58 protein-coding genes and 3 pseudogenes (1 of these 61 only partly in view) are annotated in these 52,810 nt (G+C 65.2%); 31 read left to right on the top strand and 30 right to left on the bottom strand.

What is annotated here, in order from left to right:
* The 5 genes and pseudogenes from NG701_RS20880 to NG701_RS20860 form a co-directional block, all read left to right on the top strand.
* A pseudogene (locus NG701_RS20880) lies at nucleotides 1-278 on the top strand (dihydroxy-acid dehydratase domain-containing protein); the annotation flags it as partial.
* 436 nt (nucleotides 279-714) lie between these two features.
* The gene (locus NG701_RS20875; RefSeq protein ID WP_104060624.1) at nucleotides 715-1,167 is read left to right on the top strand and encodes a hypothetical protein; all 453 of its coding nucleotides are present in this window, start codon (nucleotides 715-717) and stop codon (nucleotides 1,165-1,167) included.
* Nucleotides 1,164-1,952 (top strand): Crp/Fnr family transcriptional regulator, encoded by a 789-nt coding sequence (locus tag NG701_RS20870; RefSeq protein ID WP_219816384.1) that lies wholly within the window; start codon nucleotides 1,164-1,166, stop codon nucleotides 1,950-1,952. The genes NG701_RS20875 and NG701_RS20870 overlap by 4 nt, the downstream gene beginning before the upstream one ends.
* Nucleotides 1,949-2,248 carry a DUF427 domain-containing protein gene (locus NG701_RS20865; protein WP_252570540.1) on the top strand — a complete coding sequence of 100 codons (300 nt, stop codon included), beginning with the start codon at nucleotides 1,949-1,951 and terminating at the stop codon, nucleotides 2,246-2,248. The genes NG701_RS20870 and NG701_RS20865 overlap by 4 nt, the downstream gene beginning before the upstream one ends.
* An 82-nt stretch (nucleotides 2,249-2,330) precedes the next feature.
* The gene (locus NG701_RS20860; protein ID WP_252570538.1) at nucleotides 2,331-2,879 is read left to right on the top strand and encodes a carboxymuconolactone decarboxylase family protein; all 549 of its coding nucleotides are present in this window, start codon (nucleotides 2,331-2,333) and stop codon (nucleotides 2,877-2,879) included.
* Between the two features lie 130 nt (nucleotides 2,880-3,009).
* Here the strand turns inward: NG701_RS20860 and NG701_RS20855 are convergent, their stop codons facing one another.
* Both NG701_RS20855 and NG701_RS20850 read right to left on the bottom strand, forming a co-directional pair.
* Nucleotides 3,010-3,690: a haloacid dehalogenase type II gene (locus tag NG701_RS20855; RefSeq protein WP_252570536.1), complete on the bottom strand. Its 681-nt coding sequence runs from the start codon at nucleotides 3,688-3,690 to the stop codon at nucleotides 3,010-3,012.
* A gap of 269 nt (nucleotides 3,691-3,959) precedes the next feature.
* Nucleotides 3,960-4,349, bottom strand: coding sequence for a heavy metal-responsive transcriptional regulator (locus NG701_RS20850; protein WP_252570607.1), 390 nt, complete (start codon nucleotides 4,347-4,349; stop codon nucleotides 3,960-3,962).
* 275 nt (nucleotides 4,350-4,624) lie between these two features.
* Here NG701_RS20850 and merA point away from each other — a divergent pair, with 275 nt between their 5' ends.
* The 3 genes from merA (at nucleotide 4,625) to NG701_RS20835 (ending at nucleotide 7,827) form a co-directional block, all read left to right on the top strand.
* Nucleotides 4,625-6,067: a mercury(II) reductase gene (gene merA, locus NG701_RS20845; protein WP_104060622.1), complete on the top strand. Its 1,443-nt coding sequence runs from the start codon at nucleotides 4,625-4,627 to the stop codon at nucleotides 6,065-6,067.
* Between the two features lie 187 nt (nucleotides 6,068-6,254).
* Nucleotides 6,255-6,953: a helix-turn-helix transcriptional regulator gene (locus tag NG701_RS20840; protein WP_308291958.1), complete on the top strand. Its 699-nt coding sequence runs from the start codon at nucleotides 6,255-6,257 to the stop codon at nucleotides 6,951-6,953.
* A gap of 250 nt (nucleotides 6,954-7,203) precedes the next feature.
* Nucleotides 7,204-7,827 (top strand): Pr6Pr family membrane protein, encoded by a 624-nt coding sequence (locus NG701_RS20835; protein WP_252570532.1) that lies wholly within the window; start codon nucleotides 7,204-7,206, stop codon nucleotides 7,825-7,827.
* Here the strand turns inward: NG701_RS20835 and nboR are convergent.
* From nboR to NG701_RS20785, 10 genes are all read right to left on the bottom strand, one after another.
* Nucleotides 7,824-8,432 carry a nicotine blue oxidoreductase gene (nboR, locus tag NG701_RS20830; RefSeq protein ID WP_252570531.1) on the bottom strand — a complete coding sequence of 203 codons (609 nt, stop codon included), beginning with the start codon at nucleotides 8,430-8,432 and terminating at the stop codon, nucleotides 7,824-7,826. The genes NG701_RS20835 and nboR overlap by 4 nt on opposite strands.
* Nucleotides 8,433-8,515: 83 nt before the next feature.
* Nucleotides 8,516-11,281: a pyruvate dehydrogenase (acetyl-transferring), homodimeric type gene (aceE, locus tag NG701_RS20825; protein WP_252570605.1), complete on the bottom strand. Its 2,766-nt coding sequence runs from the start codon at nucleotides 11,279-11,281 to the stop codon at nucleotides 8,516-8,518.
* Between the two features lie 211 nt (nucleotides 11,282-11,492).
* Nucleotides 11,493-12,224, bottom strand: coding sequence for a maleate cis-trans isomerase family protein (locus NG701_RS20820; protein ID WP_252570529.1), 732 nt, complete (start codon nucleotides 12,222-12,224; stop codon nucleotides 11,493-11,495).
* Between the two features lie 7 nt (nucleotides 12,225-12,231).
* The gene (locus NG701_RS20815) at nucleotides 12,232-13,674 is read right to left on the bottom strand and encodes an amidohydrolase family protein (protein ID WP_252570527.1); all 1,443 of its coding nucleotides are present in this window, start codon (nucleotides 13,672-13,674) and stop codon (nucleotides 12,232-12,234) included.
* A gap of 10 nt (nucleotides 13,675-13,684) precedes the next feature.
* Nucleotides 13,685-14,491 carry an aspartate/glutamate racemase family protein gene (locus NG701_RS20810; RefSeq protein WP_252570525.1) on the bottom strand — a complete coding sequence of 269 codons (807 nt, stop codon included), beginning with the start codon at nucleotides 14,489-14,491 and terminating at the stop codon, nucleotides 13,685-13,687.
* Nucleotides 14,488-15,171, bottom strand: coding sequence for a GntR family transcriptional regulator (locus NG701_RS20805; protein WP_104060664.1), 684 nt, complete (start codon nucleotides 15,169-15,171; stop codon nucleotides 14,488-14,490). Before NG701_RS20805 ends, NG701_RS20810 begins: the two co-directional genes overlap by 4 nt.
* A 103-nt stretch (nucleotides 15,172-15,274) precedes the next feature.
* A complete protein-coding gene (locus NG701_RS20800; protein WP_252570523.1) occupies nucleotides 15,275-16,615 on the bottom strand; it encodes an MFS transporter in 1,341 nt (446 codons plus the stop codon).
* Between the two features lie 395 nt (nucleotides 16,616-17,010).
* Entirely contained in the window at nucleotides 17,011-17,352 is a 342-nt protein-coding gene (gene uraH / locus NG701_RS20795) for a hydroxyisourate hydrolase (RefSeq protein WP_252570521.1), read from the bottom strand.
* Nucleotides 17,349-17,846, bottom strand: a complete 498-nt coding sequence (uraD, locus tag NG701_RS20790; protein ID WP_252570519.1) for a 2-oxo-4-hydroxy-4-carboxy-5-ureidoimidazoline decarboxylase — start codon at nucleotides 17,844-17,846, stop codon at nucleotides 17,349-17,351. The genes uraH and uraD overlap by 4 nt, the downstream gene beginning before the upstream one ends.
* A 378-nt stretch (nucleotides 17,847-18,224) precedes the next feature.
* Nucleotides 18,225-18,509: a DUF427 domain-containing protein gene (locus NG701_RS20785; RefSeq protein WP_252570517.1), complete on the bottom strand. Its 285-nt coding sequence runs from the start codon at nucleotides 18,507-18,509 to the stop codon at nucleotides 18,225-18,227.
* 142 nt (nucleotides 18,510-18,651) lie between these two features.
* On the opposite strand from NG701_RS20785, the gene NG701_RS20780 reads away from it, so the two are divergent.
* The 9 genes from NG701_RS20780 (at nucleotide 18,652) to NG701_RS20740 (ending at nucleotide 24,928) form a co-directional block, all read left to right on the top strand.
* Nucleotides 18,652-19,425, top strand: a complete 774-nt coding sequence (locus NG701_RS20780; protein WP_252570516.1) for an oxygenase MpaB family protein — start codon at nucleotides 18,652-18,654, stop codon at nucleotides 19,423-19,425.
* Between the two features lie 159 nt (nucleotides 19,426-19,584).
* Nucleotides 19,585-19,911 (top strand): FtsX-like permease family protein, encoded by a 327-nt coding sequence (locus NG701_RS20775; protein WP_252570514.1) that lies wholly within the window; start codon nucleotides 19,585-19,587, stop codon nucleotides 19,909-19,911.
* A gap of 8 nt (nucleotides 19,912-19,919) precedes the next feature.
* Nucleotides 19,920-21,170 carry an ABC transporter permease gene (locus tag NG701_RS21260; RefSeq protein ID WP_252570512.1) on the top strand — a complete coding sequence of 417 codons (1,251 nt, stop codon included), beginning with the start codon at nucleotides 19,920-19,922 and terminating at the stop codon, nucleotides 21,168-21,170.
* Nucleotides 21,171-21,363: 193 nt separating this feature from the next.
* Entirely contained in the window at nucleotides 21,364-22,410 is a 1,047-nt protein-coding gene (locus NG701_RS20765) for a metallophosphoesterase family protein (RefSeq protein ID WP_252570510.1), read from the top strand.
* A 153-nt stretch (nucleotides 22,411-22,563) separates the two neighbouring features.
* Nucleotides 22,564-22,932, top strand: a complete 369-nt coding sequence (locus NG701_RS20760) for an LLM class flavin-dependent oxidoreductase (protein ID WP_308292626.1) — start codon at nucleotides 22,564-22,566, stop codon at nucleotides 22,930-22,932.
* Nucleotides 22,933-23,069: 137 nt separating this feature from the next.
* Complete coding sequence (locus tag NG701_RS20755; protein ID WP_252570508.1) at nucleotides 23,070-23,336, top strand: hypothetical protein; 267 nt, start codon at nucleotides 23,070-23,072, stop codon at nucleotides 23,334-23,336.
* 203 nt (nucleotides 23,337-23,539) lie between these two features.
* Nucleotides 23,540-23,719 carry a hypothetical protein gene (locus NG701_RS20750; RefSeq protein ID WP_252570505.1) on the top strand — a complete coding sequence of 60 codons (180 nt, stop codon included), beginning with the start codon at nucleotides 23,540-23,542 and terminating at the stop codon, nucleotides 23,717-23,719.
* 124 nt (nucleotides 23,720-23,843) lie between these two features.
* The gene (locus NG701_RS20745) at nucleotides 23,844-24,173 is read left to right on the top strand and encodes a hypothetical protein (RefSeq protein WP_252570503.1); all 330 of its coding nucleotides are present in this window, start codon (nucleotides 23,844-23,846) and stop codon (nucleotides 24,171-24,173) included.
* A gap of 71 nt (nucleotides 24,174-24,244) precedes the next feature.
* A complete protein-coding gene (locus tag NG701_RS20740) occupies nucleotides 24,245-24,928 on the top strand; it encodes a DNA alkylation repair protein (protein ID WP_252570501.1) in 684 nt (227 codons plus the stop codon).
* Between the two features lie 84 nt (nucleotides 24,929-25,012).
* On the opposite strand, the gene NG701_RS20735 is transcribed toward NG701_RS20740, so the two are convergent.
* Nucleotides 25,013-25,210 (bottom strand): hypothetical protein, encoded by a 198-nt coding sequence (locus NG701_RS20735; RefSeq protein WP_141141656.1) that lies wholly within the window; start codon nucleotides 25,208-25,210, stop codon nucleotides 25,013-25,015.
* Between the two features lie 185 nt (nucleotides 25,211-25,395).
* Entirely contained in the window at nucleotides 25,396-25,938 is a 543-nt protein-coding gene (locus NG701_RS20730) for a TspO/MBR family protein (RefSeq protein WP_252570499.1), read from the bottom strand.
* Between the two features lie 183 nt (nucleotides 25,939-26,121).
* Between NG701_RS20730 and NG701_RS20725 the strand changes: the two genes are divergently transcribed.
* Genes NG701_RS20725 through NG701_RS20715 form a run of 3 tightly spaced genes read left to right on the top strand, consistent with a single transcriptional unit; the run spans nucleotide 26,122 to nucleotide 27,168 of the window.
* Nucleotides 26,122-26,454: an ArsR/SmtB family transcription factor gene (locus NG701_RS20725; RefSeq protein ID WP_252570497.1), complete on the top strand. Its 333-nt coding sequence runs from the start codon at nucleotides 26,122-26,124 to the stop codon at nucleotides 26,452-26,454.
* A gap of 12 nt (nucleotides 26,455-26,466) precedes the next feature.
* Nucleotides 26,467-26,964: an SRPBCC family protein gene (locus NG701_RS20720; RefSeq protein WP_252570495.1), complete on the top strand. Its 498-nt coding sequence runs from the start codon at nucleotides 26,467-26,469 to the stop codon at nucleotides 26,962-26,964.
* On the top strand, nucleotides 26,965-27,168 hold the full coding sequence (locus tag NG701_RS20715; RefSeq protein WP_252570493.1) for a hypothetical protein: 204 nt from the start codon (nucleotides 26,965-26,967) through the stop codon (nucleotides 27,166-27,168).
* A gap of 103 nt (nucleotides 27,169-27,271) precedes the next feature.
* On the opposite strand, the gene NG701_RS20710 is transcribed toward NG701_RS20715, so the two are convergent.
* Both NG701_RS20710 and NG701_RS20705 read right to left on the bottom strand, forming a co-directional pair.
* Nucleotides 27,272-28,564 carry an MFS transporter gene (locus NG701_RS20710; protein WP_252570491.1) on the bottom strand — a complete coding sequence of 431 codons (1,293 nt, stop codon included), beginning with the start codon at nucleotides 28,562-28,564 and terminating at the stop codon, nucleotides 27,272-27,274.
* 24 nt (nucleotides 28,565-28,588) lie between these two features.
* Nucleotides 28,589-29,809 carry a M20 metallopeptidase family protein gene (locus NG701_RS20705; protein WP_252570489.1) on the bottom strand — a complete coding sequence of 407 codons (1,221 nt, stop codon included), beginning with the start codon at nucleotides 29,807-29,809 and terminating at the stop codon, nucleotides 28,589-28,591.
* A gap of 145 nt (nucleotides 29,810-29,954) precedes the next feature.
* Here NG701_RS20705 and NG701_RS20700 point away from each other — a divergent pair, with 145 nt between their 5' ends.
* On the top strand, nucleotides 29,955-30,992 hold the full coding sequence (locus tag NG701_RS20700; RefSeq protein ID WP_252570487.1) for an Lrp/AsnC family transcriptional regulator: 1,038 nt from the start codon (nucleotides 29,955-29,957) through the stop codon (nucleotides 30,990-30,992).
* A 97-nt stretch (nucleotides 30,993-31,089) separates the two neighbouring features.
* On the top strand, nucleotides 31,090-31,683 hold the full coding sequence (locus tag NG701_RS20695) for a DnaJ family domain-containing protein (RefSeq protein ID WP_104060595.1): 594 nt from the start codon (nucleotides 31,090-31,092) through the stop codon (nucleotides 31,681-31,683).
* A gap of 71 nt (nucleotides 31,684-31,754) precedes the next feature.
* On the opposite strand, the pseudogene NG701_RS20690 reads toward NG701_RS20695, so the two are convergent.
* From NG701_RS20690 to NG701_RS20675, 4 genes and pseudogenes are all read right to left on the bottom strand, one after another.
* Nucleotides 31,755-31,939, bottom strand: a pseudogene (locus tag NG701_RS20690) (transposase); the annotation flags it as partial.
* 126 nt (nucleotides 31,940-32,065) lie between these two features.
* Complete coding sequence (locus NG701_RS20685) at nucleotides 32,066-33,451, bottom strand: sensor domain-containing phosphodiesterase (protein WP_252570485.1); 1,386 nt, start codon at nucleotides 33,449-33,451, stop codon at nucleotides 32,066-32,068.
* A gap of 115 nt (nucleotides 33,452-33,566) precedes the next feature.
* Nucleotides 33,567-34,217, bottom strand: a complete 651-nt coding sequence (locus NG701_RS20680) for a helix-turn-helix domain-containing protein (RefSeq protein WP_252570483.1) — start codon at nucleotides 34,215-34,217, stop codon at nucleotides 33,567-33,569.
* Between the two features lie 51 nt (nucleotides 34,218-34,268).
* A complete protein-coding gene (locus tag NG701_RS20675) occupies nucleotides 34,269-36,608 on the bottom strand; it encodes a transglycosylase domain-containing protein (protein ID WP_252570480.1) in 2,340 nt (779 codons plus the stop codon).
* A 232-nt stretch (nucleotides 36,609-36,840) separates the two neighbouring features.
* Here NG701_RS20675 and NG701_RS20670 point away from each other — a divergent pair, with 232 nt between their 5' ends.
* Nucleotides 36,841-37,482: a PadR family transcriptional regulator gene (locus tag NG701_RS20670; protein WP_252570478.1), complete on the top strand. Its 642-nt coding sequence runs from the start codon at nucleotides 36,841-36,843 to the stop codon at nucleotides 37,480-37,482.
* An 11-nt stretch (nucleotides 37,483-37,493) separates the two neighbouring features.
* Here the strand turns inward: NG701_RS20670 and NG701_RS20665 are convergent, their stop codons facing one another.
* Together NG701_RS20665 and NG701_RS20660 are read right to left on the bottom strand one after the other, a co-directional pair.
* A complete protein-coding gene (locus NG701_RS20665; RefSeq protein WP_252570476.1) occupies nucleotides 37,494-38,795 on the bottom strand; it encodes an ammonium transporter in 1,302 nt (433 codons plus the stop codon).
* 359 nt (nucleotides 38,796-39,154) lie between these two features.
* Complete coding sequence (locus tag NG701_RS20660) at nucleotides 39,155-39,949, bottom strand: carbon-nitrogen hydrolase family protein (protein ID WP_252570475.1); 795 nt, start codon at nucleotides 39,947-39,949, stop codon at nucleotides 39,155-39,157.
* Between the two features lie 32 nt (nucleotides 39,950-39,981).
* Between NG701_RS20660 and NG701_RS20655 the strand changes: the two genes are divergently transcribed.
* Nucleotides 39,982-40,638, top strand: a complete 657-nt coding sequence (locus NG701_RS20655) for a GntR family transcriptional regulator (RefSeq protein ID WP_252570473.1) — start codon at nucleotides 39,982-39,984, stop codon at nucleotides 40,636-40,638.
* A 50-nt stretch (nucleotides 40,639-40,688) separates the two neighbouring features.
* Here the strand turns inward: NG701_RS20655 and NG701_RS20650 are convergent, their stop codons facing one another.
* Entirely contained in the window at nucleotides 40,689-42,080 is a 1,392-nt protein-coding gene (locus tag NG701_RS20650; RefSeq protein ID WP_252570471.1) for an MFS transporter, read from the bottom strand.
* A 150-nt stretch (nucleotides 42,081-42,230) separates the two neighbouring features.
* Between NG701_RS20650 and NG701_RS20645 the strand changes: the two genes are divergently transcribed.
* Together NG701_RS20645 and NG701_RS20640 are read left to right on the top strand one after the other, a co-directional pair.
* Nucleotides 42,231-42,917, top strand: coding sequence for a DUF2848 domain-containing protein (locus NG701_RS20645; RefSeq protein WP_252570469.1), 687 nt, complete (start codon nucleotides 42,231-42,233; stop codon nucleotides 42,915-42,917).
* Nucleotides 42,918-42,971: 54 nt separating this feature from the next.
* Nucleotides 42,972-43,370 carry a DUF3592 domain-containing protein gene (locus NG701_RS20640; RefSeq protein ID WP_252570467.1) on the top strand — a complete coding sequence of 133 codons (399 nt, stop codon included), beginning with the start codon at nucleotides 42,972-42,974 and terminating at the stop codon, nucleotides 43,368-43,370.
* 62 nt (nucleotides 43,371-43,432) lie between these two features.
* Here NG701_RS20640 and NG701_RS20635 read toward each other — a convergent pair whose 3' ends face one another.
* The gene (locus NG701_RS20635; RefSeq protein WP_252570602.1) at nucleotides 43,433-43,771 is read right to left on the bottom strand and encodes a YnfA family protein; all 339 of its coding nucleotides are present in this window, start codon (nucleotides 43,769-43,771) and stop codon (nucleotides 43,433-43,435) included.
* A gap of 75 nt (nucleotides 43,772-43,846) precedes the next feature.
* Between NG701_RS20635 and NG701_RS20630 the strand changes: the two genes are divergently transcribed.
* The 4 genes from NG701_RS20630 to NG701_RS20615 all read left to right on the top strand — a co-directional run bounded on the left by NG701_RS20630 (nucleotide 43,847) and on the right by NG701_RS20615 (nucleotide 47,695).
* Nucleotides 43,847-44,881, top strand: a complete 1,035-nt coding sequence (locus NG701_RS20630; RefSeq protein ID WP_252570465.1) for an LLM class flavin-dependent oxidoreductase — start codon at nucleotides 43,847-43,849, stop codon at nucleotides 44,879-44,881.
* A 101-nt stretch (nucleotides 44,882-44,982) separates the two neighbouring features.
* Entirely contained in the window at nucleotides 44,983-45,186 is a 204-nt protein-coding gene (locus NG701_RS20625; protein ID WP_252570464.1) for a hypothetical protein, read from the top strand.
* A gap of 210 nt (nucleotides 45,187-45,396) precedes the next feature.
* Nucleotides 45,397-46,494, top strand: coding sequence for a ferredoxin reductase (locus NG701_RS20620; protein WP_252570462.1), 1,098 nt, complete (start codon nucleotides 45,397-45,399; stop codon nucleotides 46,492-46,494).
* Between the two features lie 13 nt (nucleotides 46,495-46,507).
* Nucleotides 46,508-47,695 (top strand): fatty acid desaturase family protein, encoded by a 1,188-nt coding sequence (locus NG701_RS20615; protein WP_252570460.1) that lies wholly within the window; start codon nucleotides 46,508-46,510, stop codon nucleotides 47,693-47,695.
* 62 nt (nucleotides 47,696-47,757) lie between these two features.
* On the opposite strand, the gene NG701_RS20610 is transcribed toward NG701_RS20615, so the two are convergent.
* From NG701_RS20610 to NG701_RS20595, 4 genes and pseudogenes are all read right to left on the bottom strand, one after another.
* The gene (locus tag NG701_RS20610; RefSeq protein ID WP_252570458.1) at nucleotides 47,758-48,603 is read right to left on the bottom strand and encodes an alpha/beta fold hydrolase; all 846 of its coding nucleotides are present in this window, start codon (nucleotides 48,601-48,603) and stop codon (nucleotides 47,758-47,760) included.
* 106 nt (nucleotides 48,604-48,709) lie between these two features.
* Nucleotides 48,710-48,907: a hypothetical protein gene (locus NG701_RS20605; RefSeq protein ID WP_252570456.1), complete on the bottom strand. Its 198-nt coding sequence runs from the start codon at nucleotides 48,905-48,907 to the stop codon at nucleotides 48,710-48,712.
* 210 nt (nucleotides 48,908-49,117) lie between these two features.
* Entirely contained in the window at nucleotides 49,118-50,155 is a 1,038-nt protein-coding gene (locus NG701_RS20600; RefSeq protein WP_252570454.1) for a carbohydrate-binding domain-containing protein, read from the bottom strand.
* 34 nt (nucleotides 50,156-50,189) lie between these two features.
* Nucleotides 50,190-50,318: pseudogene (locus NG701_RS20595) on the bottom strand (molecular chaperone); the annotation flags it as partial.
* A gap of 63 nt (nucleotides 50,319-50,381) precedes the next feature.
* Between NG701_RS20595 and NG701_RS20590 the strand changes: the two are divergent.
* On the top strand, nucleotides 50,382-51,134 hold the full coding sequence (locus tag NG701_RS20590) for a lytic transglycosylase domain-containing protein (protein ID WP_252570452.1): 753 nt from the start codon (nucleotides 50,382-50,384) through the stop codon (nucleotides 51,132-51,134).
* An 8-nt stretch (nucleotides 51,135-51,142) separates the two neighbouring features.
* Here NG701_RS20590 and NG701_RS21255 read toward each other — a convergent pair whose 3' ends face one another.
* Complete coding sequence (locus tag NG701_RS21255) at nucleotides 51,143-52,114, bottom strand: GtrA family protein (RefSeq protein ID WP_252570450.1); 972 nt, start codon at nucleotides 52,112-52,114, stop codon at nucleotides 51,143-51,145.
* Between the two features lie 66 nt (nucleotides 52,115-52,180).
* A protein-coding gene (locus NG701_RS20580) for a phosphodiester glycosidase family protein (protein ID WP_252570448.1) crosses the window boundary here: on the bottom strand, nucleotides 52,181-52,810 show its 3' portion. Its footprint extends 345 nt past the window's final position; the window shows 630 of its 975 coding nt (coding positions 346-975); its start codon lies off the right edge, out of view; its stop codon occupies nucleotides 52,181-52,183.

Here is a 52,810-nt window from a genome sequence, read left to right as displayed (position 1 = left end):
TCCTCACAGACGGCCGCTTCTCCGGCGGAACCACCGGCCTCTGCATCGGCCACGTGGCACCGGAAGCTGTCGACGGCGGCCCCATCGCCTTCGTCAAGGACGGGGACCGCATCCGTGTGGACATCGCAGCACGGACCTTCGACCTGCTGGTGGACGAAGCTGAGCTCGAGTCCCGCAAGATCGGCTGGGAGCCACTGCCGGCCAAGTTCACCAAGGGCGTGCTCGCAAAGTACGCCAAACTCGTGCACAGCGCCTCCACCGGCGCATACTGCGGGTAAAGCACTAGCACCCATTTACAGATCCACGGACGGTGACTACGTTGAGAATCACCCCAGCTGGAGACGCGTGCAGAGGACTTCTGAAATTCCGCGCAGACCACTTCGGAAAATGACATTGGCGGATTCCCGCAGCACGGGGCGCCTTCGGGTCCCTCGCAGGAATCGCCGCCATTCTCGATTCAAGGTGTTCTTGAAATCCTTCGTTTGTAAGAACGACGACGCACTACTACTCGGGTGCCAGCGGACTGATGGGTCTGGCGGGAAGGGTGAGTGGAACCAGGCTCAGCTGCGCCCGATTCAGGTCCTTGGCTTCGCCGGGGCGAAGGCGCGGCTCCTGATGTTTATCTGCTGTGTAGCGCAGATTACTGAACGGCAGCACGGACCGGCCATACGTTGAAGACGTCAGCAAAGAACTCTTCGATGGAAGGTCGCCATCATGGCTTCTGCACCAGCTCTTTCACATCACACCTCCGACACCGGCATCGGCCGGCGCGTTCTCGCCGGGGCCGCCGGGGGCATCGCCGGCGGCATCGTGTTCGGGATTCTCATGGCGATGATGGGCATGCTGCCCGTCATCGCGTCCATGGTCGGCTCCAACTCGGCCGTGGTCGGGTTCGGCGTCCATCTGATGATTTCGGTACTGATCGGGCTGGGCCTGACGGTCCTGTTCGGCAACCGGTTCCTAACCGCGTATGGCCGCGGCGCCCTCGTCGGGCTCGGTTACGGGGCCACGTGGTGGGTCCTTGGGCCGCTGATGATCATGCCGGTCATGGTGGGCATGCCCCTGTTCGCCATTGACCTCACCGCGCTGATGAGCCTGATGGGCCACCTGATCTATGGCGTTATTCTGGGACTGGTGGCGGTCCGCGTCCTCAAGAGCCGGGCATGACCGATACCTGCCGGGTCGATGTGGCGGCCACCGTCTCCGGGGACCTGCGACCGTGGGCCCCGCGGCAACGAGAGGCCGACCCGCTGATGGCAGGACCCGCTGACCCCTTCAGTTGTTTGAATGAAGTTGATCTGTTCGCTGACCTGAGCGCGCAGGAGATCGAGGCCATGGACCTCATGGCCCCGGCCCGGCTGTTCCGCCGCGGGGAACTGCTGTTCAGCCAAAGCCAGCCCGTCAAGGCCCTGTTCATCCTCAAATCCGGCCGGGTGCGCATTTTCCGGGTCGCCGAGGACGGCAAAGCCCTGACGATGGCCATCCTGGAACCGGGCGCGGTATTCGGAGAGATGATGCTCGTGGGCCAGCGGATGTATGACAACTACGCCGAGGCCATCGAAGACTCGGCGATCTGCCAGCTCAGCGTGGATGAAGTCGAACGGTTCCTGCTCTCGGATCCCCGCATCGCCATCCGCATCTCCCGGCTCCTGGGCGAACAGGTCGCCCGCCTCGAAGAGCGCCTGACCGACTTGGCGCTGCGGCCGCTGGCCGCTCAGGTGGCGTCCACCCTTCTCAAACTCGGTGACGCCGCGGGGCCGCCGCGCTTCGGGCAGGCCCGGACCATCCACCTGACCCACGAACAGCTCGCCGGTCTCCTGGGCGCCTCCCGGGAGGCCACCAGCAAGATCATGGGTGAGCTCACAGCCAAAAAAGCCATCCGCCAGGGCCGCGGGCGCATCGTCATCCAGGACCGCGACATCCTGCACAAAACCGCCCGGAGCACCTCATGATCACCGCCGCCTTCCACGGCCAGGTGATCGCCCGCTCAGAGCAAACAGTCTATCTGGAAGGCAACCACTACTTCCCCCGGGAATCCCTAGTGCCGGACGCGCTTGAAGACAGTTGGGTCCGGACCCTTTGTTTCTGGAAGGGTGTTGCCTTCTACCACCACGTCCGCGCAGGGGGCCACCGGTCACCGAACGCCGCTTGGTCCTATCCCCGGCCGACACCCCTGGCCCGGATGATCAAAGGCCACGTCGCCTTCGCTCCCGGCGGGGGCGTCATCGTCAGCGACGACCATCCCTGACCGTGCCCCTGCGCATCGGTTGGCTTCTTCCCCGCCCAAAGTTTTGTCCTGTCAATCAATCCAGAGATAAGTGAGTACCCGCATGCCACGCATTCCCACCCACACCCTAGTCACAGCACCTGAAGCCTCCCAAGGGATCGCCCGGAAACTGGAGCAGAAAATGGGCAAGCTGCTGAACATCCACGCCGGCATGGCAGACTCCCCGGTCGTGATCGCCTCCTACGAGGGGATCTCCGCCGCCATCGCGGCACACGGCAGCTTCGACGCCCGCACCCGCGAAGCGATCGCCCTGGCCGTCGGAAACCAGAACGGCTGTGACTACTGTCAGGCCGCCCACACCCTCTCGGCACGCCGGGCAGGGCTGGACGATGAGCAGATCCTCGCGGTCCGCACCGGTGAAGTGGATTTCGACGACAAACTCGCAGCGATCACCGGTGTCGCCCGTGAAGCCGCGGCCCGGACCGGGAACGTCTCCGACGCGACCTGGCAGGCCGCCCTTGACGCCGGATGGAGCGCCGAGGAACTCTCCGAGGCGTTCGCCCACATCGCGGCAAACCTGTTCACCAACTACTTCAACCACTACGCCGGCACGGAACTGGACCTTCCCGCAGTCCCGGAACTCACCGCCTGAGACCCGTGGAAGGTGGAAGGAGCATCGGTCCCTTCACCCGGTCTGCGGTTTCACCTTTAACCAGCAGGGGGCGGCAGGGCGCGGCGGTTACCCGCAGCCGGCCCCCTCCGGACGGCGGCCACGGTCGTCGTCAGTGCGCTGCTGCCAGGGCCGCGGGAAGGTCGGTCAGGGCGGTAACTGTGAATTCAGGAGCCTCAAAGTAGCCCGGGTAGCTACCCCCGGTCCTGTTCAGCCACGCCGTGCGCAACCCGGCACGGGCGGCGCCGTGGATATCCCACGGATGCACGGCGACCAGCAGCATGCCGGCCGGGTCGGCCCCGGAAGCAGCGGCGGCATATTCATAGGAGGCCCGGGCAGGCTTCCATGCGGGAGCGCCTTCGACCGAAAGCAGCGACTCAAACGCATCCCGGATCCCGACCTCGCTGAACAATTGCTCGGCGATCCGGGCCGAGCCGTTGCTTAGCGTAATCAGCCGGAACCCTGCAGCGGCGAGGGCTCTAATCCCCTCGGGGACATCGGAATGTACCCCGAGGCCGGCCAGGCCGCCCATGACATGGTCGACCGCCGCATCAAGAGGGCGGTTAAGCTCCACCCCGGTCAGAAGTCCCCGGAGTGCGCCAGCCCCGAGGGCGGCGAACGATCCGTTGTCTCCGCTGGCCGCCAGCGCGAAGCCGTCACGCAGCAGCGTGGCGAACCAGAGTTTCGCCAGCTCAGCCGGCGCCCCGACCTCGCTGAAGCGTTCCCCCATGGGCGACATATCTGACAGGGTTTCGTTGACATCAAAGACAACGACTGAGATGGCGGTGCTCATGGATTCTCCTTGTGGTCGCGTGTAGGTCTCCGGTGCAAGTCTGCCGCCATCCGGAAAGAAAAGAGAGGGAACCACTGGCCCGACTAACCGGGGCGTATCGGGGCCCGGTGTTCCCGGAAGCTGTCAGCGCAGGTATTCCGCCAATTTCCTTGTCGAAAAACTGCTTGGGCCGCGCACCGATCCCGGACGCCCTGTTTTCGCCGTCCCCGACGAGGTAGATGGCACTTGGGAATTCAGTAGCGAAGAACTGGCATTGGCCTTGGCTCTCGTTAGAGGTAGCTGCAGATGCGTTCGGGGTCGCAGGCTGCGGGGTCCCCCGCGGCCGCGGCGTCATGAAATTCGGCGACGGTTGTCCGCAGCGCGGTGAGTTCTGCGATCCGGGCGTCGAGGTCGCGGAGCTGTTTGGCCAACAGATCCTTCACGTGGATGCAGGGGGCCTGGCCGATGTCCCGGACGGCGAGGATGTCTCCGATCTGGGCCAGGGTCAGCCCGGCGGTGCGGCCGCGGCGGATGAATTCGAGCCGGCTGACCGTCTCGTGGGGGTAGTCGCGGTATCCGTTCGGGGCCCTGTCGGCGGCCGGCAACAGGCCGCGGTCCTCGTAGAACCGCAGTGTCTTGGCCGTCATGCCGGCGGCTGCGGCGGTTTCGCCAATACGCATCATGTACCTCTTGTCCCGGGGTTTCCCTCTTAACCTTCCAGTTTAGTGGAAGGTAAGGAGCAGCTAAAGGATCGGTTACCAACCGGGCCGGGGAAAGCCCCATCTTTTCCAAGCGCATTAGGCCCGGGTGAGGGCTCCGCGGTTCCGGGCCGGTGGCGGATGGGTCTCTTGACCTTCCCCCATGGTGGAAGGTGCAGACTGGGGTCACACCCATACACGAGGCAACGTCGCGGGCATTCCGGGGGCGGCGCTGCTGTACGACTTTGGAGGATTTCATGTCTGAACAGACACCTGATTTTGATCTGGCCATCATCGGCTCCGGCGGCGGGGCGTTCGCGGCCGCGATCCGGGCGACCAACCTGGGCAAACGGGTCCTGATGATCGAGCGTTCCACCGTCGGCGGCACGTGCGTGAACACCGGCTGTGTTCCCTCCAAAGCGCTCCTCGCGGCGGCCGAGGCCCGGCATGTTGCCCTGGACGCGTCCGGCCGGTTCCCCGGCATCAGCACCTCCGCCGCCCCGGTCGACATGGCCGGGCTGATCGGCGGGAAGCGTTCCCTGGTGGAGACGATGCGTTCGGATAAGTACGTGGACCTGATCGCTGAGTACGGCTGGGAGCTGCGCCAGGGCGATGCCGTGTTCGCCGGCACCCAGAACGATCCGGTCCTGGAAATCACCGGACAGGACGGCGCTCCGGAATCGGTCCGGGCCGCGCACTATCTGGTGGCCACCGGCTCCGCCCCGTGGGCGCCACCGATCGAGGGTCTGGCGGACACGGAATACCTGACCTCAACCACGGCGATGGAACTCGAGGAGGTCCCTGACTCCCTGCTGGTCATCGGCGGCGGCTACGTGGCCCTGGAACAGGCCCAGCTCTTCGCCCGGCTCGGGTCCAAGGTCACCATGCTGGTCCGCTCCCGCCTGGCCTCCGCGGAGGAACCCGAGGCCTCCCACGCCCTGATGGGCGTCTTCGCCGACGAGGGTATCCGCGTGGTCCGCCGGACGGCCGTGTCTTCCGTGCGCACGGACCCGGCCACCGGCGGGATCATCGCGACGGCGGCCGTCTCCGGAGGGCAGGAGGAATTCCGGGCCACCAGGGTGCTGGTCGCCACCGGACGCCGGCCGGTCACCGAGGGCTTGAACCTGGGTGCGGTCGGCGTCAAGACCGGGGACGGCGGCGAGATCCTGGTCAACGGCCAGCTTGCCAGCTCCAACGACCGGATCTGGGCCGCCGGGGACGTGACCGGGCACCGCGAATTCGTCTACGTCGCAGCCGCCCACGGCTCCCTGATGGTGGAGAACGCGTTCAACAACGCCGGCCGCGAGGTGGACTACCGGCACCTGCCCCGGGTCACCTTCACCAGCCCGGCCCTGGCCGCGGTCGGGATGACGGACAAGGAAGCCAACGAGGCCGGCATCCGGTGCGAATGCAGGGTCCTGCCCCTGGAGTACGTGCCCCGGGCCCTGGTGAACCGGGACACCCGTGGCTTCATCAAGATGGTCGCCGACGCCGACACCGGACGGATCGTGGGAATCACCGCCGTCGCCAAGGACGGCGGAGACCTCGCGGCGGCCGGTGTTTATATCCTGGAAGCCGGGATGACAGTGGACCAGGTCGCGAACCTGTGGAGCCCCTACCTGACGATGGCCGAAGGGATCAAGATCGCCGCCCAGTCCTACACCACGGATGTCTCCAAACTCTCCTGCTGCGCCTCCTGACCGCCCTGCCCCTCCACGCGGATGAAGACCTCGGAGCACGACTTCATCGACCGTCAGACCTCACAGGAAACCGGCATCGTCCCCGCACCCTCGCTGCCCCTGCCTGGACGAGCAGTGCAGACGACTTCTGACATTCCGTGCAGACGTCTTCTGAAACTGACATCATGAATTTGCCTGGGTCTGAGCAGTGAAGCGAGCAGAACGGCTCCATGCTCTATCAGAGATGTTGCGCCGCAGCGGCGCGCGGGGGGTCTCCGCCGAACGGTTGGCGAGAGAGTTCGAGGTGTCCGTGCGCACAATCAAGAGAGACCTCGATGCGCTGGAGAACAGCGGTGCGCCTCTATGGTCGCGCCCAGGTCCGGGCGGTGGCTACGGATTGGCTATCGGCGCGTCCCTGCCACCCGTCAGCCTGTTTCCGGCGCAGGCTGTGGCGCTCATGGCGGCTGTGTCCGCTGCGTCTGATGCCCCCTACGCTGATCTGGCAGCAGCCGGTATCCAGAAGATCCTGGACGTCCTCGATCCCAGAACCCGAGCAAGAGCTGACGAGCTGGCCCGCCGTGTGTGGGTCAACGCGCTTCCCTCGTCCTCGCGCGCGATTAAGTCGGCACTGGAGGAGGCGATGGCCGAGCAGCGAGTAATCCGTATTCGCTACACATCGAGAGACGGGACCACGACCACCCGTGACGTCGAGCCCGTGCTGTTCGCCTCCACGAACGGCCAGTGGTACTTAATTGGATGGTGCCGAATGCGCGACGCAATGCGATGGTTTATCGTGTCGCGCATCGAGCAGGCCACCGTAACTAAGGCGGCCTGCAGCGGCCACACCATCCACGAGGTCGGAGAACCCCCAGCGAACGCCAGACCGGTACACGGTCGTGGCGAGTGAGCCACTAAATCAACGTCTCCGGTCAGTACAGCTAGAGAACACCAACGTGGGCCATCTGTTCCCACCGGCTCGCTTTACCCACACCATACTGCCGGCCTTTCCAGCCAACAGGGACCCTGTTACGGAAGGATTCTCGGTACGCGAAGTAGGCCACGTGGCCGAGGCGCTCGAGCTGCCGATCACGTAGCGCCCATTCAACTGCGGAGTGTCGAACCGCGTCTGAGCTGGGGATTCGGCAAGGATTGGGGCTATGACCAAGAGAACTGTGCTTATCGGGGGACGCTTTTTCTTTGGCCTTTTGACGTTGGTGGCGGTGGGAACACAGCTGACAGTTCATTTGGGCATGGGCTACGACGTCTGGAACTTCTTCAGCTACTTCACTAATCTGTCCAACATCTTCGCTGCGTTGGTGCTTCTCATCAGCGGCTACAGGGTGCTGATCCGCAAACGCCCCAGCGAAATCGACGACGTCACGCGCGGCACGGCAACCATCGCCATGGCCGTGGTGGGACTCGTGTTCGGTGCACTGCTCGCCGGGGAAGATCTCGGCTCGCTGCTGCCGTGGGTCAACTTCGTGGTGCATTACCTGATCCCGGTGGTCATGGTGGTGGACTGGCTCTTCCAACCGCCGCGGGCCACGCTCACGGTCAAGCACATCTGGTACTGGCTGCTCTACCCCGTCGGCTACCTGGCCTACAGCCTGGTCCGCGGGGCCTTGGTGAACTGGTACGCGTACTGGTTCGTCGACCCCGCACGGGCAGGTGGCTGGGGCGGGGTGGCGGTGTTTGCCCTCGCCATTTCCGTCGGCTTCCTAGTAGTGAGCCTGGCGATGCTGTGGCTCGGCAACAAGCTCAAGCGGCAGGTGGATTACTAGTCGAGGAGGTGCAGCTGTTCGGGGGAGTCGAGGTCTTCGCCGCCGGAGAGGTCACTGCAATCGATGAGGTCTATCAGTTCGGGATGGGCCTGGAGGAAATAGCGGGCGCCGGCGTCGCCCGTTGCCATTTCTGCGGCCTCAGCGCGGAGGCTGGAATCCAGAAGCAGCGGATGTCCCCGCCGGAGTTTTCCTTCGGGGCCACGGTAGGCGGCGGCCGTCACCCGGCCTGGTCGGTGGGATGCCAGCAACCGGGCGACGGTCTCGGTGGTCAGGCCGGGCTGGTCCACCAGCGCAATGAGCACATGGTCCTCCGGGGCTGCTGCGGCGACTCCCGCCCGGAACGAACTGCCCATTCCACTGGCCCAGTCCGGGTTGTCGATGACCCGGTGCCGGCTGAGATCGGTGGCGGCGCGGACCGTTCCCGCGTCCGCGCCGAGCACCGTCACCACCTCCCAGCAGCCGCCGTCGAGCAGCACGTCGGCCAGGACTTCAACGAGCGTACGGCCCTGGAACCGGAGTAACGCTTTGGGGCCGAGCCCCAGCCGCGTCCCGGCACCGGCGGCAAGCAGCACCGCCGTCGTGCGTTGTTTGTCCAGGTCAGCCATCGCCCCAGCCTATCCAGCCACATGACAGTTGACGGCAGTGTTCCACGGGAACACTGCCGTCAACTGTTGTCTGGATGAAGGGGTCAGGAGTCGGCTCCGGCGCCTCCGGTGGTCCCGGCGTTGACGTCCAGGAGCTTGTAGCGGTCCATCGCGTAGGCGGGCACGCCGCTGTCCACCTCGCCGCGCGAAGCGAGCAGCTGCAGGGTCTTCACCACAATCGAGTGGGTGTCGTTCTTGAAGAAGCGGCGGGCTGCCGCGCGGGTGTCGGAGAAGCCGAAGCCGTCGGCTCCGAGCGAGGCGAACTGGTGCGGGAGGAACTGGCGGATCTGGTCCGGGACGGCCTTCATGTAGTCGGTCACCGCCACCACGGGCCCCTGCGCATCGGCGAGCTGCTGCGTGACGAACGGTACGCGGGCGGGCTGGCCCGGATTCAGGAAGGCCTCTTCCTCGGCGGCGAGCCCGTCGCGGCGCAGTTCGTTCCAGGACGTGACGGACCAGACGTCGGCGGAGACACCCCAGTCCTCGGCGAGGATCCGCTGGGCATCCAGGGCCCACGGGACGGAGACGCCGGAGGCCAGGATCTGGCTTTTGGGCCCTTCCATGCCCGACGCCGACACCCGGTAGATGCCTTTCAGCACACCGTTGACGTCGAGGTTCTCAGGTTCGGCCGGCTGGGAGATCGGCTCGTTGTACACCGTGATGTAGTACATCAGGTTTTTATCGGATGCAGGTCCGGTTCCTTCGCCGCTTGCGGCCGGACCGTACATGCGCTCGATGCCGTCCCGGATGATGTGGCCCATCTCGTACCCGTACGCGGGGTCGTAAGTGAGGACGGCCGGGTTGGTCGAGGCCAGGATCGGGGAGTGGCCGTCGGCGTGCTGGAGGCCTTCGCCGGTCAGGGTGGTGCGCCCGGCGGTGGCGCCGATGATGAAGCCGCGGGTCATCTGGTCCGCGGCGGCCCAGAAGGCGTCGCCGGTGCGCTGGAAGCCGAACATGGAGTAGAACACGTAGACCGGGATCAGCGGTACGCCGTGGGTGGCGTAGGCGGTGCCGGCGGCGGTGAACGCCGCGACCGCGCCTGCTTCGTTGATGCCGGGGTGGATCAGCTGGCCCTGGGCCGATTCCTTGTAGGCCAGGACCAGGTCCCGGTCCACGGAGAGATAGGCCTGGCCGTCCGGGTTGTAGATCTTGGCCGTGGGGAAGAACGCATCCATGCCGAAGGTTCGGGACTCATCCGGAACGATGGGGACAATGCGGTGCCCGAACTTCTTATCCCTGAGCAGGTCCTTGAGCAGGCGCACGAAGGTCATGGTGGTGGCCGCCTGCTGCTTCCCGGAACCGCGCTTGGCAACCTCGTAGGTCTTGGCGTCCGGCAGCTCCACCGGCGAGTGGTCCGGCCGGCGTTCGGGGACGAAACCGCCCAGGGCGCGGCGGCGTTCCATAAGGTACTGGATCTCGGGGGAGTCCATGCCGGGGTGGTAGTACGGGGGCCGGTAGAGGTCCGCGTCGAGCTGTTCGTCCGTGATGGGGATCCGGAGGTGGTCGCGGAACTTCTTCAGGTTATCGAGGGTGAGCTTTTTCATCTGGTGGGTCGCGTTGCGGCCCTCGAAATGGGGTCCGAGTCCGTAGCCCTTGACCGTTTTGGCCAGGATCACGGTGGGCTTGCCCTTGAACTCGGTGGCAGCCTTATAGGCGGCGTAGACCTTGTGGTAGTCGTGGCCGCCGCGCTTGAGGTTCCAGATCTCGTCATCGGAGAGGTCCGCGACCATGTCCTTGGTCTGCGGGGTCTTACCGAAGAAGTGCTCGCGGACGAACCCGCCGGACTCTGCCTTGTAGGTCTGGTAGTCACCGTCCGGGGTCTCGTTCATGATCTTCACGAGCGAGCCGTCGGCGTCCTTGGTGAGCAGGTCATCCCACTCCCGGCCCCAGACGACCTTGATGACGTTCCAGCCCGCGCCGCGGAAGAACGCTTCGAGTTCCTGCATGATCTTGCCGTTGCCGCGGACGGGACCGTCCAGGCGCTGGAGATTGCAATTGATGACGAAGTTCAGGTTGTCGAGCTTGTCGTTCGCGGCGAGCTGGAGCAGGCCGCGGGACTCGGGCTCGTCCATTTCGCCGTCGCCCAGGAATGCCCAGACCTGCTGGTCCGAGGTGTCCTTGAGGCCGCGGTTGTGCAGGTACCGGTTGGACTGGGCCTGGTAGATCGCGTTCATCGGACCGATGCCCATCGAGACCGTGGGGAACTCCCAGAACTTCGGCATCAGGCGCGGGTGGGGGTAGGAGGAGAGGGCGTGGCCTTCCTTGGACTTTTCCTGCCGGAATCCGTCCAGGTCCTCCTCGGCGAGCCGGCCTTCCATGAACGCGCGGGCGTACATGCCGGGGGAGGCATGGCCCTGGAAGAAGACCTGGTCACCGCCGCCGGGGTGGTCCTTGCCGCGGAAGAAGTGGTTGAAGCCCACCTCGTACAGGGTGGCGGCACCGGCGTAGGTGGAGATGTGCCCGCCTACGCCAATATCGGCGCGCTGCGCCCGGTGCACCATGATGGCGGCGTTCCAGCGCATGTACGCCCGGTACTTTTGTTCGATCTCTTCGTCCCCCGGGAACGCCGTTTCCTGGTCCACCGGGATGGTGTTCACGTAGTCCGTGGTGGTCACCATCGGCACGCCCACGCTCTGCGCGCCGGCGCGCTGGAGCAGGCTCCGCATGATGTATTGGGCACGCTCGGTGCCCTGTTCCTGAATCAGGGCATCCAGGGACTCCAGCCATTCGGCGGTCTCTTCCGGATCACGATCAGGCAGCTGGTTTGTCAACCCGCTGAGGATATGGGAGGTCTCTTCTCCTGCAGCCACGTCCAACCTCTTTTCATCGTTGAATAGTTGGCTCAAGTTTTCATTGTGTGAGAAAACTTTATTGCATCTCGAGATTATCTAGGCGACCATCCGCGCGTCAAGGCGAGCGGACGGTCACATTTGGCTGCTAACGGAGCCACCAGCAACGCGGGGTCAGATACGGCCCATTAAGACGCCTAGAATCGGCTGTATCTGACCCCGCGTTGCTTTTTCAGGAAGAGGTAAGGAGCCTGCCCCAGCGCGGGTCCAGCAGCGGTGCGCCCGCCATCTTGAGGCAATGCCACAGCGTGACGGCCACGGAGTCCAGGACCGGTACACCGGTTCGCTCCTCCACTTCGGCCGTGATGTTGGCACCGTACAGGTTGGTGCACAGGTAGATCAGAGCATCCGGATTCGAGGCTGCGAGTTCCAGCGAGCCCGGCAGCATCTCGGCATCGGTCACCGAGGCGAAGGACTCGTTGTCGCTCAGGTCCAGGTGCCGGTGGTCGATGGTCTTGACGCCAGCCTGCGCGTAGGACTCGATCACGGCCTCGTTGACGTCCCCGGTGTATGGAGTGAACAGCCCGATGCGTTCGGTGCCGAAGGACTTGAACGCCTCCATGTACGCCAGGGTGGACGTGGTGGCCGGGATGCCCGTGGCGTCCGTGATTCCCTGCACGAGCCGGCGGTCATGGTCGGCGCCGAGCCAGGATCCGGAGGTTCCGTTCCAGGCGATGACGTCCACGTCCGACGTTGCGAGCAGTTCCGCGGCGGCGTGCATCCCGGCGGCGTCGAACTGCTTGTCCGAGGAATCATCCAGCGCGATGCGGGTGACATTGATGCGGGTGAAGTGCAGCGAGACGTCGCGGCGGTCACCCAGGATGCGGTAGCTCTGCGGCTCCAGGCACGTGTTGGAGGAGGGCACGATCATGCCGATGCGGATGGGGCGGTTGGCGGAAGGCATGGGGCTCCTAGGCAGAAATCGTGACGGTGGCGGGCGCTGCAGGGGTCAGCGGGGACAGGGCATCGCGGTGTTCGGTGAAGCCGTTGCGGGCCACGAAGCGGCCCACGGGGCCGGGATCCTGGAACCCGGCGTCGTCCACCACCACGCGTCCGGCGGAGACGACGACGGCCGGCCAGCCGTGCAGGGTCTTCCCCTCGAAGGGCGAGAAGTCAGTGCCCATGTGCAGTGCACCGCCGTTGACGACGCGCTCCGTAGCGGGATCGAAGACGATCAGATCGGCGTCGAACCCTTCCACGATGGCGCCCTTGCGCGGCAGGGCATTGATCCGGGCAGGACCCGCGGAGAAGACCTCCACGAAGTCCTCCACAGAGCCGCCGGCCGAGGAAAGCGCCGTGAAGGTCACCGGCATGCGGGTCTCGACGCCGGGCAGGCCGTGCGGCATGAAGCGGACGTCGTCCGTGCGCTCGCGTTTCTGCGAGAGGTCGTAGCAGGAGTGGTCCGAGGCTACGGTGTGGATGGCCCCGGCTGCGAGGCGTTCCTTGAGGGCGGCCACGGTTTCGGCGCTGCGCATGGGCGGGCAGCAGGCGTACCACTCAGGGAACGTGCTGCTGTAGACGGTGTCATCCAGGCTCAGGTAGTGCGGGCATGTTTCGGAGTAGGCTTCCTGGCCGCGGCTGCGGGCATCGGAGACCAGGTCCACGGCTCCGGGAGTCGACTGGTGCACGAAGTAGACCGGCGCCCCGGTGTATTCGGCCATGGCGAGGGTTTCCTTGACGGAGATTTCCTCGGCCAGCTCGGGGCGGGTCCGGTGCAGGTGCTCGATGGCGATGCGTCCGTCCGCGGCGTGCTGCTCAGTGCAGTCGGCAATGATGGGGTCGTGCTCGGCATGAATGTATGTGAGGCCGTCCAGGCGGACCATTTCGCGCATAACCTTGAGGATGGTGTCGCCGTCGGCCATGGTGGAGCCGCGGTTGGTGGTGTACATCTTCACGGAGCGCACACCCTCCGCGGCGAGCTGCTCCAGCTGCCACGGCACGGTCTCGTCCCAGCTGACCACGGAGCCGTGCAGTGCCACGTCGCAGCGCGATTCGGCGGCCAGGCGCTTCTTGTTCAGGACGGCGTCCAAGGGGGTTTCCTGGGCGTCGCGCGGTATGCCGAAATCGATGATGGTGGTGGTGCCGCCCCACAGCGCTGCCGTGGAAGTGGTGCGGTAGTCGTCCAGGGTGCGGAAGCGGCCGGTCACCTGGGCCACGTGGCAGTGGCCATCCACGCCGCCGGGAATCACCAGCTGGCCGCTTGCGTCCACAGTGCGTGTTGCTGCGGGCACGGGTTCGGAGGCGTCGAGCAGCTGCACGATGCGGCCGTCCCGGACCACAATATGGGCCTGTTGGCGGCCAAAGCTGTTGACCACGGTGCCGTGGGCGACGACGAGATCTGGGGTGTGGGACATCGTTGTCCTCCTACTTCTGGGTGGCGGGCCGGGCGGCCGAGATAACGGCGGCGTTCGACTGGGCGGCGGCGTTCTGCGCGTCGGATAGGGCGGCGTCGAGGTTTTCGGACAGTCCGCTGCGGCGCTTGACGGGCGGCGGAGCAAAGGCGCCCTGCCGGTGGAAGCCGGACTGCAGGGCAACCACGGCTTCGGTCATCCGGATGCCGGCGGAGATGCCGTCCACCACGGGAACGGGGATCTGTCCCTCAAGTTCGCGGGCGAGCCCGGCGAGCGGGGCACCTGCCAGGATCACGACGTCGGCCCCGTCCTCCGCGACAGCCTGCCGGCTGAGTGCCAGGAGCGTGTCCTTGAAGTCGGCCTGGACGGAGCCGATCGAGTTGAGGCTCTGGTTGATGGAACGAATCGAGGCCAGGCGGCCGCCGAGCCCGAAGTGCTCCACGCAGTCCCGGTACCAGGCGGTGATGCGGTCCGAGATGGCGATGATGGAGAAGCGCTGGCCCTGGAGGGCGGCTGCGCAGAGGGCGGCCTCGGTGATGCCGATGACCGGCACATCCACCAGTTCCTTGAGGGCCGGCATGCCGGGATCGCCGAACGCCGCCACCACGACGCCATCCACCTGGCCGTGATACTCGGCGATGATTTCGGCGACGGCGCCGGCGGCGATGAGGGATTCGAAGCGGGTTTCGATGTACTCGACGCCGTGCCCGGCAGTCCGCACGAGCAGCTCGGTGTCCGGCCCGGCCGAACGCACGGCCTCGGCTTCGATCAGCGCCGTGACGTCGGCACTGGTGTTGGGGTTGATGACCAGGAGTTTCATGGTTTTTTCCGATGCAGCTTGGGCTCGGCGGCGGTGGAGTCTTCGGGGAACTGCTCGCGGTACTTGCCGATGTGCGACGCCGATTGGGCGGCGGCGCGTTCCGGGTCGCCGCTGGCGATGGCGGCGTACAGGTCACGGTGTTCCTGGATCAGTTCCGGGAGGTCGCTGACGTGGCGGAAGAGCCAGTGCATGCGGCCCTGAAGGGGTTCCAGCGCTGAGCGGAGAAAGTCGTTGTTGGCGATGCGGGTGATGGCGTCGTGGAATTCGCTGTTGGCGCGGTGGGCTTCCAGGATGGATCCCTTGGCGAGGCAGCGGTCGGCCTCGTCCAGCAGGCCCTGGAGTTGTTCGAGGTCCTGGGCCGTGGCGCGGGCCGCGGCCAGCCGGCAGGCGAGGACCTCAAGGGACTGGCGGACGTCAAAGAGGTCTTCCACATCCTTGGCGCTCAGTCCGCTGACCTCCATGCCGCGGGAAGCACGGTCCCGGATCAGGCCTTCCTGGCGGAGCATCCGGAGGGCCTCGCGGACGGGAAGGCGCGAGACGTTGAATTCGGCGGCGAGGTCCCGCTCCACCAGCCGGGTGCCGGGCGCATAGTGGCCTTCGAAAATCCTCGTACGGAGCGTGTCACGCACGGTCTCCCGGAGGGGGCGGTCCGTGTTGTTCGTGTCTTCTGCGATAAGCAATTCTGGCTCCATTCGTGGTTCTTTCAGGCAGTGCGCCCGGCGTTCCCGGCCGGTGTCCGACCTTTCGGCGGTACAGGCCGTCGGGCCGGCCCGGTCAGGCGAGTTAGACCGGGAGGCGCTTGTTGTAGTTCAGTGTCAGCACGGAGACGCCCATGATGACCGCGGATCCTACAAAGTACAGCAGTGCCCAGGTGTAGGAGCCCGTGGCCCCGACAATCAGGCCTACCACAATCGGGGTGACGAAGCCCGCGATGTTGCCGCTGAAGTTCATGGCGCCGCCCAGGACGCCGGCATTGGTCCGGCCGCCCAGGATGGAGGGGATGCTCCAGAAGAGGCCCACCCAGCGGAGGAAGAACATGACCACGGACAGCAGGACTACCGCCGTCGTCGGATCCGCCACGATGGTGACGCCTACCAGGCCGCCGATGACCACAATGCTGGAGATGCCCAGCAGGGTACGCATGACCAAGTTGGCCGAGGCGCCGGAGTTGCGCCACTTGTCGGCGATGTGGCCGCCCAGGATTTCACCGACGAAGCCGGCTCCGAAGATCACGAAGGTGGACCAGCCGATGGTCTTCAGGTCGAAGCCCTTGGCCTGGGCGAGGTAGAGCGGGCCCCAGGTGAGCAGGCCGTAGAACACACCGTTGAAGCCCAGCCAGCCGAAGCACATGGCCCAGAAGGAACGGAACTTCAGGTACGGGAGCAGGGCGCGCTTGCCCGAGGCGCCTTCCTTCGCGGCTTCGGCATCTTCGGCGGCGTGCGAGGCCTCAATGTATTCGGCCTCGGCGGCGTTGACGCCGCGGTGCTGGCGCGGGTTGTCCCGGACGTACCACCAGACGGCCAGACCCATGAGGACCGTTGCGGCGCCGGCGATGATGAACGCCGTGCGCCAGCTGCCGGTTGACGCGATGAGCCCGGCGATCAGGATGCCGCCCAGACCGGCCCCGAGGGGGGCGCCGGCGTCCAGGATCGTGGCGCCGCGGCCGCGTTCCGACTTGTGCATCCAGATGGCGTTGAGCTTGCCGCCGGCCGGCATCACGCCGGCTTCGGTGACGCCGATGCCGAGCCGGGCGATGAACATGCTCAGGAAGCCGCCGGCCAGGCCGGATGCGGCGGTTGCCGCACCCCAGCCCACGCAGGAAGCCGTCATGACCTTGCGCGGACCGAACTTGTCGATCAGCCAGCCGACCGGGATCTGCATGAGCGCGTAGGTCCAGAAGAAGGCCGAGAGCAGGAGGCCCACGAGCTCGGGGGCGAGATTGAATTCCTTCTGGATGATGGGGAGGGCCACCGAGATGGAGCCCCTGTCGATGTAGTTGACGGCGACGAGGACCAGCAGGAGCAGGAACATTTTCCAGCGGACGTTGGTGCGACGTTGCACGCCGCCCTTGCCGGTTTTGTCGTCGGGGAGCGGTACAGCGGTTTCAGTATTTTGAATAGACACAACTTCTCCTTTGCAGAGAGGGAGATTGCAGACGGGAAGAAAGGCTTGGGTGTCCGCGGGGCAGGAGGCCGGCTGGTGGGGCGTCCTGGAGCCTAAATCCGGAGAAGCCGGGCTATGAACTGTGGCCTGGGATCCGGATCGCGATCTTTTGGGATCCCAATTTGGGATCCCAAAATTTAGAATAGAAGTGACCCGGACCACTGTCAAGGAATTTGGTCCGTTATGGCCCACCCGGGCCAAATAACCGATTGTGACCGCTGCCGGCGTTCCGGCTGGCGGCGTGGTTGCGGCCGACGTGGAGACGTTGAGGAGCCGGGCAATGGGCGCGCGAAAAGGCCCGCGGCGTCGCCGCGGACCCTTTCTGTCATGGCAATTTCCGGCAGGGGCCGGGGGGCTCAGCTGCCCCGGTACGTGGAGTAGGCGAACGGGCTCAGCAGGAGCGGCACGTGGTAGTGGGCCTCCGATTCCACCACGCCAAACGTGAGGGTCACCTCGGGGAAGAACGTTTCGGTGGCGGTGGCGGCGAAGTATTTGCCCGTGTCGAAGGCCAGGCGGTAGGTCCCCGAAGGCAGTCGGTCCGGTCCCAGCTGTTTGATGCGCCCGTCCGCATCGGTGGCGCCCCCGGCGATCCGGACCCAGCGCTCGCCGTCGAGCACATGGAGGGTTACCCGGACCTCGGCCGCCGGTTTTCCGGAGCCTGTATCGAGTACATGGGTGGTGACGTGGGAGGTGCTCATCTGCCCATCAGTCCTTCGAGTCGGAGCGCTGCGATTTCCCGCAACTGCTGGCCAATGATTGATTGTTCTGCTTCGGGGGTGTGGGCGAGCCTGGTGTTGAGGGCGGCCAGGATCTCCTCGCGGCTGCGGCCGGCGGCGCGGATCAGGAACACCTGCCCGAACTTCTCCTCGTAGGCCTGGTTGCCTTCTGCCAGGGCCTCGGCCACGGCAGCGTCGGCCACGCCCAGTCCGGCCTGTTCCGACTGCGACAGTCTGGCCTCCGCGCTGTCGCCCTGCGCCCGCTCGCCGATCCGCGGATGGTGGGCGAGGGCCGCTTCGATCTCCGCCGGCGTGAAGGGGTTGGCTGCGCTGCGGCCCGCCGCCAGGAGCGCGTGGAAGGTGGAATAGGGCCGCGCGTCGGCGAGCTCGTCGATCCAGCGTTCGATGTCCAGGCAGGGGCGCAGGAAATCGGTAGCCTCCGGGCGGCCGGCCGTGTTGAACTGTTCAAGGTGCATAAAACAGATCCTCGTGTTTTGATGCTGGCATCCACGGTGTAGGGCTATGCGGATACTTTATTCCGCATCATGGAACTGTTATTTCAGCATATGCAAAAGTCAACCGCACGCACCGGCGGGTGTCAACTGTCGGGACGCTGCCTGGGTCACGCCCAAACAGAAGCGGACGGCTCGGGCGCTGGCGGCTTGCCCAGTGCCTCATCGATTGCCCACTGCGGAATGCGCCCGCTGGACGAACGGCGGATGCGGGGAAACTCCCTGTCGCCAGAATCTGATTCCAACAGTCCCCCTCGTGCTGCCATGCCACCTCCTTTGATGGTCTGCCCAGCATAGTGGCGGTCCCGTTGATCCGTACGAAATTACTCGTGAAGTTCGGGGCTACTCCTCGATAGTCACGCCGCGCCAGAAGGCGATCCGGTTCTCGATGGGCTTCGCCCGAGTCTTGGGTTCGCGGTAGAACCAGGCGGCATCGACGTTCAGCTTCCCGTCCACTTCCAGGGTGTGGTAGCCGGCCTGGCCCTTCCACGGGCAGACGGAGTACATGTCGCTGTCCTTGAGGTAGCCCGCATTGACGGCGTCGCGGGGGAAGTAGTGGTTGCCTTCCACTACCACCGTGTCCGCGGACTCGGCAATGACTTTTCCGTTCCAGATAGCCCTGACCATGTGGTTCCGTTCTCTAGGGGCCGCCTGCTGTGCGGACGGCGGGTCGCAGGTATGTCAACGGCCCGTGCGGTGTGCTTTGTTCCCGAGCACCTTCGGGAATGCTGCCTCCGGGCGCGGTGGTCTTCTCCGGTATCGTGGGTCCATGGTGCGGAACCTGGCCGACATCGGCGCTGAAGGTGTATTGCTCGCAGGGGCGGGCCGCGCCATCCTGCTGCAGATCGCGAACCCCGCGGTGGGCCATGGCGTCGCCGAGCACAGTGACTTTATTGCCCGTCCCCTGGACCGCTTCCGGGCTACCGTCACCTACGTCTACGCGGTCGTTTACGGAACAGAGGCCCAGGTCGCGGCCGTTCGCCGCAGCGTCAACCGGGCCCACTCCACGGTCCGCCGCAAGCCCGAATCCGGCTCCCACGGGTACAGCGCGTTCGATGCCCAGGCGCAATTATGGGTGGTGGCCACCCTGTACGACACAGCCATCACCGTCTACGAGAAAATCTACGGCCCGCTGGACGACGAGGCAGCCGACCTAATGTACAGCGACTACGCAAGAATCGGCACCGTCCTGCAACTGCCGGCGAACCTGTGGCCGGCCGACCGCGCAGCCTTCAGGACGTACTGGGACACGTCCCTTCTGACACTGGAGCTGGACGCCGTCACCGCCGGCGTCGGCCGCGACCTCCTGTACCCGCCGGCCGGGCCGCTCTGGCTGCGGATGAGCATGCCCCTGATCCGGTTCATCACCGCCGGGCTGCTGCCGGACCACTTGCGCGCCGGCTTCGGGCTGCCGTGGAGCGACCGCCACAGCCGCCTGTTCGACCGCACCACCCGGTGGTCCGCCCTGGTGTATCCACGGCTGCCGCGGCCGGTCCGGCACTGCGTCAAGAACTACTGCCTCGGCCGGCTCCGCACGGCTTAACGCAACCGGACGACGGCGGGAGGTCCTTGCCGTCGTCCGTCACGTAACCCGCTTGTATCCGGGGATGTCTCCGACAACGGGGTCGCGGCGGCTAAGGAAAGGATCGGGGCGGCCCTGGCTCCAGGGGCCCAGTCAACTGAGCCCCTGAGCTGGCAGGACATGCGCAGCGGTTCCAACTGGTCTGTCGCGGCGTTCGGAGGTATCGTCTACGGCTTCGCGATCGTAATCCTGATCGCCGTCGCCCTGACCATTGCCAGCGTGATCACGGGCACCGTACTCGCGGGCTACCGCGACTTCGGCGTGGCGAAGGCCCTGGGCTGCACACCCTGGCAGGTCATGGGTCTCCTTGTGGCCCAGGTTGGCGTGCCGGCAGGAATCGGGGCCCTGCTCGGGCTGCCGTTGGGAATCCTGGGCGGTGCATACTCCTGGGCGAATCGGCGATTCAGCTGGGCCTGCCGGCGCCTTCGGCGCTCAACCCGCCGCTGATCCTGCTCGTGGCTGCCGGATTCATGCTGCTGGTGGTGGCTGCCGCGGCCATGCCCGGCCTGCGGGCGGCTCGATTGAGTGCGGCGACCGCCATCAGCCGGGGCCGCTCGCCGGGCCTTGGGAAACTGTCCCGGCGGAGCTCAGTGATCGTCCGGATGGGCCTGCCCAGGCACTTCGGGCTCGGCGCCGCTGCCGTGGTTGACCGTCCGGTGCGGGCACTGCTCACGGTCGGTGCGGTCGCAGCGTGCATGGCTGCACTGACGTTCGCGGCCACGTTTGGCCCCACCATGGATGGATTCATCAAGGACCGGGGCACCTGGGGCGGGGCGCAGGACGTCACCGTGTTCAAAGCACCCGGCGGCTCACCTGATCAAGTGCAGTCACTTCTTTCCCAACGTCCGGAGATCGCCTTCTCTGTAAAGACCTCCGGAGCCCGTTACGTCATGCCTGGCCAAGCCAAGGCACTCGCTGTCATGGGCGTGCATGGTGACGCCGAGGCCATGGGATTCCGTGCCGCCAAGGGCCGCTGGTTCGCCGCACCGGGGGAGGCCGTCATGAACGCCTTCACCGCCAAGGAGCTCGGTATAAAGCTGGGCGACACCGTGAGGGGAACTGTCAGCGGCACGGAGATGAGGCTTACGGTGGTGGGCCTGATGAACGATATCGACGTCCGCGGGTTCCGCGTCGACTGGAGTACCCTGGCCGCCGCGACACCCCACATGCAGCCTGATACGCATCTCCTCCGGCTGAAGGAAAGCGTGAGCCATCAGGAGTTCGTGGATTCACTCAACGCCCGGGCAGGCGATTTGATGCTGGCGACCTTCCTCGGTTACGAAGCAGACATGACTCCGATCGACCGCACCATTGGCGGTTTGTCGGCGGTGATCGTCCTGTTGGCCGTAGTGGGAACGTTCAACACGACGCTGCTGGCCATGCGGGAACGGCTGCGCGATACCGCTATCCTCAAGACGCTTGGCATGACCGGGGCACAGATCACCGGCATGGTCTTCACCTTCGCAGGAATACTGACCGTTGCGGCCACAGCCGTGGGGATACCACTGGGCCTGTGGATGCAGGAGAAAGTCATCAACGACGGCATCGGAGTAGTCTCCGGGTTCGTCGTGGACGTCGGGATTCTCGACGTCAGGAGCGTTGTCCTGATCGTGGCCGGAGCTCTCGCCGTGACGTTTCTCGGCGCGCTCGTCCCGGCCCGCAGGGCGCGCCGCTTGCCGGTGGCAGCGGTGCTGCGCTCCGAGTAGCGAATCGGAAGGTTAGCGGACGACGGCGGGACCTCCCGCCGTCGTCCGTTTTGCTTGGCCGGCCACTCGCTGTTCATTGCGCCGAAACCGCAGGGCTGCTGCACGTTATTCCGCGCCGGGAAGTCTTTTCACGCACCCGCCTGCGCGCTTCGCGGGCGGAATCAACGCAGAAACCCCGAGTTAGGACTTCCCCATGCGCCTGAACAGTTTCACCACCGCCGCCGCGGTGGCCCTCATCGCAGCCAGTGTTGGCACCGGGATCCAGCCCGCTACTGCCGCCGACGACGCGGCCGCCAGCCAGCAGGCGTTCAGCTTCGGTGTCATTGGCGACATCCCCTACGGTGCTGCCGAAATCGCGAAGTTTCCGGCGCGCATCCAGGACATCAATGCCGACAGCGCGCTGAAGTTTGTCACCCACGTCGGTGACATCAAGAACGGCTCTTCAGTCTGTTCGGACGAGTATTTCCAGGAGATCCGCGCCGAGTTCGACACCTTCGAGCACCCGCTGATTTTCACGCCGGGCGACAACGAATGGGTGGACTGCCACCGGACCAACAATGGCGCCTACAACCCGCTGGAGCGCCTGGACAAGCTGCGTGAGATCTTCTTCAACGAACCCGGCAAGACCCTGGGTGCCACGATGCCCGTCAAGACCCAGGAGAAGCTGGGCCTGCCCGAAGACGTCCGCTTCACCCAGAACCGCGTGGCCTTCTCCGTGGTCAACGTCCAGGGCAGCAACAACTCGCTCCAGCCGTGGACCGGCCTCGGCGAAACTACTGCCACCCCAGAGCAGCTGGCTGAAGTGGAGCACCGGACGCAGGCCGTCCTGGCCCAGCTGCGCGAGACCTTCAGCGACGCCACCCGCCGCAACGACCGGGCGGTGGTCCTCATGACCCAGGCTGACATGTTCGATCCCGCCCTGCTCGCGGCCGCCCGGGCCAACCCGGAAGCAGTGTCCGGCTTCCGGGAAATCGTCGCGACCATCGTCGAGGAAACCAACCGCTTTGACGGGCCGGTCTATCTCCTCAACGGTGACAGCCACGTCTACGCCGAGAACCAGCCCCTGGCTGAGGGCTCACCATGGCTGGCGGTTTACGGCCAGGCTCCCGCCGACGACCTGCAGCGCATCACCGTCGACGGCTCCAACAACGCCACCAACTATGTCAGGTTCACCGTGGCCGGAAACGGCGCCAAGGGCGCTGACATCCTGTCCTGGGAAAAGGTCTCCTTCAGCGGCTAGCAGCAAAGGTGGGCGGACGGCGGCGGCACGTTCCGCCGTCGTCCTCCCACCGCCGGAATGAATCCAGAAGGTTGAATGTTCAACCAAGCCTGGACTTTGGCATCGTCACCTTCGGAGAGCTTTCCCGCAACATCAGCACTGTGAGCCGCTGTCATCTCAGCAGCGGCCCAAGGAGATCATCGAGCCCGCCAGCTGGCCGACCAGGCGGGCCTGAAATTCCTGGGGCTGGGTGAGCACCACCGGCGCGACTTCGCACTGTCCGCCCCCGAAATCGTGATGGCGGCCATCGCCCGGGAAGCCACCAACTTCAGGCTCAGCACTGCCAGCACGGTACTGTCAACGCAGGACCCCGTGAGGCTCTTCGAGCAGATCGCCACGCTTGGCCTGATCAGCGACGGCCGCGCCGAAATCATTGCCGGCCGCGGGGCGTTCATCGAGTCCTACCCGCTGTTCGGCCACAACACGGACGACTACGCCATGCCGGCCGTCAATCGTGAGATCGGCACCGCTGCCCCCGCGTAGAATTCGGGTCTGGCCTGACTTCGCCGCCGGCCCTACAATCGGGAAATGGACGCAGCCGGCCCAGTCACCACCGGATACGCCCTCGGGGGGGGAAATCATAACTATGTCCCCAATGGTGCCGGCAAAGGATGCGCACAATGACAGATATCCAAGGGCTCATTAATTCCCTCGCGCCGGAAGTCCTGGCAGCACTTCGCGAGCGCGGCCCGGACCAACACCTGGACCGGGACACACTCGATGCTTTTGACCGGGCCGCCGGCGGCCCTGGGGAAGGCCGCGGCTACTACATTGTCCGGGGCAGCCTGACGCCCTTGGAACGCCGCCACTATTTCCTCCGCGACGACGTCGCCGCGGCCATCTTTGCGCCCTCGTCACTGGAGGCAGCGAAAGGCGCGGACGCCTGACCGCCCGGGGGCTCCTGAGCGCATTAACCACAAAACAAAAGCGGCCGACGACGGGAACTTCCCGTCGTCGGCCTTCCTCTCCTGCGGCGCCCGGTAGAGCCGCGTTGAAGTTGTTCGGTAGCTTGCCGGCGTGCCCTCAAGGCGGTCATCGATCGCACGTGAGGGCGCACCATCTTTCGGCAGCCCGGTAACGAATCCCTGTCATGAACTATTACAGCCAAGCGGCGCAGGAACGGGTTCGGGACGCCGCATACGACGCAGTCGAGAAAGTCCTCAACAGCATGTTCGAACCGTTGAACCGGCAGGCCCTCACGGCGCGCTGGAACCAAGCCTGCGAAGCCATGGCGAAGCACCTGGAAGCGCGGGACGCCGGCGAGGAGTAGGACCCACACCTTCGGTCTCAAATAAGATTGACGGACGATCGAGATCGAAGGGTTTGAGCTGTCCATGAAGGTCACCACCACAACGCTCCAGATGCTCCAGCCGCCCGCCTAGGCGGCGCGCCCGTTGCCCGATGAGGCATCTCTGGACCGGGCCGTGGGGGTCACTCCGGAGTTCGCCCGCTTCCTCTATGGCCTGGTCGGCGGGCCGTGGCACTGGACGGATCGGCTCGAGTGGACACGGCAGCAGTGGGCCGAGGAACTTGCGGTGCCGGGGACGGAATTCTGGGTCCACACTTGCACGCTGGACGGTCCCGCGGCCCTGGCAAACTACCAGTCCCGTGGCTTTGAGCCCTGCGGGACCGAGGACGCGGACACGGAAGTGGCGGAAGAGCCGCTCGGTTCCTGGGTGGCCACGGCGGTCGATAATGGCCGCATAACTGACGCGGACCACTGACGGTCGCATCTGCTGCAAACCCGCCGGCAGCCGTAGGCTGGAACCGACAAGAGGGTGACCGAAAGGGTGACATGTCGGAAACGATAACGGCCGGGCTGCTGGGCGAAGTGATGGCCGAGCTGGCCGTGCTTGAGGACCCGAAGATGCGCGAGGCGAACGAGAAGCGCGGCGACGACCACGGCGTGAACCTGTCCAAGCTGCGCGCGGTCGCGAAGCGGCTGAAGACGCAGCAGGAACTCGCGCGCGAGCTCTGGTCCACGAACGACACTCCGGCCAGGTTGGTTGCGCTGCTGATCTGCCGGCCGAAGGCCTTCGAACGCGACGAACTGGACTCCATGCTCCGCGAGGCGCGCGCCCCCAAAGTGCACGACTGGCTCGTGAATTACGTCGTGAAGAAGAGCCCGCACGCGGAGGACCTGCGCGTGGCCTGGATGGCTGACCCGGATCCGGTGGTCGCCAGCGCCGGTTGGGCCCTGACCAGCGAACGGGTGGCGAAAAAGCCCGCAGGGTTCGACCTCCCGGGGCTGCTGGACACTATCGAGGCCCAGATGAAGGACGCCCCGGACCGGCTGCAGTGGGCGATGAACCACACGCTGGCCTTCATCGGGATCGAGCACGCCGAGCACCGGGCCCGGACGCTCGATATCGGCGAACGGCTCGAGGTCCTCAAGGACTACCCGACGCCCCCGAACTGCACGTCACCGTTCGCGCCGATCTGGATCAACGAGATGGTGAGCCGCCAAGCCACGGCGTAAGGCTGTCGGCCCGGAACCAAAACGAAAGCGGACGACGCCGGGAACCTCCCGCCGTCGTCCGCTTCAGTTTTAGCCGTGAACCGATCAGACGGTGGCGAGCTGGCGTTCCTGGCCACGGACGCTGACCGTGAATGTGTTGGGGCCGCTGCACTGGACCGCAATGCGGCATTTGGTGGTGTTCGCCTTGACCGAGAGGTCGTGCACAACGCTCTCCAGGGTGTGCTCAATCGCAGACCGGTCCCAGATTTTCAGCGTGATGGAGTCAGTGTTTTCAAACGTCATTGTCAGTACTTTCGCTCATGCAGTTAACGGCTCCACGTCGTCCTTGAGGGGGCCGCATCCTCGTCGGTGAGGATTGCTGATCTTGGTAGTGCGGAAACGGGGTCCCGATCTCATGGTTCATGCTTGCCGCCGAGATTTGCAACAGAAATGGCCAAAGTGTGAGCGATTACACGCTCACAGTGGCCTTAGTTACTGACGGCGGCGTAAAGGTTCAGGGACGCCGAAAACACCAGCCACGAGACGTTCGGCAGCATCAGCAGGCCGGCCGTTGGGCTGATGGGTCCGAAGCGCAGAACTGTCAGGGCTGCTGTGAGGATGAGGGCGGCGAGGACGGCCAGAGCCAGCCAGAGCGCCGCGGTCCCCAGCGCGGGATACAGCCCGAAGAACGTTATGGGCCAGAGCAGGTTCAAGGCCAGTTGTAGCCAGTAGAGCCTGAGTGCGCGGCGGCGCGGGTAGCGCCGCTGCCGCCACACCAGCCAGGCCGCCACGGCCATTGCCGCGTAGAGGACCAGCCAGACTGACGTGAACATCAGCCCGGGAGGCGTCCAGGGGGCCTTGTCCGCCAGGGCGTACCAGCCGCCGGCAGCCGTTCGGATCGGGAGGGACCCCACGAACGACACGGCCCAGGAAAGCGCGAGGAAGCCGATCAGGGCGGCAACCTGCCGCCGTCGGGACGGCCCGTCCGGGACTGCCGGACCTTGCGTTTCGGTGGGGACGGTGTCAGGCACTGACCCACTGTGGACAATGGCGGGTATCCGCGTCAAACCGGGAGGCGGCGGAGGTCTCCGTCAGGGCCCCTTCGAGATGGCATTTCGCGGCAATGTTGACCGGCGGAACTGCCGTGAAATGCCATCTCGCGGACCGCATTCAAGCCTTGACACCCTGCCGCCCCGAGAGTATCGTACAACCAAATGGTTGTAGATCAGCTCAGAGACGCGGACGTGGACCGCCTGTTCCAGGCGCTCTCGGACGCCACCCGGCGGGACATTGTCCGGCGGGTGACGGCGGGCGAGTATTCCGTCTCCGGCCTCGCCGCCCTCTACGCCATGAGCTTCGCCGCCGTCCAGAAGCATGTGGCGGTGTTGGAGCGGGCTTCCCTGGTAACAAAGGAGAAGCGCGGTAGGGAGCAGATCGTGCGGGGTAACCACGAAGGACTGCAGAAGGCCCGCCGGCTGCTCGATGAGTATGAGGCGATCTGGCGGCAGCGTGCCGGGCGGATCGCAGACATTCTGGCTGAAGGATAGGAAGGTTTTGCAATGCCTGTTATCAGTTCCACCAAGAATCTCGAAGCGCTCAGCTTCACCCTAGTGGCCGAGTTCGATGCCGGCGTCGAGCAGGTCTGGCAGATCTGGGAAGACCCCCGGCAGCTCGAGCGCTGGTGGGGTCCGCCCACCTGGCCGGCCACGTTTGAGGCGTTCGACTTCCAGCCCGGCGGGAAGGCCGGCTACTACATGACGGGCCCCGAGGGGGAGAAGGCCAGCGGCTGGTGGCGCTTCACCGCCATCGAGGCTCCGCGCAAGCTCGAGTTCGACGACGGCTTCGCCGATGACGACGGCGCCCCGAAGGAGGCCATGGGAATCACGCATGCCGCCGTTGACCTCGAAGACCTCGGCGGCCGCACCCGGATGACCGTTCTATCCACCTTCGAGTCCGAAGAGCAGATGGAACAGATGGTCCAGATGGGTATGGAAGAGGGCATGCGGGAGGCTGCTGGCCAGATCGACGCACTGCTCGCGGAACACGCCCGCGCCTGAGTGACGCTGTTCGGTGTGGACAAGGACGACGCCGGCGTTGCCGGTGGCAGCCAGATGGCCGCGCTGTCCGCCGGCTACTCGGCGGTCTTCCTGTGGGCCGCCGGCGTAGCCATCCTGATCGCGCCGCTGGCACTTCTCCATATCACCATCACCAAGGAGACGTTCAGCGGCGGCGACGAGAACCAGCCCATCCACCTGGGCTGACCCACTCTTTTAGCGCGAAGGGACACTTGGGGCCCCAGGATCCGGGCCTCAAGTGTCCTTTCGCGCGTGGTGGTGGCCGCTCCTACGTAGGCGGCGTTGCAGGTTAGTGCGTCAGGTCCTTGCCCTTCGTTTCCGGGATGGTGAACACAACCGCGATGCTGACGGCCAGCAGAAGTACCGCATAGACGTTGAAGAGGTTGGCTTGCCCAATCGAGCCGAGCCAGGCCTGCAGGTACGGTGCCGTTCCACCGAAGGCTGCAACCGCGATGGAATAGGGGACGCCCACACCAACGGTGCGGATTTTGGTGGGGAACAGCTCGGCGTACACGGCCGGTACGATCGCGGCCGCTCCTGCGATGAAGAACAGCATGACGGACATGGTGACCGTGAGCTGCCACGGGGAGTCCTTCAGCAGCCAGGTCATGGGGAAATGGAACAGCGCGGCGCCGGCGGCGCTCATGATCATGACGGGCTTGCGTCCAATGCGGTCCGACAGCTTGCCCCAGAACGGAAGTGCGGCGATGAACAGTACATTGGCTATAACGCTGGCCCAAAGGGTCTCTCCGCGGTCCATCTTCAGCACAGACGCGGCGTAGCTGGGCGTCACGATACCCCAGATGTAGTAAGCCACGGTCAGGCCGACGGTCAGTCCGATAACCTGCAGGGCCTGCTTGCGGTGCCGGTAGATCTGCGGCCACATCGGCTCGTGCTTTTCCTTGGGCGATTCTGCCTCGAAGACCGCGGTTTCCTTCAGTCGCGCCCTCATGATCAGGGCGTACAGGCCCATGATGCCGCCGATGATGAACGGGATCCGCCAGCCCCAGGCGCCCATGTCAGCCTTGCTCAGGACGTTGGACAAGGTGGCGCCAAGGATGGTTCCGGCCAGGATACCGACGGTGCCGGAGGTGTAGATGAGCGTTGCCCAGAAGCCGCGCTTTTCCTTCGGTGCCATTTCGGAGAGGTATGTCTGCGACGACGGCAGCTCGCCGCCGTGGGCAAGGCCTTGGATCAGCCGGGCCACCAGCAGCATGACTGAGGCAAAGGCCCCGACGGCTTCGAAGGTCGGTGCGATACCGATCAGCAGGCTGCCCAGAGCAGCGAGCCCGACGGCGAACGTCATGGACGTCTTGCGGCCGATCCGGTCACCGATCCAGCCGAACACGAAGCCGCCGAATGGGCGGGCGACAAAGCCGACGGCGAAGATCGCCAGCGTGGCGAGGAAGGCCGACGTCGGATCCTCCTTGCTGAACAGGGCGCTCGCGATAAAAGGCGCGAAGGTTGCGTAGATGGCCCAGTCATACCACTCGACGGCGTTGCCGATGCCGGTGCCGACGAGGGTGCGCAGGTGGGACTTGTGAACCTGGACGTCTGCTGGGACGCCTGCAGTTGTGGTCATTGTGTACTCCAGGATTTGAGGGTTTTAGTGGGCCGAAGCCAAGGCTGCGATGCGGGAGACGGCCAACTCGGTGTAAAGAGCAGTTCCGTCGGACAGGACGCCGTCGTCAAAGGCGGCGTATGGGGAGTGGTTGAAAGCGGTGGTGGTGTGGTCGGCGCCGGGGGCGACGGCGCTGAGCCCGATAAACGTCCCGGGTACTTCCGCCAGCACCCTCGAAAAATCCTCGGATCCACTGAGCGGGGTGGCCCAGCGGGTGAGGCGCGAGTATCCAAAGAGGTTTTCGATGGTCTTCTCCGCGGTGCGCGTTTCGTCGTCGTCGTTGACGGTGAGGGGGTACTCGTGACGGTAGTCGACGTCCACCTCGAGGCCGTGGGCAGCGGCGATGCCCTTCAGCAGCGTGGGAACCGCGGCCATCATCCGTTCCCGGGCAGACTCCGAGAAAGTCCGGATGGTGGCCTCGATGCTGGCTGATTCCGGAATGATGTTGCGCTTCGTGCCTGCCTGGAGGACGCCCACCGTCAGGACAACCGGATCGAACACGTTGAACTGGCGGGTGATCATGACCTGCAAGGCGGTCACCATTTCGGCGGCCGCAGTGACCGGATCCTTGGCCGCGTGCGGGGCAGAACCGTGGCCGCCCGCGCCCAGCACCGTAACGGTGAGGGCATCCGAAGCGCTCAGCATCACACCGGACTTGGTGCAGAACCGGCCATGGGGCTCCAGCGCCGAAAACACGTGCATCCCGTAGGCGGCATCAACCCGGCGTCCGGCCGCGTCCAGTACGCCCTCGCGGATCATGTGGGATGCCCCGTCCCAGCCTTCTTCGCCTGGCTGGAACATCAGCACCACGTCGCCCGCCAGCTGGTCCCGGCGCTCGGCCAAAAGGGTGGCGGCTCCGGCCAGCATGGCCGTGTGAAGGTCGTGCCCGCAGGCGTGCATGGCGCCGTCGATCTTGGACGCGAACTGGACGCCGGTGCGTTCCTGGACGGGGAGGCCGTCCATGTCGGCCCGCAGGAGGACCGCTGGTTTCGTTGCCGATGCGTGCGGCGCGGTGCCGCGCAAGACGGCCGTGACCGACGTCGTGCTTTTGCCCAGGGTGATTTCGAACGGCAGGCCGTCGAGCGCCTTGAGGACTTTTTCCTGGGTCCGGGGGAGGTCCAGGCCGATCTCCGGTTCCTGATGCAGCTCGTGACGCAGCCGGCCAAGGTCGGCCTGCAGATCCTTCGCATCGGTGATGATCGACATCTACTCTCCTAAATTTCTGAACGTTTGGTCAGCGACCTGATCCCATTGTGTGGTGATGTGGTTCACAGGCTGGGAAATAGCTGAAAAAAATCAAAAGTATGATGGATACGGCAGGATTCATTCACCAGAGATAGAAGCGTGCGAAGTGGTACTCAGCGAGGAAGACCTTGCCCTGATCAACGTGCTGCAGGTCGCGCCGCGGATCAGCTGGTCGGATGCAGCCGATGTGCTGGGAGTGCACGCCACAACGCTGGCTGCGCGCTGGGACAGGCTGAGATTGTCGGGGGCGGCCTGGACGACGGCCCACCTGATCGGCGATCCCAAAAAGATGTGCCTGGCACTGGTGAGCGTGGATTGTGAAATGCAGTTGCGCGCGGAGGTGACCGCGGCGCTCGCCGCCATCCCTGAGGTGGTCACAGTGGAGGAGGCGGCAAGCAACAGGGACCTCATGCTGACGGTCATAGCGCCCACCTTGGCCCGGTTCACGGATCATGTCCTTCCGCGGTTCAAGGAGATCCGCGGGTTGGTGAAGTACCGGACCTCGCTGGGTACCCGTCTGCACTCCGCTGGCCATGCGTGGCGGCTCAATACCTTGGACAAGGCGAAGCAGAATGCGCTTTCGGCCGTTGCCAGTCCTGAAGTCACCGGTTCGGCAGCCTCGAGACCCGGGGCGCCACTGCCGCCCAGCCACCTGGATCTGATCCCGTTCCTGGCGCGGGACGCGCGAGCGAGCGCAGCGGACATCGCGCGCAGCCTGGGCCGGAGCCCGGCGACGGTCCAGCGGCAGCTCAACAGGGTGGTATCCAGCGGGCTGCTGTCCTTCCGTTGTGAAATTGCCCAGAATCTCTCCGGCTACCCGGTGAGCTGTCAGTGGTTCGCCAGCGTGCCGCCGGGCCAGCACGAGGCCGCGGCCGCTGAACTCCGCAGCCTCCGCACTGTCCGGTTCAGCGCGTCCACCACCGGAGGCACAAATTTTGTGATCCTCATGTGGCTGAATTCGCTGGCCGATGTGATGAACGCCGAATTGGCCCTCCAGCAACGCATCCCGCAGATCGAGCTCGTGGAGAGCGTCGTGATCCTGAGCAGCGCCAAGCGGATGGGCTGGATGCTGAACCCGGATTCGACGGCGAGCGGCGCCGTCGTGGTCTCAACCGCGGAGCTGCCGTCCGTAGGGTTCCCCTGAGCTTCCAAGCGGCTGCCATTGGCACCGTTGAAATCAGATGCGGACGCTTGAATACTGGAAAAAAGACTCGATTCAGGCACGAAGGCGGTGGCATTTTATGAGCGGCGGGGCGGGGTATTTCAAGCGCCGGCTGGAACGTGCCGTGGAGCTGCGTTCCTACCGCGGAGCGGGGATCAACGCTGAAGAAGAGGCGGAACTCGAGGCCGCCGAAGCGCAGGAACGGGACACACGCAAGAAGGTGGACGATGCCCAGCGGGCGGAGTATCTGATCCGGGACGCCATGGCACAGGGCAAATTCGACAACCTCAAATACGCCGGCAAGCCCATCCCCGGGCTCGGGGAGGCCTACGATCCCGATTGGTGGGTCAAGGGCCTGATCCAGCGTGAGAATATCAGCGGACTGGGGCCCAAAGCCATCCTGCTCCGCACCGAAGACGCCGAACTGGACGGCCGGCTTGATGCGCAGTTCACCGAAAAGCAGGTCAGGGACATCCTGGCCGATTTCAATGCCCGGGTGGTCGACGCCCGCCGCCAGCTCCAGGGCGGCCCGCCCGTCATCACCAAAACGCGCGACGTCGAAACGGAAGTAGCGCGCTGGCGTGAACGCCGCGCCGCCCGCGCACAGGACGCCCTACCCGAACCTGAGCCGCAGCGCTCCTGGTGGCAGCGGCTCTGGCGCGGCACCACTTAGCTGAGTGGACGAGGGGCAACGGACGACGGCGGCGCCTCCCGCCGTCGTCGGCTCCTAGTGTTCCGTGTTAACGGTTTGGCGTCCTGGTTGTAGTTCTCGATGTAGCGTTTCATGGTTTCTTCCAGCTCTTTCACCGAGCTGAATTCCCCGCGTTTGAGGCACTGGCGGGTGATGATCCCGAAGAAGATCTCCACCATGTTCAGCCAGGAACAACTGGTCGGGGTGAATGCAGGCTCACGCGCGGGTTTTCGGCCAGTCGGATTATCTTCCCTCCAGGAACGTCTGGGCTGGTCAGGGGCGCTTGCCATCGCGAGCCATGTTTGTCACGTACGGATAGAGGCCTTGCTGTTCTTACCAGCGCCATTTTGCCAGGCGTTGCTCCTCAGGGCGTTTTGGAGCCGCTAATGCGTGTGCTCTGCCAGGCTGCCCAGTCGGCGGGGTGGAGTGTGGGGCGGCCCAGGAAGTAGCCCTGGCCGGAGGTCATGCCTAGTTGGGTGACGGCTGTGAGTTCTGCCTGGGTTTCGATGCCTTCAGCCACGATTTGGGCGTCGATCTGGTGGGCGAATTCGACCATGGCTGCGCCGAGCGCCCGCTGGCCCTGGTCGATGTCGATCCCGGCGATGAGGCTTCGGTCAAGTTTGATGATGTCGGGCCGGAGTTGAAGGACATGACGCATGGAGGCGAAGCCCGAGCCGGCGTCGTCGACGGCTATCCGCAGGCCGCATTGGCGCATTGGTTCCAGGGAGGCCAGAAGCGGTACGTATTCATCCACTGCCAGGCGTTCGGTCAATTCCAGAACGATCCGGTCAGCGGCCAGACTGGACCGTTTCAGCAGCTTGGGCAACCTGGGGTCCAGACACGTGTCGGGTGAGAGGTTGAGCGCGACGTAGAGGTGTTCGGGGAGCTTCGCGGCCTTGCGGAGTGCAGCTTCCAGCGCTGCGAATTCTAGTTCTCCGCCGAGGCCGACGCTGGTGGCTTCGTTGAACCAGTGGTCTGGGCTTTCGCCGTCGTCGCTGGGGAACCGGGCCAGCGCTTCGACTCCGGTTATGGTTCCGGTGGTGAGTTGGTAGATGGGTTGGAAGGCTGTGAGGATCATTCCTCCCTGGACTGTGCTGTCGATCCTTTCCCTGATGCGCTTTTTGTGGAGTGTGCGGACTGTATGGGTGGGCAGCGGCCGGCTGGTTCCTTCGAATCCTGGGCGCGGTCCCTCGCGGGTGGGGCGTGACCTGCCGGATACTTCCATCCATACGGGTGCGCCGTTGCGGTGACGGTAGCAGACCCTGACGCCGGTCCAGTCTGAACGGTGATCGCTTAAGGCGTCTGCAACTGCCTCGCGTGCGCTGGCGAGCTCATCCGGATCGAAGACCAGGCTGATGGGCCTGCCGATCAGTTCAGCAGGATCATAGCCCAGGAGTGTTGCGCTGGCGGCGCTTGAAAAGGTGAAGTTTTCGTGGCCATCCATGGCCCAGAGCCATTCCTGGCTCGTGTCGAGCACGGTTTCCATAAGGTCGGATACAGCCCTGTTTCGGTCACGTTCCCTGCGCTGAGCGCGGATGCCCCGCGCTGCGGTCCACGCCGCAATCAGGAGCAGACCGCCGGCGATGGCGCCGAGTAAGCCGGCTACCGCTGGTGACTCAGGGGCGTTGGCGGCCCAGGACTGCAGTGCGGTGACTATCACCAGGGTGAAGGCGACCTGCACGCTGAGCACGCAGAAGAGGAGGTGACTGCCGATGAATGACAGGATGTTCGTTTTGCGCCACGCCCCCATGCCTACATACTAACCGGGTCCCGGGTTATCCGGGACGGAGGCAGGTTGTCCTATGTGGTATGACTGTGTTTTCCCCGTCCTGTTGCGGAAACTGCTGTGGAACTCTTAGCAAGGGTTAGCCACTTGCGATGGGAATGGAGGGTTCCGGGCAGGACCGCGCACGAGGGTTACTGGCGCAGCCGTGCTGACGGTGATCGCCGCCCCTGAAGCTCATGGAACATTCACTAGCCGGATGACTCTGCGGAAAATGCGCGTTCGGTGGCCATCCTTGGGCAGAAGAGGCTGAGGCTTCTTTCTGCGCCGCGGGCAGGAGACGCGCGCCCAGGGTGGCACCCGAATTTCCTGGCAGCTGAGTGGCGGGACATCGCGAACCGGGAGAAGGCGCTTGGAATTCCACGGAGGAAAAGGAGACTCCGTGGCGTTCGGCCATGATGCGGGCGGACCAGTGCGAGATCCCCAGTTCGGCCGGCGGGTTCCCGTCGTTGGTCAGGGCGAGCTCGTCGATCTCCCGCTCCCGGCCCGGGCGCTGGACATCAAACAGGGCCTCGATCCCGCCCTCGGCATAGCGGTTGCGCCACTTCAAAACCGTGGGTGCCGAAAACCCGGTGATCTTCTCGATCTGGATATTCGGCATCCCGTCGGGAGCCAACAAGACCGTGCGCGCCCGCAGGGCCACTGTCGAGGTGGATGCTTTCCCATGAGTCAGCGCCTCTAGGGCTCCTCGGTCCCCGTCACGCAATTCCAATGCCCTTGCCAGATAAACCATGGATCAAGTCTGACAAACAATCAGACCTAAAGGAATCAACGACACAATCCACTAGCGCCTTGCGCCCGGGAGGCCGTTCTGAGGCGGAAAGCCCGGAATCTCGGGCGTTGGCGGCAGGACAGGAGCGGGAGCAGGAGCAGGAGGTGGCTCTGGCGCGGGAGCCGGCGCCGGAGCGGGAGCGGGTGCGGGCGCCGGGGCGGGTGCAGGCCTCGGCGCGGCCGGTGCAGGAGTCGGTTTCGGCGGGGCAATCATGGATGCCGGCGGGGCCGGGAACGGGTTAGCCGGGTAGAGCGGGGCGGCCTGGAGCATGTAGTTGACCCATTGCGGCCCGGCGATCATGTAGCCGTCAAGGCGCGGGTAGAACTGGCCGTTGATGGTGACGTTCTGGCCGGGGCGGTTCTGGCCCTCCAATGCGTCGCCAAAGAAGGACGCTGTGGCCAGTCCTGAGGTGTAGCCCAACACCCAGGTGGAGCCGTTGTTGTTGGAAGTGCCGGTCTTGGCAGCAACCGGCATAAGGGTGTGGATCTTGGGGTTGATCCACACGCCGGAGCCGACCTTCAGCACGTCCTGGAGCACCGCGTTGACGCCTCGGGCAACCTCCGGTTTGACGGCGTCGCGGCACTCGCTGGTCTGGCCCGGGAGTTTCCCGCCCGACATATCCGTCACCTCAAGCACGGCGATAGGGGAGCAGTACCGGCCGTCGTTGGCGAAGGTGGCGAAAGCATTGGCCAGGTGGACCGGGGCAACGCCGATGGCGCCGAGAAGATTGCCCAGCTGATGCATGTTGATCTGGGCGCCATCCAGTCCGCTGTGCAGCCCCATGGCGTCCACCATCTTCTGGATGCCGCAGAAATCGAGCTGGGTGGCCGAAGCGAAGGTGGCCGTGTTGATCGAGTTGTACAGCCCGTAGTTCACGGGCATGGGGCGGTAGTAGCCCTCATCAGAATTCTGGAGATCGTCGGCGGCGCCGAGCTCAGGGTTGTTCTGTGCCGTGCTGTAGGCGCCCAGCACCTTTCCGCAGCTGGAGCGCCACGGGAAGCCGAGCGGATACACCCGGCGGGAGGCGTCCACCATCCCTGTCAGTGGCTTGCCCTCGTTCAGCCACTCGGCGAACGTGAAGGGCTTCATGGTGGAGCCGGGCTGAAAACCGCCCGCTCCGTTGAGGTCATTGCCTTGCGGATCACGGGAGTCCACGTTGAAGTTCAGTTGGGTATCGAATTTACCCTCGGCCGGCAGGAACACCGTGTTCTGGGCCATTGCCAGAATTTTCCCGGTGCCCGGCTGGACCGACACCAGGGACGCGCCCCAGCGGTCAGGATTCGCCCCGGCGGTGGCGTCCACCTGTGCCTGGGCCGCCGCCTGGAGCCGGCTGTCCAGCGTGGTGACGATGGTGAGCCCGCCGCGGTACAGCTTCCACTCGCGCTCGATCAGTGTGGTCCCGTGGGCCGGGTTGTTCAGGATCAGATGCGAAATGTAGTCGCAGAAGTACGGCGCCATCTGGGCGTGGGCGCAGCCCTGCTTCCCGGGACTGAGCTTGAGCTCGATCGGCGTAGCCGCGGCGGCGTCGTGGTCCGCCTGGCTGAGCTTGCCCGTGGCCAGCATCTCGGCAAGAACCTGGTTCCGGCGGCTTGTGGCCTGCTCCGGGTTAACCGCGGGGTTGTAGTAGCTGGGGCTGTTGACCAGCCCGGCCAGGAGGGCCGCCTGCGGCAGTGTGAGGTCCGTCGCCGTGGTGCTGAAGAAATACCGCGCCGCCGCCTCGATTCCGTATGCTTCGCGGTTAAAGAACACGATGTTCAGGTAGCCCTCGAGGATCTGGTCCTTGTTGAACTTCTTCTCCAGCGCGATGGCCAGCTTCATCTCGCGGAGCTTGTCCCCGATGCTCTTCTGGCCGCTGAGGATAACCTCGTCTGTTTTGTCCTGGGACACGAAGGACTCGTTGATGACGTTGGTGACGTACTGCTGGGTAATCGTGGAGGCGCCCTGCCTGCCCTCACTCGTCAGGTTGAAGATTGCGGCCCGGAGGATCCCTTGCGGGTCGATGCCCGGGTGCTCATAAAACCGGCTGTCCTCGATGGCCACGATGGCGTCCCGGACATAGGGGGATATCTGGTCCAGGGGGATCCTGATCCGGTTCTCGGCGTAGAACGTGGCGATGGGCTGGCCGTCGGAGGTGAGGACTTTGGTGGATTGCGACGGCGGCGCGACGATCAGTTCCGTGGGGAGATTTTCAAAGTAGCTGATGGAGGTGCTGACTCCGTAACCGACAGTCGCAACAGCGGGGACCACAAGGCTTGCGGCCAGGACGCCGCACATGGCGCTCGCCGCAAAGAATCCGATGACCCTGCCCAGGGTGGAGGCCAACCGGTGCCTGCGTTTCTTTTGCTGCGCCATTGTTCAGCCCTCAAGCTCGCGACGTGTGAACAGGATACGCCGCTCCACCTGCAGCATCCAGATGCTGGACCAACTGATGCCAAGCCGGTATCTTCCGTCCCTAAGTCCGTTCCGGGCCTTGTCGCGCGATACATACCGATATATCGTTAAGTGTCGGTGAGTGGTTGACCGATAACCATTCAACAGAGGCCAAAAAGCATTCAAAAAGACAGGGACAAGGGACGGTGCCACCATGAAAGGCATTCACGACGACAAGTTTTTGGAACCGCTGTTCGGGCGGGGACAGTTTGGGCGTGGACGGTTTGAGCGCGGCAGGGGCCGCCGCGGACCGCACGGGCACCGCGGGGGAGGGTTTGGCCCGGGGTTTGGCCCACGGGGCGGATTTGGTCCCGGTTTTGGACCTGGCGGAGGGTTCGGTCCCGGCTTTGGGCCCGGTCCCCGGCGGGCAAGCAGGGGGGACGTCCGGTGGGCCATCCTGTCGCTGCTAGCCGAGGCCCCGTCCAACGGTTATGGCCTGATCAAGACCATCGCGGAGAAAACATCCGGCGCATGGCGGCCCAGCCCCGGGTCGATCTACCCCACACTCCAGCAGTTGGTGGACGAGGACCTCATTGCGCCCCTCAGCGAGGGCCGGCGGACCGACTTCACCCTCACCGACGCCGGCAAGGCCTACGTGGCCGAGCATGCGGAGGAGCTGGAGAACGCGTGGAACAGCGATGCGGAAGGATCCGGACCCGCCTTCCACCAGAGTGTGGGCAAGCTGATGGGGGTCATTCATCAGTTCCGCGCTGCCGCTACGGAAGATCAGCGCAATGCTGCGGTGGAAAAGCTCGACGAAACCCGCCGCGCGCTCTACCGGATCCTGGCCGACTGAGCCCGCCCAGGTCAGGCGAACGTGTCTTCCTTGGCGGGAGCGGCAGCAGGTGCCGTGACGCCGCGGCCCAGCGGGTTGAAGTGGCTACCCAGCCCGCCGAAGGCGTAGGCGGTCTCGGCATGCTCGGAGAGATCCACCCCCGCCATCTCAGCCTCGTGGCTCACCCGGAACCCGATGGTCCTGTTGATGGCCCAGCCGATCACTAGGGTCACACCGCCGGAGAGAACTACGGTGACTACTACCGCCACGGCCTGTGCCGTCAGTTGCTGGAGACCGCCGCCGTAGAAGAGGCCCCCGCCCTGGCCGTCCACGGGCAGAGCGACGAAGCCCAGGGCGAGTGTGCCGATGAGCCCGGCGCCGAGGTGGACCCCCACCACGTCCAGGGAGTCGTCCAGCCCGAACCGGTACTTCAGGTCAACAAACACGCAGCAGGCTGCACCGGCCACCAGGCCCAGGCCGATGGCCGCCACTGGGCTGATGTTGGCGCAGGACGGTGTGATGGCCACCAGGCCGGCAACAACACCGGAGGCTGCGCCCAGGGACGTGGGGTGGCCGTGGCGGATCTTCTCCGCCAGCAGCCAGCTGAGCATGGCCGCGGCAGGAGTGACCAGGGTGTTGATCCAGATCAGGCCGGCCTGCTCCGCGGTGGTGGCGGCGCCGCCGTTGAACCCGAACCAGCCGAACCACAGGATGGCCGCACCCAGCATGATGAAGGGGACATTGTGCGGGCGGTGGCTGGGATCCTTGGCGAAGCCGTGACGCTGGCCAACCATCAGGGCCAGTACCAGGGCGGCCGTACCGGAGCTGATTTCCACCACTGCACCGCCGGCGAAGTCGATGACCTGGCCGAAGGTCTCGGTGATGGCTCCGCCGGCGCTCATGAGCCCGCCGCCCCAGATCATGTAGGCCAAGGGGCAATAAACCAGCGTGACCCACAGCGGCACGAACACTGCCCAGGCGCTAAACTTGGCGCGGTCCGCGATGGCTCCGCTGATGAGGGCCACCGTGATGATGGCGAAGGTGGCGCTGAAGCCTGCTTTGATGAGGTCAGGGGAGCCCATGAGGTTCTGCAGCCCGAAGTTGGCGAAAGGGTTGCCAAAGATGCCCAGGATTCCCTCGCCGGTGGTCATCGAGTATCCCCATAGGACCCACACAACTCCCACGATGCCGGCGGAGATGAAGCTCATCATGATCATGTTCAGCGCTGCCTTGGCGCGCGTCATGCCGCCATAGAAGAGACCAAGTCCAGGTGTCATAAGCAGCACCATTGCCGCCGCGATCATCATCCAGACGTGTTGCGCAGTGATCTCCACCGGTGGGTCCCTTCCATTGATCCTGAATACGGGGACTCTTCCTACGTGGCCCGCGCAATCCCCCCGATCAATATTTGTCGCCGCGTGTTTCCGTTTGCGCTTCGCTAAGTTGCGGATACGTTACGGCCCGGCGGCTTACGTGAAGATCGCGTGACCGTGATGTTTCCGGCGTGTAAACGGGACCTATTGAACGGCGCCGCGGCAGGAAGCCCGGCGCCCGTGATGCCAGCGACGGCGGGCGCCGGTGCGCGCACGTGGTGAGAAACCGCCGTCGGACGCTGAAAACGGCAAAGTTTCCTGAGCATGAACGGCGGCTCACCGCCGCGGCGGCCAGCCCTCGCGGGGCCGGCCCCGCAGAGTCAGAAGGTCCGGGCGTTGACCAGCACGGGCAGTTGGCCGCGGACCTCGGCAATGACGGCCGGGTCAATGTCGACGACGGCGAGTTCCGGGTCGCCGCCGAGGGCCACTAGGGCAGCACCCAGGGGCGAGATGACGGCGCTGTGGCCAACGCCGGTGGGAGCCTTGCCGGCGGAGGCGATGCCGACGCTTGCCGGATCGCCCTGTCCGCAGGCCACCACGAAGGTGGTGCTGTCCAGCGCGCGGGCCCGGACCAGGAGGTCCCACTGGTCAGCTTTACCCTCGCCGGCACCCCACGAGGCGCAGACAATGTTGACTTCGGCACCGGCTTTGGCGTTGGCCGTGAACAGTGCCGGGAACCGTACGTCGTAGCAGGTGGCCAGGCCGAAGGTGGTGCCGTTCACCTCGAAGGTCACGGGGGCTGTTCCGGCGTCCACGGTGTCGGACTCGGCGAAACCAAACGCATCAAAGAGGTGGATCTTGTCGTAGGACGTCTCGACGCCAGGGCCGGTGACCAGCAGGGTGTTCCGCACGCGGCCGCCATCGCCCGGGGTGAACATGCCCGCCACGACCGTGATGTCCAGTTCATGGGCAATGCTGCGGACGGCGGCGGCCCATGGCCCGTCCAGCGGCTCGGCAATGTCCACAAGGCTGTTGCCGAAGGCGCGCATCGCGGCTTCCGGGAACACCACGAGCTCCGCTCCGGCGGCTTTGGCCCGCGTGGCGTAGTCTCGGATGAGCTCCAGGTTTGCGGCCAGATCGGCTCCTGTGATGATTTGGGCCACTGCTAAACGCATGAAATTACTCCAGTCTGTTGTATACATAATGTATGCGAAAAAGTTCGGGGACTGCGGCGTCCGGCCGCGAGAAGGCGTACGCGTACCTGCGTGAAAACATCCTCATCGACCCGGATGTGCAGGGGAAATTCCTGAACGAGCAGGAGCTGGCCGCCGAGATCGGTGTGTCGCGCACTCCGGTGCGTGAGGCTCTCCTGCTCCTGGTCTCGGACGGGCTCGTGGAGCTGATTCCACAGCGCGGGGCCTATGTTCCGCCCGTGACGGGCCGCGAAATGTCGGAACTGATGGAACTCCGGGGTGTATTGGAAAGCCATGCCGCCCGCCTGGTTATCGAACGGAACCGCGTTCCTGCGAAAACGATGCAGGACACCCTGGACCAGCAGGCCCAGCTTCCCGAGCAGCTGAATGCCGAGGCTGCGCAGGAGTTCATCCGGCTGGACACCCTCTTCCATCAGCTTCTGATCGACGCCGCCGGCAATGAGCTCATCTCCCGAACGTACAGTAAGCTCCATGTCCGGCAGATCCTGGTGGGCGTCTCGGCCTTGTTCCGCACCGGAGACCGGCGCGGACAGGTGTGCGCCGAACACCAGGAAATCCTCGATGCCCTGGTGTCCGGCGACGCCGCACGGGCGCAGGAGGCCATTGACCATCACCTGGCTGTCACCCGGGATATTCTGCTCCGCACCTAAGCGCCGCCCTGTTAGTTGGATTCGTTTGTTGGCATCGCCAGCTGGCTTCGTCAGTTGCCTTTGCCGGTGGCCGTCTGCTGGCGCTCTGCCGCGGAACCTTCGAGCAGCAGGCGGTAGTCCTCGTCCTCCACGGTGTTCGAGTCGCGGCCAAGCGCCAGACCCACGGCGGTGACGCCTGCGGCCACGGCCACGTAGATGGCCACCGGAATCCAGGTGCCGAACTGAGCCAGCAGCAATGTGAACATCAGCGGGGCGATGGCGCCGCCGATCACACCGGCGAAGGTGTAGGCCAGGGAGCTGCCCGTGGACCGGAGCCTCGGTGAGAACTGCTCCACAATGAAGGCAGCCTGCGGGCCGTACATAAACGAGTGCGCCATGAGGCCCAGCACAATGCCGACGCTGAGCATCGGCTCGTTGTCGGCGCCCAGGACGCCAAAGAAGATGAACGTCCATGCGGCGCCCACCACAGCTGCGGTCCCGTAGACCAGGCGGCGGTTGAAGCGGTCGGACACGGCGCCAGCCAGCGGGATCATAAAGAGCTGGAACGCGGAGCCGATCAGGACTGCCGTGAGCACCTGGCTGCGTTCGTAGCCGAGTGTCTGGATGCCGTAGGTGAGGGTGAAAACGGTGAACAGGGCGTAGAGCACGTCCGGGCCCACCCGGCACAGCGTGGCCGCAATGAGGGGCCGGAGCTCCGTGCTGAAGACCTCGCGGACAGGGGCGTGGGGCTGTTCGCCGTGGGCCTCGATGGCCTTGAAGATGGGGGTGTCTTCCAGCTTCAGGCGGATCCAGAGGCCGAAACCGACCAGCACGGCCGAGACCAGGAACGCGATGCGCCAGCCGAAGCCGATGAACTGTTCCTCGGTCAGGGCGAGGGTCAGGACAGCCAGGGCGCCGTTGGCCATAAGGTTGCCGGCGGGCGGGCCCACCTGGGCTGCAGAAGCCCAGAAGCCGCGCCGGTGGGGGTCGCCGTATTCGCTGGAGAGCAGAACGGCGCCGCCCCATTCGCCGCCGACTCCCACGCCCTGGGCGAAGCGCAGCAGCACCAGGATGATCGGGGCGCTGATGCCAATGCTGTCGTAACCGGGGAGCACCCCGATCAGGACAGTGGCCACGCCGATGATCATCAGGGTGGTCACCAGCACCTTCTTGCGGCCGATCCGGTCACCCAGACGGCCGAAGATGATGCCACCGACAGGCCGGGACACGTAGCCCACCGCATACGTGGAGAAGGCCAGGATGGTGCCCGTCAGGGGATCGGATGACGGGAAGAACACGAGGGGAAATACGACGGCGGCCGCGGCCGAGTAGACGGCGAAGTCATACCACTCGAGGGCGGTGCCGGTGAGGCTGGCGGCGAAGGCCTTGTACAGGCCCTTGGGGTGAATCGGCTTGTCCGGACGCGGCGCTGCGCCGGAAGCCGGAATTGGGACGTTAGCCATGGGTGTTGTCCTCCACGAGATGTTTACGGGTGACGCCTGTCACGCTGGCGTTAAATGTATACATTACGCATACTGGATGTACATTGGCCACCGTTTCCGGTTTCCGGTTTGTAAATTTCTCCAGCAGGACACGCAAAGGATGGACAGAACATGACGACTCTGAGCTTCGAACTTCCCGACGGCAGCACCCGGACAGTCCAGGTCAGGCACCTCCTGAACGCCGGTTATGCAGGGCGGGAACAGGAGGAAGTGCAGGCCCACATTGCCGAGCTGGCAGAACTGGGCGTTCCCGGCCCCGCCACCACCCCGGCGCTCTACCCGGTCTCGCCGTACCTGGCGCAGCAGGTTTCCGAAGTCCACGTGCAGCATGCCCGGACCTCCGGGGAAGCCGAATGGGCGCTGGTCATCACGGACGACGGCGTGCTGCTGACGGTCGCGTGCGACCACACGGACCGAGAGCTCGAGGTCCACGGAGTGGCCTGGAGCAAGAATGCCAGCCCCGACGTCCTGGGCCGCAAGGCGTGGCGGCTGGACGACGTGCGCGACCACCTGGACCAGATCACGCTGAAGGGCTGGGTGGGGCGGGGTGATACTCCGGACACGCTGATCCAGGACAGCTCGCTGGAAGCCCTGCTGACCCCGGACTATTGGCTGGAGGTGTTGACCGAGCGCGGCCTGAATGAGCCGGGGACGGTCCTCATTTCCGGCACGGTGGCCATGACCAGCGGGGTGAACCAGTTTGCCCGCAGCTGGAAAGTGGAGATGACAGACCCCATGACAGGATCCACCGTGGATGCCCAGTACGTGGTGGAGCAGATGGCCGCGCCCATCGGCTGATTCCGCCGGGCAGGGGCACACTGGGGTGCGCAAACTCCCGGTAGCATCATTGCTATGCCCACTGCGCTTGAAATGGCAGGTCCCATCCTGGAAATGATGACCTGGCTGTGCCTTCCGCCGGGGCTTGCCCTGCTTTTCTACTCGGGCATCCTTCGGCGGTTTGTGCACCCTTGGACCGTTGCGGAAGCGGTGGTCTACGCGGACGCTACCGGAACGGGCTTCCGCTGGTTTGACCGCAAGTACCAGGTCCACCACGCCCCGATGTCACCCCACGACATCAAGGACCTGGCCGTGGGCGACACCCTGCCGATCTACTACCACCCGAAGCGCCCCACGCAGTGGCAGACCGCAGCGCCCGAAGCGGTGGGGCGGACCGCCGTCGTTCTTGGCCGTGTGCTCACCGGGATCGGTGCGGTGGCGCTTATCGCGGGCTTCCTGCTGCCGATGTTCTGACGTTCAGCGGCTGAATCAGCAGCGGCTGAGTCAGCGTACGACGGCGGCCCCACCGGAGCGGGTCAGCCCGCGTTTCGTGGGGCAAACATGATCACAGCCACCCCGACCAGGCAGATGACGGAGCCCGCAATGTCCCACCGGTCCGGGCGGAAGCCGTCGAAAATCATTCCCCACGCCAGCGACCCAGCCACAAATACTCCGCCGTAGGCGGCCAGGATCCGGCCGAAATGGGCATCGGGCTGGAGGGTGGCCACGAAACCGTAGAGGCCCAGGGCAATCACACCCAGCCCTGCCCACCACCAGTCCTTGCCCTCGCGGACTGACTGCCACACGAGCCACGCGCCGCCGATCTCGGCAGCAGCGGCCAGGACGAACAGCACAGTCGTTTTGGCGATCGCCACGGTTTCAGCAGGAATATTCACAGGCTCATCATGCCAGCCGGGAATGCGGCCGGCCGCCGGGAGGTTGGGCCAGACATGCAACGCATCGGATTCCTGTCCTTCGGCCACTGGGGCCCCGGCCAGGGCTCCCGCACCAGAACCGCAGGCGATGCCCTGCTGCAGGGCATTGAGCTGGCGGTGGCGGCCGAGGAGCTCGGAATCGACGGCGCCTTCTTCCGCGTGCACCACTTCGCCCGTCAGCAGGCGTCGCCCTTCCCGCTGCTGGCAGCGATCGCGGCCCGGACCAGCCGGATAGAGATGGGCACGGGCGTGATCGACATGCGGTACGAAAATCCGCTGTACATGGCCGAGGAAGCCGCCGCCACGGATCTGATCAGCGGCGGCAGGCTGCAGCTGGGCATCAGCCGTGGTTCACCCGAGCCCGCCCGGAACGGGGCCGCTGCCTTCGGCCACCAACCGGCCGAAGGGGAGACCGACGCGGACATGGCCCACCGGCACACAGCCCAGTTTCGGCGCGCCATCAGCGGCGCCGGCGTGGCCGAGGCAGACCCGCGCTACGCCGGTGGAGCCATCGGCCTGTTGCCGGTCCAGCCGCAGTCGTCGGGCCTCACAGAGCGGATCTGGTGGGGCGCCGGAAGCCGCAACACCGCCGTGTGGGCGGCCGGCCTGGGCATGAACCTGATGAGCTCCACCCTGCTCACCGAGGACACCGGTGTCCCCTTCGACCAGCTGCAGGCGGAGCAAATCCAACTCTTCCGGGAGGCCTGGGCCGCGGCAGGACACAGCCACCAGCCGCGAGTCTCTGTCAGCCGGAGCATCCTGCCGATCGTGGACGAGGAAGACAGCAGGTATTTTGCGGGCAGCGCGCTGCGGGACAGCCGGGACCAGGTGGGCGTCATCGACGGCCTGACGGCACGCTTTGGCAAGACCTATGCGGGCGCTCCGGATGTCCTGGCCGAACAGTTGGCGGCCGACGCCGCGGTCCAGGCCGCGGACACACTGCTGGTGACAGTGCCCAACCAGCTGGGCGTTGACTTCAATGCCAAAATGCTGGGGAACATCGCCCAGCACATAGCGCCCGCCGTCGGCTGGACCCCGGCCCGTTCCTGATCCGGAGCCGATTCCGCTGGGTGATCCGCCCGGAACGTAATATCCTGAGAATGTGCGGGCCATTGAGGCCCGGTTATTCTCATTGCCTAGAGAGGCTCAGCATGTCCGAGAAGCTACACCTCGCACCGGAAGACGAATTCCCGGACGATCTCGCCGCGATCCCGGACAAGGATCTGCAGGTTCTGGACAGTCAAGTACAGCGCCAACTGGACTACGAGTACGTGGCCGAGGGCGAACCGAACCCCGAGACCGAATTCCGGCACCACGACCTGGATGAGGAATTCCAGGAACGCGACGACCGCTGAAAACCGTCCCCCGCCGTCGGTCTGGCCCATTCCGGTGACCTGCAGTGGAAATTAGTCAGCATCCTTACTAATATTGCTTAGGGAACCATCCGCAAGCAACAGCCGTTAGGCTTGTAGCGGGCTTTGGGGGCTAAGGCCCCAACATTACTGCGTGACTGCGGAACGGTCAGGAGAGAGACATATGGCTCGCGCCGCTTTAGGTTTGACTGCATGATCCGGCTACGTCAGCTGGCACAGGCGGCTTCCGTACTGACAACGCCATTGGCACCGGAAGATATTCTGGCGCTCTTTAACCCTGTCTTCTCCGCGCGCCAGCTGCGTGGAGTGGTGACCCGTGTGGTCCAGGAAACGGCGCAGTCGGCCACCATCTTTTTCCGTCCCGGCCGCGGCTGGCATTCGCACCTGGCCGGCCAGTGGGCGCGTATCGGCGTTGAGCTGGACGGGGTCCGCCACTGGCGCTCCTATTCGCTGAGTGCTCCCGCCGGCAAGGACCCGGCCATCACCGTCACAGACGTCGGCGCTGTTTCCGGAACCCTGGTCCGGACCACCAAACCGGGCGACGTCCTGTTCCTGGCACCGCCGCAAGGCGACTTTGTCCTGCCCGAGCACCCCAGGCCGCTCCTGATGGTCACCGCGGGCAGCGGCATCACTCCGGTGATGTCCATGATCCGCACCCTTGTTCCCCGCCGCCCGGATGCCGACGTCGTCCTGGTGCACTCCGCCCGCACGCCCGGCGACAGCCTCTTCCGCGAGGAACTCGCCGAACTGGCTGACCAGTTCCCCAACTTCCGGCTGGCCCACTGGTACACCGGCGAACAGGGCCGGATGGACCTGACCAACACGGCCGAGCTCGATGAGATCTGCCCGGACTGGAAGGAACGGGCCGCTTACGCGTGCGGCCCGGACAGTTTCCTGGACGACGCCGAGGCCCTGTGGAAGCAGGCGTCCCTCACCGCCGGCGCGCCCGGGTCCGATGTTGCGCTCCCCGGCGATCCCGGCAACCTGATGATTGAACGGTTCAACACCACCTTCGCCGGGGGTGTAGGGCACGACGGCGGCCTGGTCACCTTTGAGGCGTCGGACCGGGAAGTTGACGCCGACGGCGATACTCCGCTGCTCGACGTCGGCGAAGACGCCGGGGTGCTGATGCCCAGCGGCTGCCGGATGGGAATCTGCCACAGTTGCCTGACTCCGCTCCTGGCCGGACAGGTGCGTGACCTTCGCACCAACGAGGTCCACGGCGAACCCGGCCAACTAATCCAAACGTGTGTCTCGGCAGCCGCCGGACCCGTCAACCTCGAACTCTGAGGAGCAATACCGCATGTCAGTAGTTTCAGAAAGCAAGAAAGTTTCCGAAGGCAAGACCGCCCCCACCGGAGCGGCAAAGACGCGACCCGGAGCGCTGGCCGAGTCCGGCAGCCCCTTGGTCCGCCCTCCTGCCGCAGCGCACCTTAGCGACGAACAGGTAGCTGAGCTGGGCCGCGAACTCGACGCGATCCGCGACGAAATCCTGGCCAAGCGCGGCGCCTCCGACGCCGCCTACATCCGACGCATGATCAAGATCCAGCGCGGGCTGGAGATCTCCGGCCGCGCGGCACTGCTGGTCAGCAAGAACAAGGCCGCCTGGGTCACCGGCACCACACTGCTGAGCCTGGCCAAAATCCTGGAAAACATGGAGCTCGGCCACAACATCCTGCACGGGCAGTGGGACTGGATGCGGGACCCCGACATCCACTCCACCACCTGGGAATGGGACTTCGTTACCCCGGCGCGCTCCTGGCAGCACAGCCACAATGACCTTCACCACCGCTGGACCAACGTGGTGGGCAAGGACAACGACGTCGGATACAACCTCCTGCGGATGGACGAGAGCCAGCCGTGGAAGCCTCATAACCTGGGCAACCCGCTGTACAACGCCATCCTGGCTCCTGTCTTCGAATGGGGTATCGCCATCTACGACCTCGAGCTTGCTGAGTACCAGGCAGGCAAGAAGTCCAAGGAAGCGCTGCACAAGGACCTCAAAGCACTGGGCCGCAAGGTGGTCACCCAGTTCACCAAGGACTACGCCGCTACTCCCGCAGTCGCCATGCTCACCGGTTCCGGCAAGCAGGCCCTCTACGGCACCCTGACCGCCAACGCCGTCCGCAACGTGTGGGCGCACGCCGTGATCTTCTGCGGCCACTTCCCGGAAGGCGCGGACACCTTCACCGAGGAAATGGTGGAAGGCGAAACCCGCGGCGACTGGTACGTCCGCCAGATGATCGGCTCCGCCAACATCTCCGGTTCCAGGTTCATGCACCTGATGACCGGCAACCTGTCGCACCAGATCGAGCACCACCTCTTCCCGGACCTGCCTTCCAACCGGTACGCCGAGGTTGCTCCGCGGGTCCGCGAGATCTGCCAGCGCTACGGCCTGAAGTACACCACGGGGCCGCTGCTGAAGCAGGTGGGATCGTCCTGGGCGAAGGTCTTCAAGCTGGCGCTGCCGGGCAAGGCTGCCAGGGCTTGAGCTGACTAAGCCTTAAGAGTGGAAGGGCCAGGCGAAATGCCTGGCCCTTCCACTCTTTTTTGCTATCCGGTCTGCTTCTTCAGGAAGGCGAGCAGGGCTTCGTTGACTTCCGCGGCGTGCGTCCACAGCAGGCCGTGCGGGGCGCCGTCGATCTCCACATACTCCGCCGACGGCAGGGCTTTGGCGAACCGGCGTCCGGTGACGTCGATGGGGAGGATGTTGTCCTCGGTGCCGTGGACAATCAGCGCGGGGACACCGATCCGGGGGATGTCGCCGCGGAAGTCGGTCAGCCATGTGGGCTGCGCGGCGACTGATGCGGTGGCGCCGGCTCCTGCGGCGATTTTCCAGCTGGCGTCCAGGACTTCCTGGCTGAGGCGAGGCGTGCCCAGGAACGTGTCGGTGTTGTAGAAGTTCTTGAAAAATTCCGTGAAGAACGCGTACCGGTCCGCCGTGACCGCTTCGGTGAGTCCGTCGAAGACTTCCTGCGGGACGCCGTCGGGGTTGTCTTCCGTCTTCAGCAGGAACGGCTCCAAGGATCCGAGGAAGGCTGCGCGGGCCACCCGGGCGGAGCCATACGTGCTCAGGTAGCGGGCAACCTCGCCAGTACCCATGGAGAAGCCCACCAGTACGGTGTTGTTGAGTTCCAGCCTGTTCAGGATGGTATTGAGGTCGGCGGCGAAAGTGTCGTAGTCGTAGCCGCTGGTGGTCTTGGTGGACTTGCCGAAGCCGCGGCGGTCGTAGGTGATCACGCGGTAGCCGGCCTCCAGGAGGGCAGTGGTCTGCTTTTCCCAGGAGGATCCGTCCAGCGGGTAGCCATGGATCAGGACAACGGGCTGGCCGCTCCCGTGGTCTTCGTAGTAGAGCTCGATGTCGGTGCTGTTCTCGGTTCCAACGGTGACGAATGCCATCTCGGCGGTCCTTTCGAAGCTTCGGAATCAGTTTCGGGCGCAAGCAAAAGCCAGCGCCCGGCATTCCCTACTCTAGGGACCGCCCGCCGCGGCACCAAGGATGTGGCTACTGGGAGGGTTGGGGCAGTTCACACGCGATCTGCGGGTTGACGCCCAGATAGTTCAAGGGCCCGGCAACGATGGTCACGGCCACCGTTCCAGCTTGGGCACAGGACCCGGGAGCTCCGCCGAAGTAGCCGCGCTGCCAGGCGGCGATTCCTCCGATGACCAGCCAGATGACAATCAGTGCTCCGAGAAACTTCATGGTGTCCTCCCATGGCCGTAGCCGCCTGTGCGTTCAAGTATGCGCCGATTACCGGATTCCAGACACCTCCCCACCCCGGACGCTCTCTCACTTGATGCCACTTAATTCGCAACGCTCTCTCACTTTCTTAAAAAAAGTGAGAGAGCGTTTGTCAAAAACCTCCGTTAAGTGAGAGATCGTCTGAAGGGGAGGTGGGGTTCGGGGGTGGGATTAGGGGCGGGCGCCGAAGCCGCCGCCGCCCGGACCCTGTGCAGCGGTGTACTCGCCGGCCGTCACGGTGCCCACCTGACGGGCACCGTCCAGGGAACCATCGCCTACGCCGGCGCTGACCGTGGCCGTGCCGCCGGTGTAGACGGTGTACTCCTCGCCTTCAGTGATCGCGGACGAGGAGAACACCAGGGACGCCGTGGCCTTGGTGGTCACGAAGGCACTCACCACGTTGCCCGCGGAATCGGCGATCTGCACCACCGTGCCCGCCGGAACGGCCGAGCCGAGCGTGACCTGCACGCCGGACTGCGTCGAGGAGGAGGTGCCCGGGGTGACCACCATGCCCACGCTTCCGGCCGCAGCCACGGTGCCGCCGGTGACGGTCAGCTCGCCGTTGACGTCCAGGGCGCCGTTGCCGGAGTTCGTGGGGCCGTTGACCACCACGGTGCCGCCGGAGATGCTGGCGTTGCCGTTGGAGTCCAGCCCGTCGCCCTGCGCGTTGATGGTCAGCGAGCCCCCGGTGATTTCCACGCTGTAGTCGCCCACGGCCATCTCGCCGCCGCCCATCCCGCCACCGGAAGTGGACCTGGAGGCCCCGCCGGAGGCGTTCACGCCGTCGTCGTTCGCGGTGACGTTGGCCGTTCCGCCGGACATCACGATGTGCTGGGCCTCCAAGCCTTCTTCCGACTCTTCCACGGTGGTGACGCCGGCGGCGCTGAGGGTGACGGTGTCGCCGTCGACCGTTACGGCGGCTGACACGGCTGATGTCACGCTGCTGGCGCCGTCCGCCAGGGTCACGGCTACTTCGGCGGCCGCATCCCAGGTGAGGTCGTCGGCGTCGTAGTGGGTGTCGGCGGCGAGGGCGTCCAGGGAAACTGCGGCCTGCGCCGTGCCGGACGTCGTGGACGAGTTGGACGTGCTGCTGGTGGAGGTGGTCCCGGCGATGGACGTCCCCGTGGCGGTGCCGGCGGCCGAGCAGCCGGCCAGCCCAACGGCGAGGGCGAGGGCGGTGACGGACAGGGCGCTGCGGAATCGGTTCATAGTCTGTTCCTTCGAAGTTGGTGGGGGAGGCGGGTCAGGCGGCGGGGCGGAGGTTCATGGTGCGGCGGAGGGTGCGGTTCCAGCGGTTGGCCGGCAGGTCCGGGCAGAGCGCCGCCATGCCGGTGGCGAACTTGGAGATCCTGGAGGGCCGGATCCCGTGGCTGTTTCCCGGGCGTCATGCAGCCGCCGTTCCTCCTGGCGGACTTCGATCGATAGGATCAAACCCGTGCTCCGACTTAAACGCCTTGCGGTTTTCTGCGTGTTCGCGATCTGCATCATCACCGCGGTGGCATTCTGGGCACTCGGACAGTCCGATGCGGACGCCCGCCGGGCTCTTCCTCCTCCGCCACGGGCTGAGGCGAAACTCGAAACGCCCTCCACCGGCCTTACCACTGCCGTCAGTGTCACCCGGAACGCGGACGCTGAGTGGCTCATCCTGGCTGCCGCGCAAACCGGCATACCTGCCCGCGCGCTTCGGGCTTACGTGGGTGCGGCCAGCGCGGCCAATCATTCCGCTCCGGCGTGTGGGATCGGCTGGAATACGGTGGCGGCAGTCGGCTTCATCGAATCCGCCCACGGAGCTTACGGCGGCGGAAGCCTGACCCCCGCAGGGCAGGCGAGCGGACCAATTGTCGGTCCGAGCCTGGACGGCAACGGATTTGCCGCCATCGCTGATACAGACGCCGGCGTCCTGGATGGCGACGCTCGCTGGGACCGCGCCGTCGGACCCATGCAGTTCATTCCCTCCACCTGGGAGCTTGCGGGACGGGACGGGAACGGCGACGGAGAAGCTGATCCCTTCAACATCGACGATGCCGCTCTCAGCGCGGCCGGTTACTTATGCGCCCATGGCCGCGACCTGACCGCCGCGAACGGATGGACGGAGGCCATCTACTCCTACAACCAGTCCGATTCCTACGTGGACCAGGTGCGCGACCAAGCCACCTCCTACGCCGAGAAGACGGGCGCCACCGGATAAGACCTCGACTACTGGCGTAACGTCCCGGGGTGGTGGCCGCGGCTCAGGTCCAGAGACTGATTCTCATCCTCCCGTGCGGCGCTCCTGGCCGTGCGCCGGGAAAAGAGAAACCGCTGCTGCACCACGTAGCTGACGGCCAGCAGCGCGATTTCAGCGAGGATCTTGGCCGGCAAAGCGGCCACGGAGAGCGAATCCAGGGCCGAGATGAGGCCATAGTTGGCGGCCAGGAGAACAAGAACCAGGCCGAAATAGCGCAGGCCGGCAGCCGCCGCGGGCCTGTCCCGGCCGTGCTGGAACACCACCTCGCGGTTGACGAGGAAGTTCACCGCCGAGCTCACGGCCCGGGCTCCCACCACGGCGAGCAGCAGAGAGTCGGTAACCAGGGTCAGGAGGAGGAACACCACGGTATCCACGAGGAACGCCGTGAAGGAGGACACCAGGAACTTCAGGAGCGGCGCGTAGATGCGGACCGAGTCCGCCACTGGCCGGAAATGGGACCCCGAATTGTGGTCGAGATAGACCGTGGCGATGTCCACGGTGTTGATCGCAAATCCGGCCTGCTTGGCTTCCAGCAGGAGGTTCAGCTCGTATTCGTAGCGCTCGACACGGACGGACCGCAGCCACGGGAGCATGGCAGCCGGATAGCCGCGGAGGCCTGTCTGGGTATCGGAAATGCGCTCGCCGGTGGCCAGCGCGAACAACCGCCGGGTGGCACTGTTGCCGAACTTGCTGCGGGCCGGGACGTTGCCGGTGAAGTTCCGGGTGCCCAGCACCAGGGCCGGCGAACCGGGCTGCACCGCTGCCGCCACGCGGAGGATGTCCACGATGGTGTGCTGGCCGTCGCTGTCAGCACACACCACGTTCCGGTCCGGCAGGTGGTCAGCGATGAACCCGAACCCGGTCTTCAGCGCGAAGCCCTTTCCCCGGTTGCGGGAATACCCGATGAAGTGGCACCCGAGTGCCTTGACGCCGTCGAACACGTCCTTGTAGTCAGGCCCGCTGCCGGTCCGGCTCGTAGGCCGGGATCAGGATGATCATGGCCGGCCCTACTGCGCGATGTAGAGGATGTCGGAGGTGCCGCGTTCCTTGTTCTCGCCCAGCGGGTTGTTGACCAGTTCGCCGATGAAGTACATGGTGGACGAGCCGCCGCCGTCGAGGTTGTACGCGGTGGTGGCGCCGAGGCCCTGCATGATTTCGGCCAGCGCGGTCATGGTGACGCCGGCGCTGTAACCGGGGCTGCGGCCGTCAACGACCACAAACACCAGGTGGTTCTCGTCGATGATGCCGACGGCGGTGCGCGGCTGTTCGCCCTGGATGGAGTGGTTGCCGAAGTTCGTGTCCACCTCAACGTCCTCGATGCCGTCGGCCACTTCGCCGTTGTCCAGCAGGGACGGGCCGAAGGAGAGGGTGTTCCAGACGCCGTCGGCCAGCAGCTGTTCGGCGGTGGTGGCGGTTTCGTCGTAGACCTTGACGGTGCCGTCGCGGTAGAAGGCCAGGCCTTGGCGGGCGCCGTCGTCGCGGAAAACGACGCCGTTGCGGATCACGATGCCGGTGTCGCGGAAGCCGTAGTAGTCGCCATTGATGGCGAAGACGGCGTTGTTGGCCTCGGCGATGGCGGACGTGGTTTCGGTGATGTTCTCGCCGAAGCTGTTGTTGGCGAAGGCTGACTGGAGGGT

This window comes from Pseudarthrobacter cellobiosi (assembly GCF_023913815.1).
GTDB classification, from domain to species: Bacteria; Actinomycetota; Actinomycetes; order Actinomycetales; family Micrococcaceae; genus Arthrobacter; species Arthrobacter cellobiosi.
The sequence above is the reverse complement of the archived record's forward strand: the minus strand, read 5'-3'. Positions and strand labels throughout refer to the sequence as shown.

Excerpts from the sequence above, each read along its gene's own strand:
- NG701_RS20680 (WP_252570483.1), bottom strand. The coding sequence starts at position 34,217 with ATGGTTTATCTGGCAAGGGCATTGGAATTGCGTGACGGGGACCGAGGA.
- NG701_RS20685 (WP_252570485.1), bottom strand. The coding sequence starts at position 33,451 with ATGGGGGCGTGGCGCAAAACGAACATCCTGTCATTCATCGGCAGTCAC.
- NG701_RS20615 (WP_252570460.1), top strand. The coding sequence starts at position 46,508 with ATGTCAGTAGTTTCAGAAAGCAAGAAAGTTTCCGAAGGCAAGACCGCC.
- NG701_RS20810 (WP_252570525.1), bottom strand. The coding sequence starts at position 14,491 with ATGAAACTCCTGGTCATCAACCCCAACACCAGTGCCGACGTCACGGCG.
- NG701_RS20835 (WP_252570532.1), top strand. The coding sequence starts at position 7,204 with ATGACCAAGAGAACTGTGCTTATCGGGGGACGCTTTTTCTTTGGCCTT.
- NG701_RS20860 (WP_252570538.1), top strand. The coding sequence starts at position 2,331 with ATGCCACGCATTCCCACCCACACCCTAGTCACAGCACCTGAAGCCTCC.
- NG701_RS20875 (WP_104060624.1), top strand. The coding sequence starts at position 715 with ATGGCTTCTGCACCAGCTCTTTCACATCACACCTCCGACACCGGCATC.
- merA (WP_104060622.1), top strand. The coding sequence starts at position 4,625 with ATGTCTGAACAGACACCTGATTTTGATCTGGCCATCATCGGCTCCGGC.
- NG701_RS20640 (WP_252570467.1), top strand. The coding sequence starts at position 42,972 with ATGCCCACTGCGCTTGAAATGGCAGGTCCCATCCTGGAAATGATGACC.
- NG701_RS20655 (WP_252570473.1), top strand. The coding sequence starts at position 39,982 with ATGCGAAAAAGTTCGGGGACTGCGGCGTCCGGCCGCGAGAAGGCGTAC.
- NG701_RS20705 (WP_252570489.1), bottom strand. The coding sequence starts at position 29,809 with ATGTCGATCATCACCGATGCGAAGGATCTGCAGGCCGACCTTGGCCGG.
- NG701_RS20650 (WP_252570471.1), bottom strand. The coding sequence starts at position 42,080 with ATGGCTAACGTCCCAATTCCGGCTTCCGGCGCAGCGCCGCGTCCGGAC.
- NG701_RS20865 (WP_252570540.1), top strand. The coding sequence starts at position 1,949 with ATGATCACCGCCGCCTTCCACGGCCAGGTGATCGCCCGCTCAGAGCAA.
- NG701_RS20660 (WP_252570475.1), bottom strand. The coding sequence starts at position 39,949 with ATGCGTTTAGCAGTGGCCCAAATCATCACAGGAGCCGATCTGGCCGCA.
- NG701_RS20750 (WP_252570505.1), top strand. The coding sequence starts at position 23,540 with ATGAACTATTACAGCCAAGCGGCGCAGGAACGGGTTCGGGACGCCGCA.
- NG701_RS20725 (WP_252570497.1), top strand. The coding sequence starts at position 26,122 with ATGGTTGTAGATCAGCTCAGAGACGCGGACGTGGACCGCCTGTTCCAG.
- NG701_RS20735 (WP_141141656.1), bottom strand. The coding sequence starts at position 25,210 with ATGACGTTTGAAAACACTGACTCCATCACGCTGAAAATCTGGGACCGG.
- NG701_RS20720 (WP_252570495.1), top strand. The coding sequence starts at position 26,467 with ATGCCTGTTATCAGTTCCACCAAGAATCTCGAAGCGCTCAGCTTCACC.
- NG701_RS20600 (WP_252570454.1), bottom strand. The coding sequence starts at position 50,155 with ATGAACCGATTCCGCAGCGCCCTGTCCGTCACCGCCCTCGCCCTCGCC.
- NG701_RS20695 (WP_104060595.1), top strand. The coding sequence starts at position 31,090 with ATGAGCGGCGGGGCGGGGTATTTCAAGCGCCGGCTGGAACGTGCCGTG.
- NG701_RS20610 (WP_252570458.1), bottom strand. The coding sequence starts at position 48,603 with ATGGCATTCGTCACCGTTGGAACCGAGAACAGCACCGACATCGAGCTC.
- NG701_RS20765 (WP_252570510.1), top strand. The coding sequence starts at position 21,364 with ATGCGCCTGAACAGTTTCACCACCGCCGCCGCGGTGGCCCTCATCGCA.
- NG701_RS20620 (WP_252570462.1), top strand. The coding sequence starts at position 45,397 with ATGATCCGGCTACGTCAGCTGGCACAGGCGGCTTCCGTACTGACAACG.
- NG701_RS20785 (WP_252570517.1), bottom strand. The coding sequence starts at position 18,509 with ATGGTCAGGGCTATCTGGAACGGAAAAGTCATTGCCGAGTCCGCGGAC.
- nboR (WP_252570531.1), bottom strand. The coding sequence starts at position 8,432 with ATGGCTGACCTGGACAAACAACGCACGACGGCGGTGCTGCTTGCCGCC.
- uraD (WP_252570519.1), bottom strand. The coding sequence starts at position 17,846 with ATGCACCTTGAACAGTTCAACACGGCCGGCCGCCCGGAGGCTACCGAT.
- NG701_RS20675 (WP_252570480.1), bottom strand. The coding sequence starts at position 36,608 with ATGGCGCAGCAAAAGAAACGCAGGCACCGGTTGGCCTCCACCCTGGGC.
- NG701_RS20775 (WP_252570514.1), top strand. The coding sequence starts at position 19,585 with ATGCGCAGCGGTTCCAACTGGTCTGTCGCGGCGTTCGGAGGTATCGTC.
- NG701_RS20850 (WP_252570607.1), bottom strand. The coding sequence starts at position 4,349 with ATGCGTATTGGCGAAACCGCCGCAGCCGCCGGCATGACGGCCAAGACA.
- NG701_RS20625 (WP_252570464.1), top strand. The coding sequence starts at position 44,983 with ATGTCCGAGAAGCTACACCTCGCACCGGAAGACGAATTCCCGGACGAT.
- NG701_RS20820 (WP_252570529.1), bottom strand. The coding sequence starts at position 12,224 with ATGCCTTCCGCCAACCGCCCCATCCGCATCGGCATGATCGTGCCCTCC.
- NG701_RS20855 (WP_252570536.1), bottom strand. The coding sequence starts at position 3,690 with ATGAGCACCGCCATCTCAGTCGTTGTCTTTGATGTCAACGAAACCCTG.
- NG701_RS20605 (WP_252570456.1), bottom strand. The coding sequence starts at position 48,907 with ATGAAGTTTCTCGGAGCACTGATTGTCATCTGGCTGGTCATCGGAGGA.
- NG701_RS20630 (WP_252570465.1), top strand. The coding sequence starts at position 43,847 with ATGCAACGCATCGGATTCCTGTCCTTCGGCCACTGGGGCCCCGGCCAG.
- NG701_RS20815 (WP_252570527.1), bottom strand. The coding sequence starts at position 13,674 with ATGTCCCACACCCCAGATCTCGTCGTCGCCCACGGCACCGTGGTCAAC.
- NG701_RS20780 (WP_252570516.1), top strand. The coding sequence starts at position 18,652 with ATGGTGCGGAACCTGGCCGACATCGGCGCTGAAGGTGTATTGCTCGCA.
- NG701_RS20670 (WP_252570478.1), top strand. The coding sequence starts at position 36,841 with ATGAAAGGCATTCACGACGACAAGTTTTTGGAACCGCTGTTCGGGCGG.
- NG701_RS20755 (WP_252570508.1), top strand. The coding sequence starts at position 23,070 with ATGACAGATATCCAAGGGCTCATTAATTCCCTCGCGCCGGAAGTCCTG.
- NG701_RS20870 (WP_219816384.1), top strand. The coding sequence starts at position 1,164 with ATGACCGATACCTGCCGGGTCGATGTGGCGGCCACCGTCTCCGGGGAC.
- NG701_RS20740 (WP_252570501.1), top strand. The coding sequence starts at position 24,245 with ATGTCGGAAACGATAACGGCCGGGCTGCTGGGCGAAGTGATGGCCGAG.
- uraH (WP_252570521.1), bottom strand. The coding sequence starts at position 17,352 with ATGAGCACCTCCCACGTCACCACCCATGTACTCGATACAGGCTCCGGA.
- NG701_RS20645 (WP_252570469.1), top strand. The coding sequence starts at position 42,231 with ATGACGACTCTGAGCTTCGAACTTCCCGACGGCAGCACCCGGACAGTC.
- NG701_RS20710 (WP_252570491.1), bottom strand. The coding sequence starts at position 28,564 with ATGACCACAACTGCAGGCGTCCCAGCAGACGTCCAGGTTCACAAGTCC.